The 57,671-nt window shown below is 56.3% G+C and carries 43 protein-coding genes (2 of these 43 only partly in view); 22 read left to right on the top strand and 21 right to left on the bottom strand.

Going from position 1 to position 57,671, the window contains the following annotated elements; genetic code table 11:
* Nucleotides 1-140 carry the 3' end of a 1-deoxy-D-xylulose-5-phosphate synthase gene (gene dxs / locus K0I63_RS14325; protein ID WP_220071990.1) on the top strand. It extends 1,729 nt beyond the left edge of the window, so the window shows 140 of its 1,869 coding nt (coding positions 1,730-1,869); the start codon falls outside the window, past its left edge; it ends in the stop codon at nucleotides 138-140.
* 85 nt (nucleotides 141-225) lie between these two features.
* On the opposite strand, the gene grpE is transcribed toward dxs, so the two are convergent.
* Nucleotides 226-843, bottom strand: coding sequence for a nucleotide exchange factor GrpE (grpE, locus tag K0I63_RS14330; RefSeq protein WP_220071991.1), 618 nt, complete (start codon nucleotides 841-843; stop codon nucleotides 226-228).
* Nucleotides 844-943: 100 nt separating this feature from the next.
* Here grpE and nadK point away from each other — a divergent pair, with 100 nt between their 5' ends.
* Nucleotides 944-1,822 (top strand): NAD(+) kinase, encoded by an 879-nt coding sequence (gene nadK / locus K0I63_RS14335; RefSeq protein ID WP_011866570.1) that lies wholly within the window; start codon nucleotides 944-946, stop codon nucleotides 1,820-1,822.
* A 45-nt stretch (nucleotides 1,823-1,867) separates the two neighbouring features.
* Here nadK and K0I63_RS14340 read toward each other — a convergent pair whose 3' ends face one another.
* From K0I63_RS14340 to K0I63_RS14360, 5 genes are all read right to left on the bottom strand, one after another.
* The gene (locus tag K0I63_RS14340) at nucleotides 1,868-2,932 is read right to left on the bottom strand and encodes a TonB family protein (protein ID WP_220081470.1); all 1,065 of its coding nucleotides are present in this window, start codon (nucleotides 2,930-2,932) and stop codon (nucleotides 1,868-1,870) included.
* A 229-nt stretch (nucleotides 2,933-3,161) separates the two neighbouring features.
* Entirely contained in the window at nucleotides 3,162-4,532 is a 1,371-nt protein-coding gene (locus tag K0I63_RS14345; protein WP_220081471.1) for an MATE family efflux transporter, read from the bottom strand.
* Nucleotides 4,533-4,629: 97 nt separating this feature from the next.
* Entirely contained in the window at nucleotides 4,630-5,697 is a 1,068-nt protein-coding gene (locus tag K0I63_RS14350) for a CobW family GTP-binding protein (protein WP_220081472.1), read from the bottom strand.
* Between the two features lie 86 nt (nucleotides 5,698-5,783).
* The gene (locus tag K0I63_RS14355; RefSeq protein ID WP_220081473.1) at nucleotides 5,784-7,139 is read right to left on the bottom strand and encodes a DEAD/DEAH box helicase; all 1,356 of its coding nucleotides are present in this window, start codon (nucleotides 7,137-7,139) and stop codon (nucleotides 5,784-5,786) included.
* Nucleotides 7,140-7,223: 84 nt separating this feature from the next.
* Nucleotides 7,224-10,256, bottom strand: a complete 3,033-nt coding sequence (locus K0I63_RS14360; protein WP_220081474.1) for an EAL domain-containing protein — start codon at nucleotides 10,254-10,256, stop codon at nucleotides 7,224-7,226.
* A gap of 327 nt (nucleotides 10,257-10,583) precedes the next feature.
* On the opposite strand from K0I63_RS14360, the gene K0I63_RS14365 reads away from it, so the two are divergent.
* Together K0I63_RS14365 and K0I63_RS14370 are read left to right on the top strand one after the other, a co-directional pair.
* Nucleotides 10,584-11,393, top strand: coding sequence for a substrate-binding periplasmic protein (locus K0I63_RS14365; protein WP_220081475.1), 810 nt, complete (start codon nucleotides 10,584-10,586; stop codon nucleotides 11,391-11,393).
* 90 nt (nucleotides 11,394-11,483) lie between these two features.
* Entirely contained in the window at nucleotides 11,484-11,924 is a 441-nt protein-coding gene (locus K0I63_RS14370; RefSeq protein WP_220081476.1) for a thioesterase family protein, read from the top strand.
* Between the two features lie 23 nt (nucleotides 11,925-11,947).
* Here the strand turns inward: K0I63_RS14370 and K0I63_RS14375 are convergent, their stop codons facing one another.
* Complete coding sequence (locus tag K0I63_RS14375; protein ID WP_220081477.1) at nucleotides 11,948-13,444, bottom strand: putative bifunctional diguanylate cyclase/phosphodiesterase; 1,497 nt, start codon at nucleotides 13,442-13,444, stop codon at nucleotides 11,948-11,950.
* 71 nt (nucleotides 13,445-13,515) lie between these two features.
* A complete protein-coding gene (locus tag K0I63_RS14380; protein ID WP_011866579.1) occupies nucleotides 13,516-14,358 on the bottom strand; it encodes an HDOD domain-containing protein in 843 nt (280 codons plus the stop codon).
* Nucleotides 14,359-14,649: 291 nt separating this feature from the next.
* On the opposite strand from K0I63_RS14380, the gene trhP reads away from it, so the two are divergent.
* Entirely contained in the window at nucleotides 14,650-16,008 is a 1,359-nt protein-coding gene (gene trhP, locus K0I63_RS14385) for a prephenate-dependent tRNA uridine(34) hydroxylase TrhP (protein WP_144203825.1), read from the top strand.
* A gap of 525 nt (nucleotides 16,009-16,533) precedes the next feature.
* Nucleotides 16,534-17,862 carry a phosphatase PAP2 family protein gene (locus tag K0I63_RS14390; protein ID WP_220081478.1) on the top strand — a complete coding sequence of 443 codons (1,329 nt, stop codon included), beginning with the start codon at nucleotides 16,534-16,536 and terminating at the stop codon, nucleotides 17,860-17,862.
* A gap of 16 nt (nucleotides 17,863-17,878) precedes the next feature.
* Here the strand turns inward: K0I63_RS14390 and K0I63_RS14395 are convergent, their stop codons facing one another.
* Together K0I63_RS14395 and K0I63_RS14400 are read right to left on the bottom strand one after the other, a co-directional pair.
* On the bottom strand, nucleotides 17,879-20,131 hold the full coding sequence (locus tag K0I63_RS14395) for a protein-disulfide reductase DsbD family protein (RefSeq protein WP_258406882.1): 2,253 nt from the start codon (nucleotides 20,129-20,131) through the stop codon (nucleotides 17,879-17,881).
* A 24-nt stretch (nucleotides 20,132-20,155) separates the two neighbouring features.
* Nucleotides 20,156-21,295, bottom strand: coding sequence for a TlpA family protein disulfide reductase (locus K0I63_RS14400; protein WP_220081479.1), 1,140 nt, complete (start codon nucleotides 21,293-21,295; stop codon nucleotides 20,156-20,158).
* Between the two features lie 221 nt (nucleotides 21,296-21,516).
* Between K0I63_RS14400 and K0I63_RS14405 the strand changes: the two genes are divergently transcribed.
* Both K0I63_RS14405 and K0I63_RS14410 read left to right on the top strand, forming a co-directional pair.
* A complete protein-coding gene (locus K0I63_RS14405; protein ID WP_220081480.1) occupies nucleotides 21,517-22,356 on the top strand; it encodes an AraC family transcriptional regulator in 840 nt (279 codons plus the stop codon).
* Nucleotides 22,357-22,657: 301 nt separating this feature from the next.
* Nucleotides 22,658-22,915 (top strand): YfhL family 4Fe-4S dicluster ferredoxin, encoded by a 258-nt coding sequence (locus tag K0I63_RS14410; RefSeq protein ID WP_220081481.1) that lies wholly within the window; start codon nucleotides 22,658-22,660, stop codon nucleotides 22,913-22,915.
* A 96-nt stretch (nucleotides 22,916-23,011) separates the two neighbouring features.
* Here K0I63_RS14410 and ubiT read toward each other — a convergent pair whose 3' ends face one another.
* The gene (gene ubiT, locus K0I63_RS14415; protein WP_011866583.1) at nucleotides 23,012-23,524 is read right to left on the bottom strand and encodes a ubiquinone anaerobic biosynthesis accessory factor UbiT; all 513 of its coding nucleotides are present in this window, start codon (nucleotides 23,522-23,524) and stop codon (nucleotides 23,012-23,014) included.
* 196 nt (nucleotides 23,525-23,720) lie between these two features.
* Here ubiT and ubiU point away from each other — a divergent pair, with 196 nt between their 5' ends.
* On the top strand, nucleotides 23,721-24,722 hold the full coding sequence (ubiU, locus tag K0I63_RS14420) for a ubiquinone anaerobic biosynthesis protein UbiU (protein WP_220081482.1): 1,002 nt from the start codon (nucleotides 23,721-23,723) through the stop codon (nucleotides 24,720-24,722).
* Between the two features lie 32 nt (nucleotides 24,723-24,754).
* Nucleotides 24,755-25,600: a U32 family peptidase gene (locus K0I63_RS14425; protein WP_220081483.1), complete on the top strand. Its 846-nt coding sequence runs from the start codon at nucleotides 24,755-24,757 to the stop codon at nucleotides 25,598-25,600.
* Between the two features lie 86 nt (nucleotides 25,601-25,686).
* Here the strand turns inward: K0I63_RS14425 and K0I63_RS14430 are convergent, their stop codons facing one another.
* The gene (locus K0I63_RS14430) at nucleotides 25,687-26,337 is read right to left on the bottom strand and encodes a hypothetical protein (RefSeq protein WP_258406883.1); all 651 of its coding nucleotides are present in this window, start codon (nucleotides 26,335-26,337) and stop codon (nucleotides 25,687-25,689) included.
* A 517-nt stretch (nucleotides 26,338-26,854) separates the two neighbouring features.
* Between K0I63_RS14430 and K0I63_RS14435 the strand changes: the two genes are divergently transcribed.
* From K0I63_RS14435 to olsF, 3 genes are all read left to right on the top strand, one after another.
* The gene (locus tag K0I63_RS14435) at nucleotides 26,855-28,210 is read left to right on the top strand and encodes a YjiH family protein (protein ID WP_220043051.1); all 1,356 of its coding nucleotides are present in this window, start codon (nucleotides 26,855-26,857) and stop codon (nucleotides 28,208-28,210) included.
* A gap of 251 nt (nucleotides 28,211-28,461) precedes the next feature.
* Nucleotides 28,462-32,142, top strand: a complete 3,681-nt coding sequence (locus K0I63_RS14440) for a sensor histidine kinase (protein WP_220081485.1) — start codon at nucleotides 28,462-28,464, stop codon at nucleotides 32,140-32,142.
* Between the two features lie 124 nt (nucleotides 32,143-32,266).
* Nucleotides 32,267-34,021: a bifunctional ornithine lipid synthase OlsF gene (gene olsF, locus K0I63_RS14445; RefSeq protein ID WP_220083465.1), complete on the top strand. Its 1,755-nt coding sequence runs from the start codon at nucleotides 32,267-32,269 to the stop codon at nucleotides 34,019-34,021.
* 248 nt (nucleotides 34,022-34,269) lie between these two features.
* On the opposite strand, the gene dapE is transcribed toward olsF, so the two are convergent.
* Complete coding sequence (gene dapE / locus K0I63_RS14450; RefSeq protein ID WP_220081486.1) at nucleotides 34,270-35,538, bottom strand: succinyl-diaminopimelate desuccinylase; 1,269 nt, start codon at nucleotides 35,536-35,538, stop codon at nucleotides 34,270-34,272.
* 190 nt (nucleotides 35,539-35,728) lie between these two features.
* Between dapE and K0I63_RS14455 the strand changes: the two genes are divergently transcribed.
* Nucleotides 35,729-36,157: a CBS domain-containing protein gene (locus K0I63_RS14455; protein WP_220043055.1), complete on the top strand. Its 429-nt coding sequence runs from the start codon at nucleotides 35,729-35,731 to the stop codon at nucleotides 36,155-36,157.
* A 128-nt stretch (nucleotides 36,158-36,285) separates the two neighbouring features.
* Here the strand turns inward: K0I63_RS14455 and K0I63_RS14460 are convergent, their stop codons facing one another.
* A complete protein-coding gene (locus tag K0I63_RS14460) occupies nucleotides 36,286-37,644 on the bottom strand; it encodes an NCS2 family permease (protein ID WP_144203785.1) in 1,359 nt (452 codons plus the stop codon).
* A 508-nt stretch (nucleotides 37,645-38,152) separates the two neighbouring features.
* On the opposite strand from K0I63_RS14460, the gene torE reads away from it, so the two are divergent.
* Genes torE through torD form a run of 4 tightly spaced genes read left to right on the top strand, consistent with a single transcriptional unit; the run spans nucleotide 38,153 to nucleotide 42,705 of the window.
* Nucleotides 38,153-38,323 (top strand): trimethylamine N-oxide reductase system protein TorE, encoded by a 171-nt coding sequence (gene torE / locus K0I63_RS14465; RefSeq protein WP_220081487.1) that lies wholly within the window; start codon nucleotides 38,153-38,155, stop codon nucleotides 38,321-38,323.
* A gap of 30 nt (nucleotides 38,324-38,353) precedes the next feature.
* Entirely contained in the window at nucleotides 38,354-39,532 is a 1,179-nt protein-coding gene (gene torC / locus K0I63_RS14470; RefSeq protein ID WP_220081488.1) for a pentaheme c-type cytochrome TorC, read from the top strand.
* Nucleotides 39,533-39,544: 12 nt separating this feature from the next.
* Nucleotides 39,545-42,031 carry a trimethylamine-N-oxide reductase TorA gene (torA, locus tag K0I63_RS14475; protein ID WP_220081489.1) on the top strand — a complete coding sequence of 829 codons (2,487 nt, stop codon included), beginning with the start codon at nucleotides 39,545-39,547 and terminating at the stop codon, nucleotides 42,029-42,031.
* Nucleotides 42,032-42,060: 29 nt separating this feature from the next.
* Nucleotides 42,061-42,705, top strand: coding sequence for a molecular chaperone TorD (gene torD, locus K0I63_RS14480; protein WP_220081490.1), 645 nt, complete (start codon nucleotides 42,061-42,063; stop codon nucleotides 42,703-42,705).
* A gap of 34 nt (nucleotides 42,706-42,739) precedes the next feature.
* On the opposite strand, the gene K0I63_RS14485 is transcribed toward torD, so the two are convergent.
* Both K0I63_RS14485 and torS read right to left on the bottom strand, forming a co-directional pair.
* Nucleotides 42,740-43,966: a DEAD/DEAH box helicase gene (locus K0I63_RS14485; RefSeq protein ID WP_220081491.1), complete on the bottom strand. Its 1,227-nt coding sequence runs from the start codon at nucleotides 43,964-43,966 to the stop codon at nucleotides 42,740-42,742.
* A 123-nt stretch (nucleotides 43,967-44,089) separates the two neighbouring features.
* Complete coding sequence (gene torS, locus K0I63_RS14490; RefSeq protein ID WP_220081492.1) at nucleotides 44,090-47,230, bottom strand: TMAO reductase system sensor histidine kinase/response regulator TorS; 3,141 nt, start codon at nucleotides 47,228-47,230, stop codon at nucleotides 44,090-44,092.
* A 67-nt stretch (nucleotides 47,231-47,297) separates the two neighbouring features.
* On the opposite strand from torS, the gene torT reads away from it, so the two are divergent.
* Nucleotides 47,298-48,476, top strand: a complete 1,179-nt coding sequence (gene torT / locus K0I63_RS14495; RefSeq protein WP_220081493.1) for a TMAO reductase system periplasmic protein TorT — start codon at nucleotides 47,298-47,300, stop codon at nucleotides 48,474-48,476.
* A 9-nt stretch (nucleotides 48,477-48,485) separates the two neighbouring features.
* Here the strand turns inward: torT and torR are convergent, their stop codons facing one another.
* On the bottom strand, nucleotides 48,486-49,211 hold the full coding sequence (gene torR, locus K0I63_RS14500; protein ID WP_220060182.1) for a two-component system response regulator TorR: 726 nt from the start codon (nucleotides 49,209-49,211) through the stop codon (nucleotides 48,486-48,488).
* A 284-nt stretch (nucleotides 49,212-49,495) separates the two neighbouring features.
* Between torR and K0I63_RS14505 the strand changes: the two genes are divergently transcribed.
* Both K0I63_RS14505 and K0I63_RS14510 read left to right on the top strand, forming a co-directional pair.
* Complete coding sequence (locus K0I63_RS14505) at nucleotides 49,496-49,864, top strand: PilZ domain-containing protein (RefSeq protein ID WP_220081494.1); 369 nt, start codon at nucleotides 49,496-49,498, stop codon at nucleotides 49,862-49,864.
* 497 nt (nucleotides 49,865-50,361) lie between these two features.
* On the top strand, nucleotides 50,362-51,447 hold the full coding sequence (locus K0I63_RS14510) for a linear amide C-N hydrolase (protein WP_220081495.1): 1,086 nt from the start codon (nucleotides 50,362-50,364) through the stop codon (nucleotides 51,445-51,447).
* A gap of 82 nt (nucleotides 51,448-51,529) precedes the next feature.
* Here K0I63_RS14510 and K0I63_RS14515 read toward each other — a convergent pair whose 3' ends face one another.
* Together K0I63_RS14515 and radA are read right to left on the bottom strand one after the other, a co-directional pair.
* A complete protein-coding gene (locus tag K0I63_RS14515; protein ID WP_220081496.1) occupies nucleotides 51,530-52,030 on the bottom strand; it encodes a GNAT family N-acetyltransferase in 501 nt (166 codons plus the stop codon).
* A gap of 26 nt (nucleotides 52,031-52,056) precedes the next feature.
* Nucleotides 52,057-53,430, bottom strand: a complete 1,374-nt coding sequence (gene radA / locus K0I63_RS14520; protein WP_220081497.1) for a DNA repair protein RadA — start codon at nucleotides 53,428-53,430, stop codon at nucleotides 52,057-52,059.
* A gap of 330 nt (nucleotides 53,431-53,760) precedes the next feature.
* Here radA and K0I63_RS14525 point away from each other — a divergent pair, with 330 nt between their 5' ends.
* The gene (locus K0I63_RS14525) at nucleotides 53,761-56,151 is read left to right on the top strand and encodes a PilZ domain-containing protein (protein ID WP_220081498.1); all 2,391 of its coding nucleotides are present in this window, start codon (nucleotides 53,761-53,763) and stop codon (nucleotides 56,149-56,151) included.
* A gap of 9 nt (nucleotides 56,152-56,160) precedes the next feature.
* Here the strand turns inward: K0I63_RS14525 and K0I63_RS14530 are convergent, their stop codons facing one another.
* Together K0I63_RS14530 and serB are read right to left on the bottom strand one after the other, a co-directional pair.
* The gene (locus K0I63_RS14530; protein ID WP_220081499.1) at nucleotides 56,161-57,087 is read right to left on the bottom strand and encodes an alpha/beta fold hydrolase; all 927 of its coding nucleotides are present in this window, start codon (nucleotides 57,085-57,087) and stop codon (nucleotides 56,161-56,163) included.
* Nucleotides 57,088-57,350: 263 nt separating this feature from the next.
* A protein-coding gene (serB, locus tag K0I63_RS14535) for a phosphoserine phosphatase SerB (protein ID WP_220081500.1) crosses the window boundary here: on the bottom strand, nucleotides 57,351-57,671 show its end. Its footprint extends 663 nt past the window's final position; only the last 321 of its 984 coding nucleotides appear in the window; the start codon falls outside the window, past its right edge; the stop codon is at nucleotides 57,351-57,353.

Consider the following 57,671-nt stretch of genomic DNA (forward strand, 5'->3'; position numbering starts at 1 on the left):
TTAAGCTGCCTATGCCTGTACTCAATATCGGACTGCCCGATGAGTTTATTAAGCATGGCGAGTGCGGCGAGATCCTGGCCGAGCTACAGCTGGATGGCCCGGGCATCGAAGCACAGATCCGCGCCTATCTGGCGAAATAAAATCCATTTTATGCGAACAAAAAAGGCCTCATATTGAGGCCTTTTTTATTTCTTTCTTTTACTGACTTAAATCAGCCTAAGCCAATTAAGCCTGAGTATCGACGCTGCCGCCGCCCTGAGACACCATCACCATGGCAGGACGCAACAGACGCTCGTTTAGCATATAACCTTTCTGCATCACCATCATCACGGTATTGGCCGGAAACTCCTCGCTAGGCTGCATACCGATCGCCTGGTGATGATCCGGATTAAAGGCTTCACCTTGTGGATCGACCTGGGTCAGTCCAAACTTGGCCACGGCGCTGGTGAAGGTCTTCAGGGTCAATTCAACCCCTTCGTAGATAGCCTTGGTGGCCTCATCTTCACTGCTTGTGCCTTGCAGCGCGCGCTCCATGTTATCAATAACAGGTAGCAGCTCGTTGGCAAACTTCTCCAGGGCAAACTTATGGGCCTTCTCGACGTCGATCGCCGCACGGCGACGCACGTTCTCTACCTCGGCGGCGGCGCGGATCACAGAATCTTTCTGCTCTTCCACCTTAGCTTCGGCAGCGGCCAGGGCCTGCTCCAGCTCTTCAACTCGGAAATTAGCTTGGGTAAGCTCGTCCATCAAACTGGCTGCATCTTCAACCACCTCGGTTTCAACGGCTACAGCTTCGGTTTCTTCAATCTGTGGTTCTTGGGCTTTGTTTGACTCTTTGCTCATTGTTACTCCAGCTAAAAATGCTTTGTTTCTGCATGCTCTGGGCATATTATGGGGATCAAATTTGAGGTTTCAAGCCCTAAGGCATGGATCAAACAGAAATATGAGCAAAGCGTTTCACTCAATCGGCTTAATCGGCAAACCCCATCACTCAGGGACCCATAAGACCCTCAAACGTCTGCATCATTGGCTGACCATGCAGTCCTACGATGTTTATGTCGAAGAGCGGGTGGCCGCCGAGATAGGCCCACAGGTGAAATCCGTGGATCTGCTGCAGATTGGCGAGTATTGCGATCTGGCCATAGTGGTGGGCGGTGACGGTAACATGCTCGGCGCCGCACGGGTGTTGGCCCGCTTCGATATCGGCGTGATTGGCGTTAACCGAGGCAACTTGGGCTTTCTTACCGACCTGCCCCCGGATACCTTCGAAGAGGCCCTGGGCAAGGTGCTCCAGGGCGAGTATGAGACAGAGCACAGGTTCCTGCTGGAATCTGAGGTGCACAGACACGGCGAGATGAAGTCGAGCAACACAGCGGTCAACGAGGCGGTGCTCCACCCGGGCAAGATTGCCCACATGATCGAGTTCGAGGTCTATATCGACGACAAGTTCATGTACAGCCAGCGCGCCGACGGCATGATAGTCTCCACCCCAACGGGCTCGACTGCCTACTCGCTGTCTGCCGGTGGCGCCATACTGACGCCGAATCTGGAAGCCCTGATCCTGGTGCCAATGTTTCCCCATACCCTCTCCTGCCGCCCAATCGTGGTGGATGCCTGCAGCATCATTAAGCTGGTCGTGTCACCGGACAACGGCGACGCCCTGGAGGTGAGCTGCGATGGTCACGTCACCCTACCTGTATTGCCGGGGGATGAGATCATCGTCAGGCGCAGTAAGGAGCGGCTCAGACTGATCCACCCCAAGGGTTATAACTACTTCCACGTGCTTCGAAACAAACTGGGTTGGGGCAGCAAGCTGTTTTAGGCCACAAGTATCATTAAAAAGCCCGCATCTATCGCGGGCTTTTTGTTAGTTGACCTTGTACTCGAGCTGCACGCTCACCTCGGCCGGTACGGGTTTACCATCGACAAACTTAGGGGCGTAGCGCCAGCGCTTGATGGCCTTTAGCGACTCGCGGGTAAACTGCTGCCCCCCTTCAGAGGCCAGCACCACAGGGTCACGCACAAACCCCTGCTCATCCACGGTAAAGGACATCTGGGTCCAGCCTTCCCGTCGATCTCTGGCATAGGAGATAGGGTACTTTGGCGCTTCCCGATAGAGGGGCGCCTGCTCCTGTTCGTCAGACCAGGGCTTCATGCTGCCGATCGCCACACAATGCTGAGTCGACTTGTCGCTCTCGCCTTCGGCCTCATAGATCTCCACCAGACGCGCATGGGCGGCCAGTTTGTAGGGATGGCTAAAGTCGAGCACGGAGAACTGCTTGATCACCTCTTCGAGCAGAGGGACCGCTTTGTCATACTTCTTCTCCGCCGCCTTGATCATGCCGACATAGTAGGTGGCTTTGAGCCTTGCCATAGCATCGGCCGGCATCTCTTGACGATAGATCTCATAGGCTTCCAGCGCCTCGTCACGTATCTCCCGGGTATAGAAATGGGTCGATGCCAGACCATGAAAGGTCAACATCTTCACCTCGGCCACCAGCAGCGGCTTATCGGCGTCCTCGGCGATGGCGATCGCCTGCTTGAACAGATCCACCTTCTCTCTCGAGGCGGCCATGGTCTGGGCGGCGCCAATCAAGGGGTCGACAAGCTCTATGGCATCGCGGCCAAAGTGTTTTCGGTAGACATGAATGACATTGTTGAAATGCTCGTGGGCGGCCTGGCTCTCGCCACTATCTTGCAGCGCAGTGGCCAAATTAAGCTCAAGATTGATCAGATCGATACTGTCTGATTCGAAATAGCCCTGGCCGAGTTCGTAGGCCTTAGCCGCGGTAAGCGCCACCTGGGCTTTATCTTGCCCGGCCAGCGCCTGCTGATAGGCGGCGTAGCTTTCGCTAAAGGGCGATGCGAAACTTAGGGGCGCAGCGAAGTGCGCGCACAACACCAGGGCTAGGCCTGATAATGACTTCTTCATAGTGAACAAATATCCTTATTTGTGATCCTGCAACATTCTCATGTAGAGAATGGCGTCCAGCGATTAGTTTCCTATATAAATTTAAACAGCCTTGCCGAATCTCAGCCGGGATACGCCCACCTTGGCACACCCGGAGTATCGACTCGCGGCGCGGAAACTACAATCGCCACTAGGGTAACAGGAATCCAGGCCAACTTAAATCACTGGCTAATTTAAATCCCTGACTAACTTAAAACATTGGATTAGTTAACTTCTTGGAAAGCTTAGTTAAAGTGTAAACCATCCAGATGGTCAGCAACAAGGAGCAGCTCGCCAGGGAGATCCAGACGCCTGTGACGCCGAAGAGCCAGGCGAACAGATAGAGCACCATGGCGATCAACACCAGCTTGCTACCTGTCAATATCGAGGCCTCCTTAGGACGGTTGATCGCCTGGAAGAAGGCGGCGCCCACCAGAATAAGTCCCTCGAACGGCAGTCCCCAGAAGTAGAGACGCATCCCCTCTATCGCCACGGGCGTCAGCTCAGGATTATCGCCAGCAAAGATATAAACCAGATATTCTGGCGCCCAGTAGATGAAGGCGACACCCGCCAGCGCGGTCACCAGAGTCATGATGATGACCAGCCTTAGGGTCTCGAACACCCTGTCGAAACGCTTTGCCCCGGTGTTGAAGCTAAACAGGGGCTGGGTACCAAAAGCTATCCCCTCGAAGATCAGGTAGAACAGCGCCTCGGCGTAGCTCACCACCCCATAGGCCGCCACATGAATGGGGCTGCCAACCCAGAGAAACGCCATGTTATGCAGGGTCAGGACTATGGAGAGGTAGAGGTTCATCAAGAAGCTTGGCACGCCGACCCTGAGGATGTTGCTGCAATGGTCCAGGTTCAGACGCATCTGCTGCCAGTTTATCCCCAATCGCGTGCGCTTGGTGAAGAAATGCTGCAGGCAGGCGAGCGCGGTGAAGGCCTGACAGATCATGGTGGCGATGGCGGCGCCCGCTAGGCCATAGGGAAACACGACGATCAGCAGCCAATCCAATAACACGTTCAAGCAGCCAGAGAGGATAAGCACCAGGGTGACGAAGCCGGGGTGGCCATCGTTGCGCAGCAAGGCGGTAAAGGCGATGGCGAGCACGGGAAAGACCCCGAGGGCAAAATACCAAAACAGATACTGCTCGGCGCTGGTCAGCACCTCCCCTTCGGCCCCCAGCCAGATGAGTATGGTCTGGCTCCAATGGGTACCCAGCAGGGCCAGTCCGGTGCCCGCCAGCAGACAGAGGGTGAAAGCGTTACCCAGCAAGTGCCGCGCCCGGGCGACATCTTTTAGCCCCAGATTTATCGACACAAGAGAGGCGGCGCCCATACCTATCAAGGCGCCGACGGCGTAGAGTATTGCCCCCACGGGATAGGCCAGCATCATGCCCGCCAGCCCCACCTCACCAAGATAGTGGCCGACAAACATGCCGTCGATGGCCACATAGACGCCGGTCACCACCATAGAGAGTATGGTGGGAATGGCATAGCGCCACACCAGCTTAGGGATGGGGGCTGTGGCTAAATCTGAGTGCTCATCACTCTGGTGCGCGGCATGATGCTCGGTCATGATTTTCGGAAAAGCTTCTCTATCATGGTTGTTGATAATTTGTTGATTCTACACACAAACGGCTATTGGAGAGCGAAGATATCAGATAGCGAGACGTTTAGATAGGCAGGCGTTTAGTTAGACTGAGCAGCGCCTGCTCTATCTCGGCCTGAGACAACGGCTTATCGGCTATCATCTCCAGGCGTGAATCCAGGCTATCATCCAGCTCCATCACGCCTAGTTGACCGTCCACATAGTTAAAGGCCGCTATCCCTTCATCTGTTATCATCACCGCCTTGAGGCGCAGACAATCTTGTGCCTTTACCCAGGCCACCAGGGCTTCGAAGTCAAACTCATAGCGACAGTCGAACACCCAGCCCAGGGTATAACGGCCCTCATGCCGATTGCTGGCGCGGTAGATCCCCTGCTCATCAATCGATAGTTTACGCGCATCATCCGCCTCATCGAAGGGCATCGCGGGCCGGCTGCCTAATAGCGAGGAGCCAGAGTCAAACGTCGAGGTTGCAGGCTTACTAATGCGCCAGGCGGTAGGGCGCGCAAAATAGTGCTTCTCAAGATATTGATACAGACTGGTTTCTTTTTCCGAGAGTAGCTGCGCCACCTGCACCGGCAACACCTCGGCCGTGATGGATTGCTGCTTCAAATAGGCCTCTAGCTGCTGCAAGTCAGCCGAGCTTGCCAGATCCATCTTGTTCGCCAGGATAAGGTCGGCGATGCGCAACTGGTCGGTAAACAGCGAGCTCTCGAGGTAACGCGGGTCCTTGAGTTTTCTGGGATCCACCAGACAGAGGCTGGCACGCATCGACAGCACCTGCTTGAAATGCCCCTGGCTCAGGGTCTCGACGATAGCCTTGGGATGGCCCAGCCCAGTGGGCTCGATAAACAGACGATCTGGCCTCGCCTTGGCGATAAGCTGATTGACTGCCACCTGAGTCGGCACCCCGGCGGCGCAGCAGAGACAACCACCCGCCACCTCCTTGATGGCGACATCACCGCCCTCACCCTTGAGCAGCTCACCGTCTATGCCAATCTCGCCAAATTCGTTTACTAGCACGGCCCAAGTCTCATCGGCTGGCTTATGGGCGAGCAAATATTGGATAAAACTGGTTTTTCCCACACCGAGAAAACCTGTCACGACATGGGTAGGGATGGGCTTGAGGATCATTGGCGGCTCCGCACTGAAAAATCGCCCCCCAGTGTAGAGGGCGGACCTGAGATTGCAATCCTTTTCAGCAGCCCTCGCTTAACCTGCTAGCGCTTTCCCCTGAAGCCCTTATCACTCGATGGGCGTCTCGCCTTACCACTACCAGCCTTATCGCTACTAGCCTTGTCGCTACTAGCCTTGCGCTGGGGCGCCTTAGTGCGACTCTGGCCTCTTCTGTTATCCTGGTCGCCAAACTTCTGCCCCTTGCCCCGCTTAGGCTGAGCCGCCTTAGAGGTCACTCTGATGTCGAGCTCGCGATACCTGGCCGGTAGTGGTGCCCCCAGCTCATATCCGGGCTGCACCTCACGTGGCAAGGTCTTGCCGATAAGAGCCTCGATCGCGCCAAGTGCCGTTTCATCCTGCTTGGCGACGAAGGAGATGCTGACACCGCTAAGACCGGCGCGGCCGGTACGACCGATACGGTGCACATAGTCCTGAGGCTCATCGGGCAACTCTAGGTTGATCACTAAGGGCAGCGCTGTAATATCCAGGCCGCGGGCGGCCACGTCGGTCGCCACCAGCACCCTCAGCTCGCCGGCCTTAAACTGCTCCAGCGCCCGGTTGCGCGCGCCCTGGGTCTTATCCCCGTGAAACACCGCATTCTTGATGCCATCGAGCTTTAACTCGCGGTGCAGGCGCTCGGCGCTCTCCTTGGTGTTGACGAACACCAGCACCTGTTGCCAGTTGTTGCGGCCGATAAGCTCGGCCAGCAGCTCCGCTTTACGCCTTGCATCTAGGGGATAGATCTTCTGCTCGATCTGCGGACCGCTACTAGCGCTGGTCACATTGATCCACTCAGGGGTATCCAGCATCTTAGTGGCCAATGCCTTCACCTCTGGGGTGAAGGTGGCCGAGAACAACATGGTCGAGTGAGACGGGCACAAGAGCCGCTTGGTGCGCTCGATATCTCTCACGAACCCCATGTCGAGCATGCGATCCGCCTCATCGACAATGAGCTGATCAACCGTCTCCAGGCTCAAATCATGTTGGCCTAAGAGATCGAATAGCCTCCCCGGCGTGGCCACCAGAATATCGATCCCTCTCGCCAAGGCCTTGCGTTGGGGGTTGATGTTGGCACCGCCATAGACGGCCAGAGTGGTCAGCTCGGTGAACTGGCTGTAGCGACTGATGCTGTCTGCCACCTGGATCGCCAGCTCTCTCGTTGGAGTCAGGATCAGGGCGCTGAGTTGCCCATTCTCTCTTGGCTGATTGAGCAGGCGCTGCAACAACACAAAGCTAAAGGCCGCCGTCTTACCGGTTCCTGTCTGGGCACAGGCCATCAGATCCCGCCCGGCTAGGGCCGTGGGGATCACCTTGGCCTGAACCTGAGTTAGGCTCTCATAGCCGCAGGCCTTAGCCGCCTGGGCCAGTAAGGGGTCTAACGGGAGGGCATCGAAATTCATGGGCAACCTGCGAGCTGACAAAAAGTGAGCGCGGAGTCTAGCAAAAAGCGCCCCATAAAGGTAATGCTATCTTCACTGCACAGGCTAGCGCGCCTCGGGGTTAACATAGAGGCGCTCAAACTCCGGCAGGGAGACAGGCTTGGAGTAGAGATAGCCCTGGGCAAAATCACATCCCGCGCTAGCCAGGATATCGTGCTGGAACTGGGTCTCCACCCCTTCTGCGATCACCTTGATCCCCAGCTTATGGGCCATCACTATGATCGCCTCACACAGGGCCACGCCGTCGCTGTCGGATTCCAGGTTACGGGTAAAGGACTGATCGATCTTGAGATAATCTATGTCGAACTTCTTCAGATAGGCCAGCGACGAATAGCCGGTGCCGAAATCATCCAGAGACACCTGAATACCGGCGTCACGATAGGCCAGCAGCTTGTCGGTCACTCCCATGGAGGCGTCCAGCAGCAGGCCTTCGGTGATCTCGACGCAGATGGCGTTGCTGGATAGCTCCAAGTGACGCAGCAGCGCCAGCCAGTCGCTGAAGGTATCGCCCTCGTCCCTGAACTGAATCGGCGACTTGTTGATGCTGATCTGGATCTCGACGCCATGCTGAGTCCGCCAGCGGGCACTCTGTTGGGCGGCCTTCTCAAATACCCAGTTGCCTATCTCGTTGATAAGCCCAGTCTCTTCCGCCACAGGAATAAACTCACCCGGCGAGACCAGCCCCCGTTGGGGATGCACCCAGCGGATCAGCGCCTCCGCCTTGTAGACCCCCTGTTTGTTCATGTCGACGATAGGCTGGTAGAAGAGCTCGAACTCCTTGCGATTGATGGCGTTTCGCAGGTCTTTGATCAGCGCCATACGATAGCGGGCATACTCCTGCATCGAGGGGGTAAAGTAATGGAAACGGTTGCGCCCCTGCTCCTTGGCGGCGTACATCGCCTGATCAGCATGCTTCAGCAGCCCCTCGATACTGGTGGCATCGTCGGGATAGATGGTGATACCGATACTGGCGCTGATGTAGGCGGTCTCATCCCCCAGGCTGTAGGGTTCGGCGATGCGCTCTAGTATGCTCTGGGCCACCCGCTCGACGCCGCTGGGGGAGTCGATCCCCGAGAGCACCACGGTAAATTCATCGCCCCCCAGGCGCGCCACCACATCCGACTCACGGATGCAGCCCTTGAGCCGCTTGGCGGTCTCCTGCAACAAGAGATCTCCCATATCATGGCCCAGGGTATCGTTGACCTCCTTGAAGAAGTCCAGATCCAGGAACATCAGGGCAAAGTGGCTATGATTACGATCGATACGCAATATCTCGGTATTGAGGTACTCCAGCAACATGCGGCGATTGGGCAAGCCGGTCAGGGGGTCATAGTTGGCCTGTTTCCAGATGATATGCTCTGCCTCTTTCTTCTCGGTGATGTCGGAGAAGAGCGCCACCCTGCGATACACCTGGCCGTGCTGGTCGAAGATGGTATTGATGGTCAACCAGACCATATACTCCTCGCCACTCTTGTTCTTGATCCACAGCTCCCCCTGCCAATAGCCGGTATCGCGAATGGCGTTGTTCATCTCATCGTATTGGCTTCTCGGGGTGCGGGAACTCTGCAATATACGGATGTTGTGCGTCAGCGCCTCCTCCTGGCTGTACCCCGTAATCGCGGTAAAGGCGGCATTGATGGTGATGATCCGCCCCTTGTGATCCTGTACGCTCATGGCTTCGCTGGAGTTGTTATACACAGAGGCCGCCAGCTCCAGCGACTCCTGCACCTTCTTCTGCTCGGTAATGTCCGAGTGCACACCGCACATGCGGGTCGGCAGGCCATTACGGTCGCGGCTCACCACCTTACCGGTGTCCAAGATCCAGTGCTCTTCGCCGCTGAGGCTAATCAGCCGGTATTCGATGTAATGTTTCTGAGTCTCCCCCTTAAGGTGACGGTCGATGGAGTTCAGCACCGCCATCCTGTCCTGGGGATGGATGGCGTCGATCCAGATACGGCTGTCGCGATTGAGCTTCTCGAGGTCGCAGCCCAGCACCTTGGCACACCAGGGATTACGCTTGGTCTCGTTACTCTTGATATCCCAGTCCCACATGCCAAGATCGCTGCTCTCCAGCACCAAGGCCAACCTCTCCTGACTGGTGCGCATCGCCATATCCGCCCGCTTATGCTCTGTGATATCGATAAGGCCGGCGATCACCATATCCACCATGTTATGGTTGCGGCGACAGGCCACCGTCAGGTGGGTATAGACGATCTCCCCATCCTTGGCAACGAAGCGCTTGTCCATCTCGTAGGCATCTATCTCCCCCTTTAACATGCGCTGGAACTGGGTCATATCCGCCTTAAGATCTTCGAAATAGGTCAGCTCGGTCCAGGTGCGGTTGAGCAGCTCCGTCTCAGAATATTTGAGCATCTTACACAGGCGAGGATTGACCTTGATCCAATGCTGATCGACCGAGGTGATGGCGATCCCCATGTTGCCGACGTTAAATTGCGAGCGAAAAATAAAGTCATCCTGTAGCTGGATCTTGGCGTCCCGCTCAACCTCCAGCCGCCTGGCCAGCAACATGCCCAGCAGGGCCGTCACTATGGGAAAAATCAACATCACAGGCAAAGCGATCTGCACCAGGAGATCGACAAACATGGAAAAGGGCAGAATAAACAGCAGCGACAGGGTCGAGAAATGCAGCAGGAAACCAAACAGATACAACTCGATAAAGCTGAGATCGGCGATGGTGGTCTTGCGATAGTAGCGCCACAGACTACCAAACAGGGCGGAGACCAGAATCACTGTCACCCCGACCAGCATGCCATCGCCCCCCTGGAACAGGCGATAGGCACAGGCAACAGAAGCGGCGACGAAGGTAGGCAGGCCGCCGAAGAAGAGCCCACTGATAGCCAACACCACAGAGCGGGTATCGATAAAGACCCCGGGCTGATATTCCCAGGAGGTCATCATGGTCAGCACGGTCACGCCACCTATCACCGCCCCCATGATGAGGCGCCACAACAGAAAATACTCGCTACGGTGGTGCCGTGGCACCGCATCGTAGATAAATACCATGATCAACAAGAGCGCGGCATTTTGAGAGAGCGAAAATAATGTATCTTGATTCATACAAGGCTTAAATTTTCTCGAGGCTAAGTTTTTTATTATCAATCTGATAACATCAATCAGAGTGTAGCAGAAGCCCCGAAAAAAATACCCACTAAATCATAATAAGCTAATGATTTTGAACGCCTCTCCCTCAATCCCGCTAACCCCTTGCCCAGCCACACAAATCACCGCGGCAGCGGCGAATGACAGCCTAAATCGCCTAAGCTCCACACAGATGTAGCTCGAATGCTACAAAAAACACCCTGCCAGCCGCAGCAATGCAGTTGATCTCCCTCGAAAACCCCTTATCATGGGCAACATAAGGACGCGACCGCTGCAAGGAATCTGATGTTGCACCCCAGCTTATCTCGGCAAATCAATCACCTTATCTCTGGCCTGACACTCATGCTGGCGCTTTTTAGCCTGTCCGCCACCGCCCAAGAGCTGAATATAGCCTCGGCCGACAGCCCGTCGGCGCCGCTCAAGGTCAAACTAGCCGCCGAAGATAACTGGGCGCCTTTTGCCGATCCCTATGGTAAGGGGCTCTCCCATCGTCTAGTCAAACAGGCGTTTTCCCGGGTCAATGTCGATGTCGACAGTCTGGTGGTCTCCTATGCCCGTGGCGTGGTGATGACCAAGCAAGGCATAGTAGATGGTGTCTTTAATCTGCACAAAGAGCGCAAGACCCAGGAGGAGTTTGTCTTCGGCCAAATCCCCCTGTTCACCACCTCAGCCTCCTTCTACCAGAACAATGCCCATCCGCTGCAGGCAGAGGACAAATGGCACCTGCCCCAGGGGTTACTTGTCGGCATCATCAAGGGCTATGAATATGGCGATGAGTTGTCACAGCTCAAACAGCTCAGATTAGTCGAGGTGGACAATCACAATCAGCTGATCAACCTGCTGCTGCTCAACCGCATCGATGCCGCCATCATGTACGACGAGGTGGCCAATCAGTATCTTGGTCAGATGGGGGTCGGCAAGGTGATTAGCCGCAGCGTGCACAATCATACCGGCGACCTCTATGTGGCCTTCTCCAAACAGCGTCCCAATGCCCAACTGTTTGCCGACAAGCTAGATCTCGGCCTCAAGGCCCTCAAGCAAGACGGCAGCTATCAGAGCATAATGAACAGCCTACAGGCGATCGCCAGCAAATAGCGCGTTAACACACCACTCGCCAACAAGTCGTGCCACGGCAAACCAAGAGTATGCTATGCTGGCGCCTCTCTTATTTAGCCCAGACTCCAGATGAAGCCAGACGATAAGTTCAGCCCTACCTTTCATTTTCCGGTGCAGATCTACTACGAAGATACCGACTTTTCCGGCGTGGTGTACCATCCTAACTTCTTGAAATATTTCGAGCGTGCCCGTGAGCATGTGATCGGCGCCGAGCGACTGGCAACCCTCTGGCAACAGCACGGCCTGGGTTTTGCCGTCTATCGCAGCGACATGCTCTGCCATGAAGGGGTTGAATTTGCCGACGTGGTGGATGTACGTACCCGCTTCTATTTCGAGAGCAAGTATCGCACCGTATGGCAGCAGGAGATCTGGCGTCCCAAGGGCACCAAGGCGGCGGTGACCGCCCATATCGAGATGGTATGCATGAACAAGGCGAGGCAGCTCTGCCCCATGACGCCGCCCCTCATCGAGGAGCTCGGCCGTCACTTCGACCAAGCCATCAGCCTGTAATAAAGCCTTTTAGCTCTTAAATCCTAAACGAGCGGCCGATTTAACTTGCGCCAGTGCATCTCAAGCTCTGGCGCCCGCATCGGTTTGGCGTAAATATCCCCCTGCACCTTATCGACCCCCATCTGCTGAAGAAGCTTAAATACCGGCATCTGCTCGACACCCTCGACGGTCACCGAAAAGTCCAGCCCCTTGGCCAGGTCGACGGCGCTGCGAACGATATGCTGCGCCCGCGGGTCCGACTCCAGCCCGGTCAGGAAGGCCCTGTCTATCTTAACTTCGTCCACCGGCAGGTGTTTGAGGTAGGCCAGCGAGGAGTGGCCGGTACCAAAATCGTCTATGGCCACCTTGACGCCGGCGCGCTTGAGGCGATTGAGCACGGCCACGGTACGCACCATGTCTGTCATCAGCTGGCTCTCGGTGATCTCGATAGAGAGCACCTGAGCACTGAGGCCATGTTGCTTCAGGCGGGTGATGATCCGCTCGCTCAGCTGCTTCTCGCTCAGATCGTCAATCGCCAGGTTGATCGCCAGCTGCAGGCGAATATCACTCTCCTGCCAACGCACCTGCTGCAACAACACCTGATCGATCACCCACTGGCTGAGCAGGCTGATCATCCCGGCGCACTCTAAAAGCGGGATAAACTCACCCGGCGAGACAGGCCCAAGCACAGAGCTGTCCCAGCGGATCAGGGCCTCGGCGTGGGTGCAGTTGCCTGTGGCAAGGTTATATTTGGGCTGAAACACCAGATAGAGCTCGTTTTGCTCCAGCGCCTTGGGGAAACAGCTGACTATGGTCAACTGCCTGTGCTGACTGCGATCGTCCCCTTCCTGATAGGCGGCGATATAGTTACTGGCCGACTTGGCCCGCACCAATGCCAGATCCAGTCGGCGCAGCATCTGGCTAACATCGGCGTGGTGCAATGACAGCTCAAGATAGCCAAGTTGCAACTGCAAATTGATCACGGTTCCCTTGATGCTGATGGGCTGCGCCAGTCCCTGCTGAAACACCATAAGCTCCGCCTCGCTCATGGGGGTATGAAAGTAGATCAGAAACTCATCTTCATTCATCCGCGCCAGCATGTCCTTATCGCCGATGCGCCGCTCCAGGCGCTCCGCCAATGCCTGCAGCAGCTTATCCCCCAGGGAGAAGCCAAAGAGATCATTCACATAGCGAAAGCGGTGGATATCGATAAGCACAAACATCCCATGGGTGAGAGGCATCTTGCGGGTCAACTTGGCCTTGAGACCGACGCGATTGAGCAGTCCGGTCAGCTTATCGCGACCCTTGGGGGGCGGTAGCTGTTTCAGCAGGTGTTGCAGCTGCACATAGAGGGGAATAAAACGGTAGGGAATGGTGGCAATATTCAGGGGCTGGCGCACCTTATGTTGCTGACTTAACTGGGTCACCAGACGCTTAAGAAACTTAAGCTCAGTGCGCCTATGCCAGTACCAGTAGATGATACCAGCGATGCCGATTGCTATCAGATAGACTATTAACCAAATCAGCTCAGTTGCCGTCACACAATCCCTAATATTTTGATAAATAAAGAAACGACAAGACGGATCGGCACACTCTGCCGACCAGGCCTTATCTATTCATAACTTAATTTAATCGAATGGTAGTTGTCGAGAAATTCATCCGATCCCAGATATTCTGGGCTCACGGGTAAGCCACGCTGAAGGAACACGTCCAGGCGCTCCTCCAGATCGTGACCGGCGCGCAGCTCGCCGGTATAGAAGGCCGCCGCGCGCACGAAATCCAGATAGGTCACCTGCTCTGGCAGATAAGGCAGATCCGCCCAGCGCTCGACCACCTCTGTCACCTCGGGCGAGAAGTCCCAGCTCTTGAGCACGGCGCGACCTAACGGCCCCTGCATCTTCCTCACCAGCGCCCTAAGTTGCTCTATGCTGGTAAACAGATGGGGATTGGCCTCGGCCTCGGTCAGTACCGGCAAGGCGCCGATATTGTGCACCAGGCTCGCCAGGGTCAGGGTGTCGTAATTGAGTCCACAGCCCTTATGGGTCTTGGAATACTTGAGTAGCAGGGCACAGGCCGCCGAAGTCACCTCGATAGAGGCACGCCACACCTCGTCCATTACCTCCCAGACCATCTCGTTGGTGGAGATGAACAGCTGCTCCATGGCCACTGAGGTGGCGATCGCCTTGATCTGCGTCAGGCCGATGCGAGTCACCGCCGCGTTGATGTTTTCCGCCTTGATGCCGCGGCTATACATGGCGCTGTTGGCCACCTTGATCATACGGGCCGAGATGGCGGCATCCTGACCGATTATTTCGGCCACCTGCTTAGGGCTGGAGTCGGGGCGGGAAACCACCTCCTGAACGCGCATTGCTACCTCGGGCAAAGTCGGCAAGACCAAAGCATCTGCCTTTAACTTTTTCAGTAACCCAACCAGTAGTTGATGCTCGCTAGACATGCAAACTCCTTAAAAAAACTATGCCCATATTGATGTTGCCAGAGAGTATATCAGCACTCTTGCTAACCGTGATGGTAAAAATCGTCCATCCAGTTAAGAATTTGTGTAATTTTAGCTAAGTTTAAGATTATAGGTTATTAATTGGCTTAAATTTCTCCTGTTTGCCCGCTTTTATCGTCAGTCATTGACGGCTGTCGATAAAATAAACAACTTCTAATTTGCATAAGCCTTGCCCCATTGAGTAAAATGCCCGCCCCAAGTTTGTTCGATACCTGTTAATTGAGAGAAATGATGTTTAAACCTGAGCTGCTGTCTCCTGCCGGGACCCTAAAAAATATGCGTTATGCCTTCGCATATGGCGCCGATGCGGTTTACGCTGGCCAACCGAGATATAGCCTGCGTGTCAGAAACAACGATTTCAAGATGGAAAACCTCGCGACGGGTATCCAAGAGGCCCACAGCCTGGGTAAGAAACTCTATGTGGTGAGCAACATCGCCCCCCACAACACTAAGCTCAAGACCTATATCAAGGATATGGAGCCAGTGGTGGCCATGCAGCCCGATGCACTGATCATGTCAGACCCCGGTCTTATCATGATGGTGCGCGAGGCCTTCCCGGATCAGACGGTGCATCTGTCTGTTCAGGCCAATGCCATCAACTGGGCCTCGGTCAAGTTCTGGCAGCAACAAGGGATCAAGCGTGTGATCCTCTCTCGCGAGCTGTCACTGGATGAGATCGAAGAGATACGTCAACGCTGCCCAGACATAGAGCTCGAGGTCTTCGTACACGGCGCCCTGTGTATGGCTTATTCAGGCCGTTGCCTGCTCTCTGGCTATATCAACAAGCGTGACCCTAACCAGGGTACCTGCACCAACGCCTGCCGCTGGAAGTACGACGCCCACGAGGCGGTGCAGACAGAGACCGGCGACATAGTGGCGGTTAACCCTGAGGTGCAGATGCACAACCCAACCCTGGGCGAAGGCGCACCGAGCAGCGAGATCGTCTTGCTACAAGAGGCGGGACGTCCGGGCGAATATATGCCGGCCTTCGAAGATGAGCATGGCACCTATATCATGAACTCCAAGGATCTACGCGCCATCCAGCACGTCGAGCGTCTGACCAAGATGGGCGTAGATTCGCTGAAAATCGAAGGCCGTACCAAGTCCTTCTACTATGTGGCCCGTACCGCCCAGCTCTATCGCCAGGCGATAGAAGATGCCGCGGCCGGTCGCGAGTTTAACCCGGCGCTCATGTACCAGCTCGAAGGGCTGGCGCACCGTGGTTACACCGAGGGCTTCCTGCGTCGTCACGTACACGACGAGTACCAGAACTATGACTACGGCTACTCCATCAGCGATACCCAGCAGTTTGTCGGCGAGTTTACCGGCAAGCGTAACGCCAAGGGGATGGCCGAGATCGACGTGAAGAACAAGTTCTCCGTCGGCGACAGCGTCGAGCTTATGACGCCCCAGGGCAACATCAACCTGACCATAGAACACCTGGAAAACCGCAAGGGCGAGAGCGTCGAGGCGGGGCTAGGTTCGGGTCACTTCGTCTATCTGCCGGTACCGGCCGAAGTCGAGGTCGAGCGAGCCATCCTGATGCGCAACCTGACGGGCGAGCAGAGCACACGTCAGCCACACCCTTAAGATTCGCCTCGAGCGACTTAAACACAGCCTCTAAACAGCCCGAATCTCTCGGGCTGTTTTTTTATCCCCACAAAATAAGCCTAACTCGACACCTAGCTCAACACCTAGCTCAACGACTTACTCTAGTTCTGACCAAGTGACTTATCCTAAGTGACTTATCCTCAGTGACTTAACTTAAGTGACTTACCCTGATCGACTTAACTTAAGTAACTTAACTTTAGTGACTTACCTTGAGCGACTTACCCTGAACGACTATGGCCGAGTGCCAGACTCGGCAAGCGTCTGCTCCGCGAACGCCTCCCTATATCTGACTCTAACCCTAGACATAACCATGCCTCGCACACACTCCACACCCAAGTCCTACGGCTGATTCCAACATTCAAGTCCCACGCCTAAGTTCCACATCCAGGTCCCATACTTGAGACTCGCTACATCTTCACATTTTTTCTACAAGTTTATAGCAAGCCTGCCATTAGCTGTTACACTGAAACAGAACTCTATCTTGATGAAATACAAGGTATAAAAATGATGACTCCCCGCACTTCCGTAAAATATCTACTCCCTACCCTAGTGGCCGCTAGCCTGGCGTCGCCGACTGCCTACGGCAAGAGTGAGATCCTCGAAGGCCAGTCCGGCACGATTTCTGAAGTGGGGGATGTGGTGCAGATCGCCCTGCCCGCCGCGGGCCTAATCGGCGCCCTCTGGATAGGCGATACCGAAGGCGCCTGGCAGGTCACCAAGGGGGTCGCGGCCACGGCGGCCATTACACATACCCTGAAGTTTGGCGTCGAGCGCCTGAGACCCGACGGCACTGAGTCCAACTCCTTCCCCTCGGGTCACACCTCGGCGGCCTTCTCCGGCGCGGCCTTTATTCATCACAGATACGGTAACGCCTACGGCATTCCGGCTTATGCGGCGGCGGCCTTCGTGGGCGGCAGTCGTATCTGGGCCAACCGCCACTACATGGACGATGTGCTTGCCGGCGGCTCCATCGCCGTGATGACCAGCCTCTATTTTACCGACCCCTATGCCCAGACAGATCTGGTGATCGCCCCAAGCCTGGGGGAAGATCATATTGGCCTGGCGCTGAGCTACACCCCAGGGCTGGCGGGTAACAAGGGCCCTCGAAGCGAGCGCGAAAAAAGCCATGATTGGGGCCAGCAAGACAAGCCGCTCAATAACAGCTACACCCTGATGATCGGCGGCTTCGATACCGACACTAACTATATTCGCGACAAGCAGGAAACCGGCTTCGACCTTAACGGCTTCAGCAAAGAGAGTGAACCTAACACCTACGCCTCGGCACTGGTCAATTGGGGGATGGGCAAGCAGCAATATCTCTCCTTCAGGTTCACCCCCATGGAGGCCAGAGATACCAGCGTGCTCAACCAGGATATCGGCTTCAACGGCAAGCGCTACGCCGCCGGTAGCGAAGTCATAGCCGCCTATCGCAGCTGGAACCTCTCCGCCGACTATATGTTTAACCTGATGCCAAAGAGCGACTGGATAGTGAATGTCGGCGCCGGTATCAGCCTGATCGATCAATGGATCCGCCTCGATGACCTGGAGGGCGGAAACCTTGGAGAGTTTAACGACTTCTTCATCGTCCCGGCCGCCGCAGCGGAGCTGGGTTATCGCTTTACCCCGGCAGTCAAAGCCAGCCTGGGCTATCGCATTACCGGTCTCTCCGATTTTGACTCCAGCGCCTTCTGGGGCGATGTCACCTACCAGATCAACGAGCGCTGGGCGGCCTCACTCTTCTACGGTCAGCTAGAGCAGACCTCGGACACCGACGAATATTATAACGACGCCCGCTTCAACTTCGCGGGCTTTGCCGTCACCTATAGCTTCTAAGCCAGCTCTGGTGACATCAGCCTCCTGCGCTGGCTTTCTCTATCAGCAGCGAAGGGGTTAATAGTTGTGGCAACACCTGCGGCGCTGGGTTGCCCTTGCTGTACCAGAGATACAGCGGCACACCTGAGCGCCGGTTTTTTGCAAGGAAACGGGTGATCGCCGGATCCCCCTTGGTCCAGTCGCCTAGCATCACAGCCGTATTTGCACGGGCGAAGGCAGCCTGGGTCTCCTGGCGCTCGATGGCGACCTTCTCATTGACCTGACAGGTTAAACACCAGTCGGCGCTGAAATACACAAACACATCCTGCTGTTTGACCAAGGCCGATAGGCTAGCCTCATCGAACACCAGAGGGCGTACAGACTCAGTCGCAGCATCTGCCTCAGCACCAGCCTTCATCTCAGTACTCGCCGCCGAGTTCGCCCCGAGATGATTGCTGCCTCCAGGCACCGCAATCATCAGGGTACCGCCAACAAGGATAACGATCGGCACCAGTGGCCACCAGGGGCGGTGGCGACCCGAGCGTTGCAACAATCCCATCAGCCATAATCCCAGGCTCAACAAGAGCAACAGCAGCAAGGCGATGAACAGATAGCCTCTGTCAGCTTGCTGCATCAATACCCATACCAGCCCCAAGGCCGTTAAGAACATGGGCACGGCAAAGCAGCGTTTCGCCGTTAGCATCCAGGCGCCGGGTCTTGGCATGCGTTTACGCAGCGCCGGAATGAACCCCACCAGCAAGAAAGGCAAGGCCATCCCCAAGCCCAAACCGGCGAACACCATAAGGCCTACACTGGTGGGCAGTACCATGGCTGCCCCTAAGGCCGTCGCCATGAAGGGGCCGGTGCAAGGTGTCGCTACAAAGGCGGCCAGCACGCCGGTCCAAAAATCTCCCGCGGGCCCAGGCTTTTGTTGTAGCTTGCTTCCAGAGCTCAGAGTACCCAACTCAAACAAACCGGCCAGATTGAGCCCTATGGCCATCATCAGCAGGATGAGTACCACTATGATCTCCGGGCGCTGCAGCTGAAACGCCCAGCCCACCTGATGGCCAAACGCCCTAAGCATCAAGATAAGCGCGCCCAGCAGGACGCACACCAACACGGCTCCCAGTGTATAGGCCAACGCGCCTGTTTTGGCTGTCCGCTCGTCCCCCAAGTTAGTCAGGCTGAGCACCTTCAAGCTGAGAATGGGAAAGACACAGGGCATCAGATTCAGCAAGAGTCCGCCTAACATGGCGCCAAATACGGCCACCGCAGCTGTGACCAGCGGATTGCCAGGCGCCTCTGGCGGTATAGCGGCAATTGAATAGCCCTCTTGGGTTGGCACTGCGACCTGAGCCGTCAAGGCCGACGAAGTTGGAAACACCAAGGCAGCTTGCGGCTGCCGAACGGCCCTGAATCTGACGGCCAGCGACTCATTTAGGGTGATCACCCCATAAAAGTCACTGAGATCTCCCTCGCCATAGCCATAGTCATCGCCATCATCGGCCGTAGTCGTCATCAAGAGGCGATCGCCCTTTCTGATAAAGTTCTGCGGCGCCGTGTTTGAAATCACCCCGTTCACCTCTGGGTATAGATGGACGATGTCAATCAACTGGACAGTGTCAGTCAGCTGGATAAACTCAGGCAGAGGGAGTGACAAAACAAATTGCCCATCTTGAATACTAAACTCGGCGCTGGCCACTATCAGCCTTGGCAGTTGTTGGCGCCAGCCATCAAAGGTCTCGCGATCCTCTTGAGTCGCGCCGCCATTCCCTACGCTGAACTGCACATGAAGGCGCTGCTGCTCCGGCAGACACAGCTTGGGACTGCACACCAGATAACGAAGATCCGCAGTCAATGTGATAAGGCTGCCGTTCGGTAGATCTTCGTCTATTTGCAGCGGTGCCAACAGGGCGTAGTCGCCGTGATAGATGTAATTCATCAGACCGCTGGTCAGCAACTGCTCGGGCGCAGGATATTGCAGCTCACCAACCGTCACCCCGTCAGGCAGCAGCCATTGCACCTTTAGTGGGAAGCCGGCATCACCTGGGTTAAGCCAGTAGCCGTGCCAGCCAGCTGCGGGAGACATAGTGATTGCCAGCGTAGTTTCGGCGCCGGGCGCAGGCGCGCCGGACTCCAGCAATAGGGATGCCGTTATCTTTCGGCCACCCTCGTCACTGGCCTGAGTCGGTGTGGCCTGTGCTGGCAAGACCTGCGCCTGAATGAACAAGCACAACATCAGCCAGAAGCCGGCGATAACTTGCGCCCATAAGGATCTGTTTTTAAACATATACCTATACTCCAAACGCGTGATTTATTTGCGTTCTAGGTCGGCGAGCAGCGACTCGAGGCGCTCGGCAAAGTCGGGGGCTCTCAGGCTAACCTTTTCGGTGATTTTGCCCGTCTCATCGATGAAAACTATGGTCGGCAGCTGGGTAACCCCGAATCGCTCAAACAGGCTGCCATCCTCGTCGAAGACTATGGGCAAGCGAGTGTGATAGTTGCTTTGATACTCGACCAAATCGGCCTGGGTGGACCAGAGGTTGCTGGAGAGATGCAGCCACTGGACGGCGTTGTCTGCAGTGGCATTATCGGCAGCGACATCAGCAGCAAACTGCTCGACCCGCTCCCGCACCAACTGACAAGACTTGGCCGTCTTAGGCTCGGACTCTGCCAGGTACCACTCACACCAAGGGGCGAAGAACACGAGTCCGGTTGCCTTGCCGTGGCGCGCCGCCGACGGCAAGAGGTAGTCATTGTTATCGAGCGCCTTCAATGACATAGGGCTCACCTCTGCACCCAGCTCGTAGCCGGACGCCTGCTCGGCCAGGCTTCCTACAACAGCTGAGCCGCTATCGGCCTGAGCATTAGCAAAAGGACCATTGGAATGATTTCCCGCGATAGCCTGCTCCAATGCCTGATGAAACGCCTCGTCATCCTGATGTCCAACGTAGGCGATGCGGCCATTCTTATCGATCAAGAAATGCTGCGGCGTCACCCGTAACTTGAAGGCCCGCGCCAGGGAGCCGTCATCTATGGTCACCGGCATCTTGAGGCCAGCCTTCTTTACAAAGGCGCCGACTGAGTTGCTGTCGTCACTGATCCCAGTATTTACGGCAATCACCTGCAGCTTGTCGCCATATTCTTGATAGATCTTTTCAAATCCAGGCATCTGCTGGCGGCAAGGGACGCACCAGGTCGCCCAAAACTTGATGTACACAGGCTTGTTGCCATACAGCTCGCCAAGATTAATCTTGTCCCCGGCTAATGTGGTCAGCTGGCGCTGCGGCGCCGGCGTACCAAGCAGCTCGCTGCCGGCAAGCTTGGCCCTTCTCTCCCCCTCGGCGGCAAAATCATCTTCTGCCAACGCCTGCCCCAAAAACGCCGCGGATAGCAACAATGCAGACAGGCTGACGGTTAGCCACTTGGAGGGTTTAATTGCTAGGAGTTTCATGCTGGGTTCCCATATTCGATGATGACTAATGAAGGCCGCTGGCCAAAGGGCCAAACCTGGCGAGCGCACAAGTTCAACCTGCCATGGCAGATACGCGACTAAGGGCATCTTATGTAAAGCTGGGAAATGCGAATTGTAAAATTTCGACATTTCATTAAGATTCGAAGGAGACGACTCGCTTTTACCGCATCCATGCACAGATAAACTGGACTGAGAGGTTAATGGAGCAGATTAACATGCCAACCTTGGTACACCTTGGCTTTCAGCGATTTCTACCCTGCGTCGGGCTTCAGCCCTATATCCAGTGTTACTGGCACATTGTTAGGGCTGCGGGACCAGAGTCGCTGTCGACAGAGTTTATGCATCCTGAGGGCGGTAGTGGCATCATCTTCAACTTCGGTGCGCCGATTCACTTAGATGGCATGCAACATAGCGCCCATTGCCTGGTGACGGGGCCCACGAGACAAAGCACCAAACTGGAACTGTCGGGCAAGGTCGATGCCTTAGGGGTGCGCTTCTGGCCTGGCAGCGGGCGCGCCTTTCTAAATGCCCCCCTGTCGGAGATGCTGGGGCAAAACCTGACGCCAGCGGATCTATCCCTTGTGCTACTCGGCGATGAGTTGACCGAACGCCTGGCCGCGCTGCCAACGGCGCAGGCAAAAATTGCCCTGCTGGAAACCAGGCTACTGCACTATCTGGCAGCCAGGGAGTCACTGCTTGAGGCCAGTGAGTTAAGAATGAGGCACGCCTTAAACTGGATCACCAGACAGAGAGGCCAGGGCGAGCTGCGCCACTTATTGGGCGAGCTAGATATCGGCCAGCGCCAACTGGAGCGCCTATTCCTGCAAGATGTAGGCATGACGCCGAAAAATTACAGCATTTTACAGCGCACCGCCTATGCCAAGGAGCTACTCAGGCATGACATCGACAAGTCTCTTACCGACATCGGCTATCACGCCGGCTTTTACGACCAGGCTCATTTCATACGCGAATTCAAGAAGGTCATAGGCATCACCCCAGGCATTTACCGAAACAAGGCCTTGCACAACCCAAAGCGCTAGTTTATCTCCATTAGGATAACTCCAAGCAAGGAGAGGCACTCCCATCAAGGCTCTGGTCCTTAGGGAGAAGAGGTGTGTGCTTGAGTCTGACAGCAAAAAGCCCCCACCTGGCCAACGCTATTTTGTCATCGGATAACCAAAGCCTGTGATACAATAGGCGCTAAGCGATTGTCTCCAGTAAATGAGACAGAAAATCGGCGTAAGACTAGGCCCTTAAACGGGCGAAATAAGATTATCGATAACAATCACAAGTAAACTTAACTGATTGTTATAAAAGGCAAGTATAAGGTATTACAACTAGATGGCATTACTGATCGACGACAGCTGTATCAACTGTGACATGTGTGAACCTGAGTGTCCCAACCAGGCGATCACCATGGGGGAAGAGATCTATGAGATAGATCCTAACCTGTGCACCGAATGCGTCGGCCACTACGACAAGCCTACCTGCGTCTCCGTCTGCCCCATCGACTGTATCGACCCGGACCCCGCCCATGTGGAGTCCCTGGATGAACTCCTGGTCAAGTATCACCTGATCACCGGTAAGCCGATCGATTAAGCTACCAACAAGAGTTAACCGTCTTCAAATAAACAAAAAGCGAAGCCTTAGCTTCGCTTTTTGATGACTCATCATGAGTGAGCTCAATGGGCTATTTCAGGCCCATGGCATGTTCGCTTGGCGCTGCAGTTGGGTGAGCATGGCGGCGGCCTGAGTGATGCTCTGGCGCATAAACACAGGCATGGTGTCAAACTCTATGCTGAGCAGCAGGTTTTTCACCTCGAGCCCCAACTCTGTATCTCCCTCAATCGCCAGACGACGCTGGAAAAACAGGGTATCTGGGTCTTCCTTACCGGCAGCGATCAGAAGCAGCGCCTGACTACAACCGCTAAAGCTTACCTCGGCCTCGCCGCCTTCACGGACGATGAGGCGCTCATCGAAGCTAACCTCGAAGCTTAACTCGAGATCGGTCACGCTAATCTTCACCCAGCGAGCCTGCAAAAAGTCCAGCTCGCCATCTTTAATCTGCGCCGCCATCAGCAGATTTAATATACGCTCGATAAGCTGAGCCTTAATTGAAAAAGGCACTAAGTTTAATGGTTTAGCTATGACTTTAGGCCCATATTGCAATAGATGTTTGGCCATGTTTGCCAACACACTTCGCTGCATGACTGACGTTCTCCTACCAAATTGGAGGACCGAAATCGTGACTTCGATCAATGTTTAGTGAGGTTCCCGACAACCGCTGTCGAGAGTGATAAGGAAATCAATTTTAACCAGATTTTATGATCACAAACCTGTTTTACATCAAGAATTGTTCAGCCATTCCCTTTTACACTTCACACTTTTTAAGGGAGAACAGCACATGGAACTTCTTTGTCCGGCGGGTAACCTCGCCTCCCTCAAGGTCGCCTTAAACGCCGGTGCCGACGCCGTCTACCTTGGGTTGAAAAACGATACCAACGCCCGCTCCTTCGCCGGGCTTAACTTTACGCCGGAAAAATTGGCCCAGGCGGCCAAGCTGACCCAGCAGGCGGGTAAGAAGATTTTTCTGACCATCAATACCTTCCCTAAACCCGGTGAAGAGCAACGCTGGTACCAGGCGATCGATCTGGCCGCCGACACAGGGGTCGATGCGCTGATCATGGCCGACCTCTCCCTGCTGGACTATGCCCACAGCCGTTACCCTCACCTGCCGCTGCACCTGTCGGTGCAGGCCAGCGCCACTAACCTGGGGGCTCTTAGCCTCTATAAGCAGGAGTTCAACATCGACCGTGTGGTTCTGCCGCGGGTGCTGTCGATGAAACAGGTCAGAGACCTCTCCAAGGTGACCCCAGTGGATCTCGAGGTGTTCGCCTTCGGTAGCCTGTGCATCATGGCCGAGGGGCGCTGCCACCTCTCCTCCTATGTGACGGGCCAGTCCCCCAACACGGGCGGCTCCTGTTCACCGGCAAAACATGTACGCTGGCAAGATGTGGGCGACAGCCAGCAAACCCGGCTCAACGACGTGTTGATCGACCAATCCGGTAAGGATGAGCAGATGGGGTATCCCGTAGTCTGTAAGGGGCGCTACACCACCAGCGACAGCCGGGAGGCCTCGCACCTGCTGGAATCTCCCACCAGCCTCAACACCCTTAGCCTGCTGCCGGAACTCGCCAAGGCGCGCGTGGTCTCCCTCAAGATAGAGGGGCGTCAACGCAGCCCGGCCTATGTGGAGCAGGTGACCCGGGTCTGGCGTCAGGCGATCGACACCTACCTAAGCGATCCTGCGGCCTACACCACCCAGGCCCAGTGGGATCAGGCCCTGGCCAAGGTCTCAGAGGGACAGGTCACCACACTGGGCGCCTATGAGCGCACCTGGCAATAACAGCAAAGCAATAAAGACAAAAGGATAACAAGATGAAAACCTCATTAGGACCGATTCAATATTGCTGGCCCAAAGAGAAGATGGTCGAATTTTATGAGACCGTGGCACAGAGCAGCGTGCCCCTGGTTTATCTGGGCGAGACCGTCTGCAGTCGTCGCCGCGAGCTTAAGTTCAGCGACTATATGGCGTTGGCGCGCATGCTGAAGGCCGCAGGCAAGGAGGTGGTGCTCTCCACCCTGACGCTTATCGAGGCGCAGTCGGAATATCTTGAACTCAAGAAGCAGGTGGAAAACGGCGAGTTCACCATAGAGGCTAACGATGTCGGCGCCATCTATCTGGCCAAGGAGCATGGGATCCCCTTCGTCTGTGGGCCCAGCGTCAACAGCTATAACGCCGCCACCCTGAAGAAGTTTGCCAGTTGGGGCATGCAACGTTTCGTGATGCCGCTGGAGCTGTCCAAGGCCTGGCTCACTCAGGTGCTTGAGGATCTAGCCCCCCGTCAGGTAGAGGTAGAGGTGTTTGGTCATGGCTTCATGCCGCTGGCCCATTCGGCCCGCTGCTTCACCGCCCGCCACAAGGGGCTGACCAAGGATAAGTGTCAGACCATCTGTATCGAAAATCCCGAGGGCTTACTGGTGCAGACTCAGGAAGACCAGCCGCTGCTGCGCCTCAACGGCATACAGACACAGTCGGCCAACTATATGGATCTCTGTGACCAGCAGACTCAGATGCAGGCCCTGGGGGTCGACTACTTCCGCATCTCACCCTCGTCCCTGGCATCCATCGCCTTGGCCGATGAGTTACCGGCCAAGTCGGCCAGCCACGACAGGCAGTGTAACGGTTATTGGCATCAGCTGCCCGGTCTGACCCTAAGCTAGGCGGGCGATAACTAGATGAAAAAAGCAGGACTCATGAGGGAATTTTAAAAAAGCTGATAAAACGTCGGTTTAGATAAAAGGAAAGGTTAACCGAGTCGACGCGTCTCTCGCTGGGTCCACACCAGCGAGAGTAGCCAACCCATGAAGCTGAACAGCGCCGCCCACTCCATGATCACAGGGCAACGAAACTCGGGTCTTGGCTCCACCATCACGAGATCATGGTAAAACCAGGTTCCGCTCGCCACCACGCCATCGTCGGTATGGGCCATCAGGATAAACGCCAGCAGCAAGCCCAGCGTCAGACCAGAGATCAACAGACTACCGCGCAGGGCAAAGCGCTTGGGCCTGTCTCTACGACTCAACAGGTAGACAAGATACGCCGCCACGCTCATCGCCGCGAAATAGAAGAAATATTCTATGCCTAAGATATGCAGGTGATAGACGTTAACCGGAAACAGGCCGACACAGGCCAGCGCCAGAAGCGATGCCACCAACACTGAGAAGCTGGTCAACACCCAGGGGCCGTCGCTGTTTTGCAGGGCAAACAGGGCAAATAACACTAGGCTCAAACTGCCGAAGAAGAGTCCGCCGTTAAACACCACCGCCAGCTCTGAGTGGCCATACTGACCCAGCTCACTCAGGGAGAAGTTGTAGAAGCTAAAGCCTTGGCCGCTGTAATCGCTGAATCCTAAGCTAGCCGCCACCAAGCCGATAAGATGTCCTACGAGTCCAAGCAAGCCAAACCTAAATGCTAATTTAGACAGTTTCTGCTCTTTTGAAGTCATAGGCCGTTTATCGTTTAACACACTCATTGGTTAACCATATATGGAATCAGAATTTTTTGCAGAGGTCTAGCGCATATTTCTGACACGGACTGAATAAAAACTCAACAAAAATCATACATGAGAATCATAGCTCACCTCCACTAAAGGGGTATCTCTCAGACTAAACGGCGCGCCACCACGCAACACCCAGGCAACAAATGCACAACCTTGTTTTCAAAGGGGTTTAACCAATATTTACCTAGCCTAGACCTTGGCAATTTAGGTACAATATAAATAGTCATAAAGTGCTAATAACTATGCTGCGGCGGTGAAACGGTTCACCAAGCATTATAATCGTTTTACATCACTGGACTTAGGGGGTAACCTTCCCCGCTTATCTCATGAATGGATATTCAGAGTGTATTGATTAACGGATCTTTGAGTAGATGGCTGCCCACGCTTGGGAAGCAAAGAATAAAGGCTAAATAAAGTGGCTGAAAAACAAACCCATAACATTAAAACCGTGCTGACGTTTCTAGTCCCTTCCATTATCGGACTGTTACTCTTCATGACCCCCATTAGCTATCAAGATGCCATCACGATCCCCATCGCCATCGTATCTAAGGGGCTGCAAAATCTATTGGGCGATAGCATTGTCGCCATCGTCACCGCCATTGTGGTGCTCACCGCTGTCGCGACTCTCATCTGCAAAGCGGCAAAACCCGCGATACTCAATCGCTATCCCTTCTTTCGTGCCCTACTCGACGTCAGCCCCATGTGGGCCCTGGTGCGTGTGCTGGGTGCCATCTTCATCGTACTGACTTTTACCGGCACTGGGCCAGAGGCGATTCACTCGGGCAATACCGGCGCACTGGTACTCAACGACCTGCTGCCCGTGCTATTTTGCGTGTTTATCTTTGCCGGCATGTTGCTGCCACTGCTGCTTAACTTCGGCCTGCTGGAGCTGTTCGGCACCCTGCTGACCAAGGTGATGCGCCCGGTGTTCAACCTGCCGGGACGCAGCGCCATCGACTGTATGGCCTCCTGGCTTGGCGATGGCAGCGTCGGCATTCTGATGACCAGTAAGCAATATGAATCCCGTTTCTACACCCAGAGAGAAGCGGCGGTGATCGGTACCACCTTCTCCGCGGTCTCTATCACCTTCTCACTGGTGGTGATCTCTCAGGTTAAGCTCGAGCACCTGTTCGTGCCCTTCTATTTGACCGTCTGTCTGGCCGGTGTGGTCGCGGCCATCGTTGTGCCTAAGCTGCCCCCGCTCTCTTGGAAGAAAGATCACTACATAGATGAGACCCCGCGTCATCCCGACGACGAGGTTATCCCTCATGGTAAGGGCGTCTTCGCGTGGGGCCTGGAGCAGGCGTTGACCAAGGCGGCCAAGGCCGAAAGCGTGGGTCATACCCTGAAAGATGGTCTGAAGAACGTGATCGACATGATCTTCGGCGTGATCCCTGTGGTGATGGCCATAGGTACCGTCGCCCTGATGATCGCCGAATACACGCCTATCTTTAACTATCTGGGCATGCCATTCATTCCGCTGCTTGAGCTGCTGCAGGTGCCGGAAGCCGCCGAGGCTTCTAAGACCATAGTGGTGGGCTTTGCCGACATGTTTATCCCGTCGATCCTGGCCAGCTCCATCGAGTCGGACATGACCCGCTTCATCATCGCCGCCATGTCGGTGACCCAGCTGATCTACATGAGTGAAGTGGGCGCCCTGTTGATTGGCAGCAAGATCCCGGTCAATATCCTAGAGCTGTTTGTCATCTTTATCCTAAGAACCCTGGTCACCCTGCCGGTGATCGCAGGCGTCGCCCACCTTATCTTCTAAGGCAGAGGCGTAAACTAAAAAAGGGCAGCTCAGGCTGCCCTTTCTTATGGCCGCAATGGCACATTATCTTATTCATTCAACTCGCAATTTCCCCAAAGACTTCTAAACTTAAACACTCAAGCAGCGCTCATTGTGCCGGGATTTACGCGGCTGTTTTTCGCCCCCCATCCCCAAAAAACTGAGCGCCAAACCGCCCCCTAGATCACAAGGGCCAAGTTATGACTTGCAAACACTCGAGTTGGCGCGCCTAGATGAGAGCACTCATTCTCTCACTCCTGCTATTGCTACTGGTGAGCCAGCCCAGCCTAGCCTTCAGCTATCAGCCGCAGTTTGATTCCTTCGGCGCCAAGGAGGGGCTGTCGATGAACACGGTCACAGATATCGTCAACGACAAGGAGGGACATCTGTGGATTGCCACCCAGGCCGGGCTCAACCGCTACGATGGCAAGCGTTTCAAGATCTTCGACACCCTGGGGGATAATCGCGGCCCCTCGGCCAAATATATCAAGAAGCTGCATTTCAGCCGCAGTACCCTCTGGCTCATCACCCGCAACGAAGGGATAAACCGCTATCACGCCGACAGCGGCATCTTCGAGCCCTTCAACGCCAGTAACAGCCCGCTGCCCGACGATATCGTCGATCTCGATGAGGATGCCCAGGGTAACCTATGGATCGCCACCGCCGACAATCGCCTGCTCTACTTCTCCCCCGCCAGCAACAAGCTGCTGGCGACCCTGGACAGCAGCACGACTCAAGGACTGCCCAGCGGGCGCATCAACACCCTGTATCGCGACCGGCAGGAGAGGCTCTGGATAGGCACGCTCAACGGTCTCGCCAGCCTCAAGCAGACAGCAGATGAGATTAGCGTCACCCAATACGCGCCAGAGGTGCTGCGCGGCGTCTCCGCCATCGAGGCGGGTAAGAGCAACACTCTCTGGGTCGGCACCCAGACCCGCGGCCTGTTCCTGCTGGATATCACCAACGATCAGGCCATGGCGATCGCCGCCGTGCCCGCCAGCCCCGCCTTCTCCATCTCCGCCCTCAGGCGGGATAAGTTCGGCAGCCTCTGGATAGGCTTTCGCGCCCAGGGACTGGCCAGATATGAACCCAGCCGTAACGAGATCCACAGGCTCAACGCCTCCGCCGAGAACCGCTACAGCATCAACAGCCCAGTCATCACCTCTCTGTGGATAGACAACGAGCAACAGCTGTGGATCGGCAGCAAGGGCGGCGGCCTGAGTAAGACCTTTCTCGACGCCCAATATTTCGGTCATATCCATGGTTTTAGCTTCAACGACAATAACCTGCTCAACGTGGACATTCGCAGCCTGCTGGAGGACAGCCAGGGCACTCTCTGGGTCGGCACCGCCAGCGGCGTCTACCGGGGGCTGAAAAATCCCAGGGGCGAGCTGACGGGCTTCATCCCCTTCCATGTGCAAAACCCCGCCCTCAGTCAGGCCTTCATCAGCTTCATCAAGGAGGATGAGCTGGGTCAGCTGTGGATAGGCACCCGGGGCGATGGCCTCTTCATCTATACCGCCGACAAGCAGAGCTACATTCACTATCTGGCCGATGCCAAGAGCCCCAACAGCCTGCCCAGCAATCAGCTCTATTCGCTCTATTTCGACAGGCAGGGGACTCCCTGGATCACCAGCAGCGATGGTGGCATCGCCAGATATGCCGGCATAGCCACAGGCTTTATAGCCGTGCCTCTGCCCATCAAGACGGTCACCGACATGCTGCAGGATGGCGACGGCAACTACTGGCTCACCTCCTCCAGCGACGGCCTGCTGAGGCTCGCGGCCAATGGCGAGATCACCCACTTCGCCAGCCACACGCCCCATGCCTTGCCTAAACAACACCTCTTCTCCATAGTGGCGGGAGACAACCACAGCCTGTGGATCGCCAGCAACGAGGGGCTAGTGCACTTCAACACCCAAGACTTCAGCAGCCGACTGCTTACCACGGCGGATGGCCTGATCGACGACACCATCTATCTGCTGTTTGCCGACCAGCGCCGCCACCTCTGGCTCGGCACCACCAAGGGGCTAACCCAGCTCGACCCGGACAGCCTGAAGACCACCAACTACACAGATATTGACGGCATACAGGACAACGAGTTCAACTTCGGCGCCGCGGCGCTGGGGCGTAACAACAGCCTCTATCTTGGCGGCGTCAACGGCTTTAACCACTTTAATCCGGCCCAGCTGCCCCGCCGTCAGCCGCCGACCCTGCCGGTGATCACAGATCTCTTTGTTCTGGGTCAGGCCCAGGGACTCCCCGACATGGACAAGGGCACGCCAAGGCTGCCCCCTTCGCTGGCGCTGCCCCATACCGCCGATATCTTCTCGCTGCACTACCACAGCCCGGATCTGCACAACGCCACCCGGCTCAGCTATCAGTACCGCCTGCTCGGGCTCAACGACACCTGGATAGCGGGCTCGCCGGAGCAGGTCGCCTACTTCACCGGCCTCAACCCGGGCAACTATCTGTTTGAGATCCGCGCCAAGGATATCAACCAGCAATACAGCCCCATCAGGCGCCTCAAGATCATGCTGGAGCCCGCGCCATGGCAGTCGCCCTTCGCCTACACCTTATACTTCACCCTGACCCTGATGCTGGTGAGCTTAATTTTTTATCGCAAGTGGTCCCAGTATCAGCAGCAGGCCGCCCTGCTGCACGAGGTGGCCGAGAGCGAGCAGCGCCTGCAGCTGGCCCTATGGGGCAGCGGCGATGAGTTTTGGGACTGGAATATCGTTCATGGCAATGCCACCCGTACCAACACCTTCCTCAAGTATCCCGAGCAGGAACAGGAGCTGAAGAAAACCATAGCCACCTGTGTCCACCCGGACGACATCCCCAAGGTGTCACGGGTCGCCAAGGAGTGCATCAACGACCAGATAGATAAGTTCTCCCTCACCTATCGCGGCCTGGCGCCCGACGGCGAGTGGCTCTGGGTGCTCAATCGTGGTCAGGTGGTAGAGCGTGACGAAGCGGGCAAGGCAGTACGCATCGCGGGGACCATCAAAAACATACAGCAGCAGAAAGAGACGGAGCACGCCCTGCGCGAGCTCAATCAGCGTCTCGAGCAGCGCGTCAACGAGCGCACCCTTGAGCTGCAACAGCGCAACGACGAGCTGAAACACACCCTGGACGAGCTGGAACATACCCAGGGCGAGCTGATGGACAAGGAGAAGATGGCGGCGCTGGGCGGCCTGGTGGCCAGCATCACCCACGAGGTCAATACTCCCATAGGGATCAGCGTCACCGCCGCCTCCCACCTGCAGGAGAGCGTTAAACACTTCGACCAGCTCTATCGCCTCGGCGAGATCACCGAAGAAGACTTCGAGCAGTATCAGACCGAGGTGGCCGAGTGCTGCCGACTGATCCTGGCCAACCTGGAGCGCGCCTCAAAGCTTATCGCCAGCTTCAAACAGGTCTCTGTGGATCAGTCCCACGAGGATGTTCGCGAGTTCGACCTACATGCCTACCTGGAGGAGATCTTCATCTCCCTCAACCCCATGCTGTCGCGCACGCCCCATGAATACAGCTATCAATGTCCGGATAAGCTGATCATCCAGAGCACCCCGGGGGCCTTCTACCAGATCGTCAGCAACCTGTTTAACAACTCGGTGATCCACGCCTATCCCGATGGCAAGTCTGGCAAGCTCAGCCTAGACGTCGAGCGAACCGACCAGGGGATCTGCATCACCTATCAGGACGATGGCTGCGGCATGTCCCAGGAGGTTCAGGCCCAGGTGTTCCAGCCCTTCTTCACCACCAAGCGCGGCAAGGGCGGCAGCGGCCTGGGGATGAACATCGTCTCCAACATAGTCACTCAGGTCCTCAAGGGCGAGATCAGCATAGACTCCCAGGAGGGGCGCGGCAGCACCTTCATCATACATTTGCCCGACAGCCTGATCGTCCGCTAGGCGTCATCTGGCTGCAATAATTTGTTCATCTCTTAGTCAAACTCCCCTCTTACTCTGGCGCTATGGATAGGGTGTCTCCATCACGGGCACCATCCCTTACACAGCGAGCAGACCCATGCAAAAGATGATCTTCACCGTAGACGATGTGGTTGCCAACAACCTGCCCAAGCTCAATCAGAGCCCCTGGCTGGCGACCCCCACCAAGGCGCTGCTGCGCTATTTCCTGATGGAAAAAGAGTGCCATGCCATTACCCAGGAGTTTGATTACCTGGAGGGGGTAGACTTTATCGAGCAGGTCCTGGCCAGCTTCAACTTCACCTACAGCGTGCCCAGCACAGAGGTGGAGAATATCCCCAGCGAGGGGCGGGTGGTGATCTACGCCAACCACCCTATCGGCTCACTGGACGCCCTTGCGATGATCAAGCTGATCAGCAAGGTGCGCCCGGACATCAAGGTGGTGGCCAACGAGCTGCTGATGGCCCTAGAGCCGCTGCACTCCATCCTGCTGCCGGTGCGTAACATGACGGGCGGCACCCCCAAACAACATCTGGAGAAGATCCACCAGCACCTCAAGAGCGAAGGCGCCGTGCTGATCTTCCCCTCCGGCGAGGTCTCGCGCCTGCGCCCCAACGGCGTGAGGGACCTGCACTGGCACAGCGGCTTTTTGAAGATTGCCAAGGCCTGTCAGGCGCCGCTGCTGCCCATGTTTGCCGATGCCAAGAACTCGGCCACCTTCTACGGTGCCTCGATGATCTACAAGCCCCTGGCCAGCCTGCTGCTGGTCAAGGAGATGTTCAAGCAGGCCAAGCGCACCATGCCCCTGCGCATAGGTCAGCTGATCCCCAAGGAGGTGGTGGCCAGCAGCGACTTCCCGCTCAAGACCCAGGTGAAGCTGCTGAAGAATCATCTCTACCGCATCGGCAAGAACCGCAGCCCCCTGTTTAAGACCCAGAACGCCATCGCCCATCCCGAGTCGCGCAGCGATCTGATCGAGGCGCTATCCCAGTGCGAGCTGCTGGGCCAGACTCACGACGAGAAACTCATCTATCTCTACCGCCACAAGCAAAGCAATCCCATCATGCGTGAGATAGGCAGACTGAGGGAGATCGCCTTTCGCGCCGTGGGTGAAGGCAGCGGCAAGCGCCGCGACACAGACAAGTACGACGCCGACTACCTGCATCTGGTGCTCTGGGATCACAAGGCGCTGGAGATCGTCGGCGCCTACCGTTTCGCCAGCGCCAAGAGCCTTTACCAGGATGAACATAAGGGCCTCTACAGCCAGTCGCTGTTTCAGTACCGCGACGAGTTCGCCCCCTACTTCGAGCAGGGGCTGGAGCTGGGACGCAGCTTCGTGCAGCCTAAGTATTGGGGCAAGCGCAGCCTGGATTACCTCTGGTTCGGCATAGGCGCCTTCCTAGCCAAACATCCAGAGTATCGTTACCTGTTCGGTCCCGTCTCCATCAGCGACGCCCTGCCGGAGCAGGCCAAGGCGATGTTGGTCTACTTCTACCAGACCCACTTCTGCCCAGTGCAGGAGCTGGCACACGCCAACAGCCGCTACAGCTTTACCCCAGAGCAGCACGAACAGTTAGATAGCCTCTTCCCCGGCGAAGACTATCAGGCGGAATTTAAGCTGCTCAAGCAGGCGCTGGCCAGCATGGGCGCGGCCGTGCCCGCCCTGTACAAACAGTATGGCGAGCTGTGCGACGGTTTAGGGGTGAGCTTCCTCGACTTCGGCATAGACGCCGAGTTTGGCGACTGCATCGACGGCCTGGTGCTGGTGGACACCCACAAGCTCAAGGCCAAGAAGCGCGCCCGCTACATCGACTGTCACCTGCCCGAACTCAACACGGGCGGCGAAGACAGCCCCCTGAAATAGCAATGGCACTAGCAATAACGCTAGCTGCGCTATCTTCAAGCATAAAAAAGACGCCCCAGGGCGTCTTTTTTTATCGCAAGCTTTTGTGGATTGGTTCTGCGACAAGCTTTTATGAATTTGTTTTGCGACAAAGGCTTGTCGTTAGCTCTGCGAGTTAGTTCTGTGAGTAAGTTTTACCAATAGCGTTGGCGGACTCTCAATTAACATCAGCCCAAGCCACCCAAGCTTAACTATTTAGTCATGAATATCTAGTCATGAAAGCGCATCAGCAAGGCGCGATAGATGCGATACAGGCGCACTATCTGCGCCAGCTCTACCCGCTCGTTGACCTGATGTATGGTGCGATTGGGAAGCCCCAGCTCGATCACCTGGGTCTGAGGCGATGACAGAAAACGTCCGTCTGAGGTGCCCCCTGAGGTGGAGAGGCGCGGAAAGCTGGCGGTGACCTCGAAGATCGCCGCCTCCACCTGAGCGATCAGGCTCTGACCATCGGTTTCCTGGGTATGATAGGGCTGACAGCCTCGCTCCCAGCGCAGGCTGATGGCATCCTCTCCCAGGGAAAGCCCCTCCAGACAGGTCTGGATCCGCGCCATGATCCCCGCCTCGCTGTAACGATAGCTGTAGCGGATGTTGAAGCAGATGTCGCAGCTGCCGGGGACGATATTGTCGGTAAACGCCCCAGAATCCACATGGGTCACCTGCAAGCTGGTGCCGGGAAAGTCGTCGCTGCCCTCATCCCAAATGAGAGCTTCCAATGCCTGCATCACCCGCGCCGCCATATGCAGGGCATTGACCGCGTTCTTGGGATAGGCAACGTGTCCCTGCTTGCCTTTGAGCGTTAGCCGCGCCGAGATGGCGCCGCGACGGCCAATCTTAATCACATCGCCCGCCTGCTTATCGGCGGTCGGCTCGGCCACCACACAGTACTTGGGCAGACGTGCCTGAGCCTTGAGGCGCTCGACCAGGGTGTGGGTTCCATGTTCCGCCTCGCCCTCTTCGTCGCTGGTGACGATAAACTGCCAGTTGACCTTGGGCAGGCCATGACAGGCAATATGGTCCTCGACCGCCGCCAGCATCACCGCCAGGCCAGATTTCATGTCCACCGCGCCGCGGCCAATCAGCATGCCATCCATTAAGGTGGCGGCAAACGGCGGTGTCTGCCAGCGGCTCAGATCCCCAGGTGGCACCACATCCGTATGCCCGGCCAACGCCAGCTGAGCCGGGCGCTCATCAAAAGACGCCAGCAGGTTGCTCACCCCTTGATCCTGATAGTGACTGACGTCGAAGCCCATTGCGACAAGCCTTTCCCCTAACCACTGCTGGCAACCGGCATCTTCCGGGGTGATTGAGGGGCGGCGCATCAGCTCACGGCAGTAACGCACCGCCTTGTGCTGGCTAAGATCTTCCTGGCTTAGCTCGCCTTGATTATGCTTGCCTTGGGTGCGCTGCAAATGACTGGAATCGACATAGAAAGGGTCGGACTGGCTGGCCTGGGATGCCAATGGCATGGATTTCATCTTTTTGCCCTGATACTAAGATAAACCCAATCATTAAAGGGCAAACCCATGACATTTATGTGAAATTTAGATGGTCATTTGTTGAACATTCATTTATCTGTTATAACTGGAAACAGGGTGAACTTTCACCAAAGTCACTGAGAACCTTACAAAACTCAGTCAACCTCCCCCTAAGTCTCAGGAGTCTGCCATGGCAACACGGGTATCGGAGATCATGAGCACCAGGGTCGTCACCATAGAGATGGACGACAGGCTTACCATAGTCAAAGAGATCTTTGACAGCGCCCCCTTTCATCATCTGCTGGTGATCGAGAACGACAGCTTGCAAGGCGTGCTATCTGAGCGCGACTATCTGCGCACCCTCAGCCCCCATATCGGCAGCATAGGCGAGACGGAGCGCGACAGCGATACCCTGCAGCGCCGCGCCCATCAGGTGATGAGCCGGGATCCCATCACCATAGCCCCCGAGGCCGACATCAAGACCGCCGGGCAACTCATGCTGGCCCACGACATCGGCTGCCTGCCTGTGATGGCATTTAGCAAGATAGTGGGCATCATCACCTGGAAAGATCTGCTGCGCGCCTTCTGCCATGATGATCTGGTTCCCCAACAGGAATAGTGCTCGCCAGTTTTGTAAAATGCCTTGCTTATCAGCCTCGAACGACAGCCTTAAACGACAAACCCAGGTCAAGCGACCTGGGTTTGTGTTATTTGAGTTGCAGCTCAAAGCTGCTGACTCGATACTTTCTAGATAGCCCAGCCGCCCATGTAGAAGACCACCAGGCCGATAGTGATGGCTAACACACCGGGTTTCAGGGCACGCCACTCACCGCTGGCCAGACGACCAACCACTAGGGTCACAAAGCCCAGCATGATACCGGTAACGATATTACAGCTGAGGATGATGAACACGGCGCAAGTCAGTCCCGCCATGGCATCGACCTTGTCGTCGAAGTTCAGCTTGGTCACGTTGCTCAGCATCAAGAGGCCCACATACATGAGCGCCGGCGCCGTAGCATAAGCAGGTACCAGATAGCTCAGCGGCGCCAGGAACACCATCAGCAGGAAGAGCACGCCAACGATTGTCGCCGTCAGGCCCGTCTTACCACCGGCCGCGGTACCCGCCGCCGACTCGATATACACGGCCGCCGGTGCACCGCCCACGGCACCTGCGAAGATGCTGCTCATGGAATCTGAGGTCAGCGCCTTACCGCCACCGACAATGTTGTCTTTCTCATCCAGCAGTTCCGCCTGACCGGCCACTGCGCGAATGGTGCCCGTAGCATCGAAGATCGCCGTCATCACTAGCGCCAGCACAATAGGCAGCACCACAGGGTTGAGGGCGCCCATGATATCCAGCTGACCGATAAGCGACTTATCTGACATCAAATCAGGCAGGGCGAATAAGCCCTGGTAGGTCACGCTCGGGTCGAACGCAAGGCCAAATACAGAAAGCGCGATGATCACCAGCAGAATACCGCCGGGTACGCCGCGGCGCTCCAGGCCTATGGTGGCTGCCAGGCCAATCACAGTTGCGATGACAGGCAGGCTGTGGATATCGCCAAGCTTCACCGGCAAGCCAGCGTCGTTGGCAACGATCAGATGCACGCTATTGGTGGCGATCAGCAGCAGGAACAGGCCGATACCTATACCGGTACCGTGAGCGATCCCCTTAGGCAGGTTGGTCAGTACCCACTGACGCACGCCGGTGACACTCACCAGGGTGAAGACCACGCCCATGAGGAAGATAGCCCCCAGGGTCACGGGAATCGAGATCCCCTGGCCCAGCACCATGCTAAAGGCGGTAAAGGCGGTCAGTGAGATGGCGCAGCCAATCGCCATCGGCAGATTGGCCCACAGCCCCATCAGCAGGGAGCCGAAGGAGGCGATCAGACAGGTGGCCACGAAGACGGCGCCGGGATCGAAACCGGCGGCGCCCAACATGTTTGGTACCACGATCACCGAATAGACCATGGCGAGGAAGGTGGTTAAGCCGGCAATCACCTCTTGGCGCAGCGTGCTACCACGAGCGGTGATGGCAAAATAACGGTCAAGCAGGGAGCTTGCAGGTACAGCGGGTGCAGCGAGAGTCTGTTCAGACTTCATAGTAGTTACCTTTTTTGATCTCTTAATTTGGAAGGCTATGGCAAGTTAGAGCCCCACGACAGATGTCTGTGGGTGAGAGATCCACTGGGTACTTATTGGTGTACCTTACGTGACCTGCAGATCGGTAACCGAGGAGATACCGACCTTTTAAGGTAAGCAAACACTTACCCATAACACAGCCTTTGTTGGCGGCGCATTCTACAGCAAAGACTGTGACATAAACTAGAGCAAGCTAACAATTCGCCAAACTTTTGTTCAACTTTCGCGCGAAGGCTTTTTTAGCCTGTGATACCGCGACAACCATGGGATATCCGCGCAAGAGAACACTCAGTTAAATCATTTAATATCAGACATTTACAAACAAACTCTTCACCATCAAGCCGCCAGACTCAGTTTTATTCATATTTTTTCATAACTTGTCACCCTTGGTTCATGCCAGGCAGCACCTCCATTCACATCCCTCCTCTACCATGCAGCCATGGACAAAGATCAACTAAGAGAGTCTGTCATGCCATCACACCCAATAAGCGAAACACGAGATCAGGATAAATCCAAAGAGCTCAGAGCCCTCGGCTTCATCATAGTGCTGCTCTTCCCGATGCTGACCATCACAGGCATCAGCGCCTATGGCTTCATCATCTGGATGATCCAGGCATTCGGCGGCGTCGTCGCCCATTAACCCATTACCAACTTGAGAAAGGATGTTGCTATGAAGTGGTTTATCACCCTTTGGCGTACCCTCAACAAACCCGCCAAAACCCTCACCCTTGGCGCCATTAGCCTGTCAGCCTTCCTGATGGGCATCATCTTTTGGGGTGGCTTCAACACCGCCCTGGAGGCGACCAACACAGAAGCCTTCTGCATCAGTTGCCACAGCATGGAGAGTAAACCCTACCAGGAGCTGCAAAGCACAGTGCATTGGTCGAATCACTCAGGCGTGCGCGCCACCTGTCCCGACTGTCACGTGCCCCACAACTGGAGCCGTAAGATCGGCCGCAAAATAGAGGCCTCCCACGACATGTGGGGCTGGCTGCTGCAAACCGTCAACACCGAAGAGAAATTCGAGGCCAAGCGTCTGGAGATGGCGAGCCGTGAATGGAAACGTTTCGATCGCGACAACTCACTCGCCTGTAAGAACTGCCACAACTATGACTCGATGAAGTGGGACGAGATGTCCAAGCTGGCCCAGAAGCAGATGAAACGCGCCGCCGAGTTGGATCAGAGCTGTATCGACTGCCACAAGGGGATCGCCCACAAGCTGCCGGACATGGGCACCTCACGCGCCCCCGAACTTATCGCCCAAGTAGGTTCTGGTGAGAGCAGCCTGGCTATCGGCGAAAACTACTTCAGCGCCCTGACCAAGCCGCTGTTCTTCAACGAGAAGACAGACGTCGAGGCGGGCACACTCAACATCGCCACTAAGGTGAAGGTGCTTGAGGTCAAGGGTCAACGCGCCAAGGTAGGTATCGACGGCTGGCGTAAGAAGATAGGCGCAGGCCGGGTGATCTATTTCGATTTCGGCATGAACATCCTCTCGGCCCAGCTCTCTAAAGATGCCGCCTTGGAGCCTGGCGTGATGCAAGTGTTCGAAGAGCAGCAAGACCCGCTCACCGGCCTGATCTGGCAGCGCGTCGAGGCGCAGATCTGGGTGGATGGCGACTATCTAGTGAAAGACCTGCAACCACTCTGGGATTACGCCCGCGACACTTACTCAAGCAGCTGTAGCGTCTGTCATACCCAGCCCGATGAGGCCCATTTCGACGCCAACACCTGGCCAGGCATGTTTCAGGGAATGATCGCCTTCGTCAACATGGATCAGGACACCCAGGCACTGGTGCAGAAATACCTGCAAGAACATTCATCGACTTTTGCCACCTCAGCGCACTAACAGGATAGCATCATGAACAGAAGAGATTTTCTAAAAGGCCTCGCCGCCAGCTCCTATGTCACCCTAAGCGGCTCATCGCTGTTGGCGCCGCTCAACGCCCTGGCCAGCACGGGGACGGATGAAGTGTGGAAAACCACGGGCTCCCACTTCGGCGCCTTTAAGATGACTCGCAAGAACGGCGTCATCGATAAGGTGATCCCCTTCGACCTGGATAAATACCCGACCGATATGATCAATGGGGTCAAGGGGCTGGTCTATAACCCATCCCGCGTGCGCTACCCTATGGTACGCCTCGACTTCCTGCTCAAGGGGCACAAGAGCAACACCTTAGAGCGCGGCGACTACCGTTTCGTGCGCGTCACCTGGGACAAGGCCCTGTCGCTGTTTAAGGACTCACTCGATGAGATCCAGACCAAGTATGGCCCCTCGGGGCTGCATGCGGGCCAGACCGGCTGGCGCGCCACGGGTCAGCTGCACTCCTCCACCAGCCATATGCAGCGCGCGGTAGGAATGCACGGTAACTTCGTCAAGAAGGTCGGCGACTACTCCACCGGCGCCGGACAGACGATTCTTCCTTACGTGCTCGGCTCCACCGAGGTCTACGCCCAGGGTACCTCCTGGCCGCTGATCTTAGAGCACAGCGACACCATAGTGCTCTGGTCAAACGACCCCTATAAGAACCTGCAGGTGGGCTGGAACGCCGAGACTCACGAGTCTTACGCCTATCTGGCACAGCTGAAAGAAAAAGTGGCCCAGGGCAAGATCCGGGTGATCAGCATAGATCCCGTGGTCACCAAGACCCAGAAATACCTGAGCTGCGAGCAGCTCTACATTAACCCACAGACAGACGTGGCGCTGATGCTGGGTATCGCCCACGAGATGGTGAGCAAAGACCTGCACGACAAGGCCTTCATCGACGGCTACAGCCTGGGCTTCGAGGAGTTCCTCCCCTACCTGCTAGGGGAGAAGGATGGCGTGGCCAAGACCCCTGAGTGGGCCAGCCAGATCACCGGCGTGAGCGTCGAGATCATCAAAGATCTGGCCAAGGTGATGACTAAGGGACGCACCCAGATCATGATGGGCTGGTGTATTCAACGCCAGCAACACGGCGAGCAGCCCTACTGGATGGCGGCTGTACTGGCCACCATGATAGGCCAAATCGGTCTGCCGGGCGGCGGCATCAGCTATGGCCACCACTACTCCAGCATAGGCGTACCTTCGTCGGGAGCAGCGGCGCCGGGCGCCTTCCCACGCAACCTGGATGAGGGCCAAAAGCCACTATTTGACAGCACAGACTTCAAGGGTGCCAGCAGCACCATACCAGTCGCACGCTGGATAGATGCCATCCTGGAGCCGGGCAAGACCATAGATGCCAACGGCAGCAAGGTCACCTACCCCGACATTAAGATGATGGTGTTCTCGGGCAACAACCCCTGGAACCATCACCAGGACAGAAACAAGATGAAGCGCGCCTTCCACAAGCTGGAATGTGTGGTCACCATAGACGTGAACTGGACCGCCACCTGTCGCTTCTCAGACATAGTGCTGCCGGCCTGTACCACCTTCGAGCGCAACGACATCGATGTGTACGGCAGCTATGCCAACCGCGGCGTGTTGGCGATGCAGAAGATGGTCGAGCCTCTGTACGAGAGCCTGTCGGACTTTGAGATCTTCACCCGCTTCGCTGCGCTCATGGGTAAAGAGAAGCAATATACCCGCGGCCTGACCGAGATGGACTGGCTAAGAAAGCTCTACGACGAGTGTAAGACCGCAAACGCAGGTAAGTTCGAGATGCCAGAATTCGACACCTTCTGGCAACAAGGCTATGTGCACTTTGGTGAAGGCAAGCCTTGGACGCGCCACAGCGATTTTAGGGATGACCCTGAGATCAACCCGCTGGGCACGCCATCAGGTCTTATCGAGATCTTTAGCCGCAAGATCGCCCAGTTTAACTACGACGATTGCCCAGGCCACCCGACTTGGATGGAGAAGAGCGAGCGCAGCCACGGCGGCCCTGGCTCAGACAAGTACCCCATCTGGATGCAGTCTTGTCACCCGGATCAGCGTCTGCACTCACAGATGTGTGAATCCCAGGAGTACCGCGAGACCTATACCGTACAGGGACGCGAGCCTGTCTACCTCAATCCGCTGGATGCTAAAGCCCGCGGCATCAAGGATGGCGATCTGGTGCGCGTGTTCAACGACAGGGGCCAGCTACTGGCGGGCGCCCGGGTATCGAACCGCTTCCCTCAGGGCGTGATCCGTATCCACGAGGGAGCCTGGTATGGCCCAGTGGGCAAGGATGGCAGCAAACAAGGCGGCAACGAGATAGGCGCCCTGTGCAGCTACGGCGACCCCAACACCCTGACTCAGGATATCGGCAGCTCTAAGCTGGCACAGGCCTGCGCCGCCTACACCTGTCTGGTGGAGTTCGAGAAGTTCAGCGGTAAGGTCCCAGAAGTCAGCGCCTTCAGCGGCCCCATAGAGATCAGCCGCTAAAGTAAGCTAGCGGTCAAAGGAGATTTAAGATGAATAAGCCATCGATTTATCAAACACCAGCCAACCAGGCGCGAGCCAGGGTCTACCGTCTGCTGTCGGATCTGTTTGCCAAAGAGATAGATCATCAGCGCCTACAGAGCCTGCAAAGCGTCGAGGCGCAGGCCTTCTTTGACCTGCTGGCAGGGGAATCCAGGCTGGCGCCTGAGGTGAACACCATACAGGAGGTGTTGGCTGAGCTGGGCGATGAGGCATCCCTACTGAATCTGGCCGCAGATTATTGCGGCCTCTTCCTGGTAGGCGGCAAGCAGAGTGCCAATCCCTATGCGGGCCTCTATCTGACGTATGACGGCGATGAGGAGCAGCCGCTGCTGTTCAGCCCTCAGCATCAGGAGATGCTTGCCCTGCTCAAGCAGAGCAAGCTAGGAGTGCAAAGCGATTTTCCCGAGCCGGCGGATCACATCTCGGTGATCTTGGCCTATGTCGCCCAGCAGTCCACCAGCCTGGACGACAAGGCGCAGCAGCGCTTTATCGCTAAATATCTGGATGCCTGGCTAGCCGAGTTTGCCAAGCGTGTGAGTGACAGAGACCCTAGCCGCTTCTATCAGGCCCTCGCCAGGCTCACCCAGACCTGGGTACGCCTGGATTGTGAGGCGCTTAGACAGTGCGACGCTTAGATTGTGAGACGCTTGGCGCCTGATATCAGAACTACTAGCGTCTGCCACCCTGACCGCGCCGCTTGGCGCGGCGTTTCTGCGCCGCCTTGCCATTGCGACGGGGATTGGGGTCAGCCTTGGTGAGATCCGGCTCGAAACCGGGCAACCATTGCTGAGGCAGACGCTTATCCAGCAATGCCTCTATCTCCTCCAGCAGCAAGGCATCCTCTTCGCTGTAGAGGGTGACTGCAACACCCTGCTTACCCGCACGGCCGGTGCGGCCGATGCGATGCACATAATCCTGAGCCACATAGGGCAGCTCATAGTTGACCACATAGTCCAGAGACTCGATATCTATCCCCCGCGCCGCCACATCCGTGGCCACCAGCACCTTGATCTCTCCACGGCGGAAATCAGCCAGCACCTGCTCACGTGCGCCCTGGCCCAGATCCCCGTGAAACGCCTTGGCCTGGATGCCTTGCTCACATAGGCGGGCGGCCAGCTTGTCGGCGGCCACCTTCTTACGGCTAAACACCAATACCCGCTGCCAATCCCCCTTGTTGATCAGATGAGACAGGAGAGCAAACTTGCGCTCGCTGTCCACCGCATAGACCCGCTGCTCGACATCCTGGCTGGCGCTGTTCTGCGGGCTGACGGCGATGCGTTTGGGCTGCTTTAACCAGCGATGGCTCAGCGCAAGCACCTTGTCATCCAGGGTTGCTGAAAACAGCAGAGTCTGACGCTCGCTGGGTAACAGCGCCATCAGCTCGGTAATCTCATCGGCAAAGCCCATGTCCAACATGCGATCGGCCTCATCGAACACCAGTTGCGCCACGCCATCTAGCTTGGCGGCGCCACGTCTGTGCAGATCCAGCAGGCGACCCGGGGTCGCGACAATCAGGTCGACGCCTGCGGCAAACTGCTGACACTGGGCCTCTATGTTGACGCCGCCATAGACCAGCCCCGCCGACAGCGAGGTAAAGCGGGCGAGATCTGAGATCCCCTGGTGAACCTGCAGCGCCAGTTCGCGGGTGGGCACCAACACCAGGGCTCTGGGCTGTTTATCTGAGCCTTCAGCCTGCGCCTGGCCCATCAAGTTAGCCAGGATAGGCAGGGCGAAGGCGGCTGTCTTGCCCGTGCCCGTCTGGGCAGAGGCCATGAGATCGACGCCGCTCAGCACCAGGGGGATCGCCTCGGCCTGGATCTGAGTCGCCTCGCTAAATGCCAAGGCTTCCAGCGCCTGTTGCAGCGGCTGAGGCAGAGACAATTGAGAAAATAACATAGGTGAAGATCCCGCTTTAGTTGCTGTTGTGAGTAGAGGGTTAACAATGGGGCGCAAGTGTAGCAGATTTCGCCCATGGCTCTAGCAGATTCAGGCGCCTAATACGCCGCTTTGCTAGCTCCGCTATTGCATTGATGCTAGCTGCGCATGGAAGGCGGCGACCGAGTCACGCCACAGCTGCCTGAGCCCGCTAATATCAGTCGCCTGCAACGCGCTCTGCTCCAGCTGCTGGCAGCGCCTTGTCAGCCTGATCATGCCCATGTTGGCGCTGCTGCCCTTGAGGCCATGGAGCAGCTTACGACACGCCTCATTCTTATCTTCGGCGGCCTGTTCGGCTTCCTGTTCAGCTTCCTGTTCGGCTTTCTGTTCGGCTGCCTGTTCAGCTTTCTGTTCAGGCGTGGATTCGACAAGCTGCTCCAACTGAGTCAGCTGCGCCTCGCTGGAGGACAGATAGAGGCTCAACATCTGCGCCATGGCCGCCTCGCCGAGACAGTCGAGATCCCCCTGAAACTGGGCGCTATCCAGAAGAGGAGCACCCAAAAGAGGATCATTCTTTTCTATAGCCTCCGCCGACATTTCACCAGATTCGACTCGTTCTACTGCTTCGGCCTCTTCTGCTTCTTCGGCCTCTTCGCTTTCTTTGGCGACAGGAGCCGATGCTTTTGACGCCCGCCCTAGCCAGCGCATCAGGGCCTGCATGTTGAGCGGCTTGGCTAAGATCTCATCGAATCCTACCTCACGATAAACTTCGAGATCCTGTGGTTGCAGCTGGGCGGTGAAAGCGGCAAACACCAGATCACTCGCGGCGTGCTCACGGAGCTGACTCAGGAGGTCTATGCCAGAACCATCGCTGAGCTGAATATCCAGCATCACGGCATCGAACCCCGGCGATTGGCACTCAAAGACGGCTAATGCCTCGGCGCAGCTTGGCGCCAATACCGCCTCGTGGCCTAGGTGCGCCAGGAAGCCCTGGGCCACCATGGCATTGACCTGATTATCCTCCACCACCAGCACTCTTTTTGGCGCGACCTGAGGGATGATATCGGTAGCGCTTAACACGGGCGCCTCACAAGGCTCCAAGGGCAGGCTAAAGCCGAAGGTGCTGCCCTTGTTCACCTCGGTCTCGACCCAGAGCCCCTCATCGCAGGCCCCCATCAGAGTAACCAGCTCCTTGCTGATGGCCAGTCCTAGGCCCGTGCCTCGGCTGCGCCCCTGATTGGGCTGGGCACTGTAGGCGATAAACAGTCGCGCCTTAGCATCTTCTGGGATCCCAAGGCCAGTATCGCTCACGGTAAACTTAAGGCGCGCCCCTGCTTGGCTCACCCGCAGACAGATCTCCCCCGCCGGGGTAAATTTGATGGCATTGCCCAGCAGGTTAAACAACACCTGGCGCAGCTTGGGGCCATCGATATTGATCCACTCGGGGAGGCGGTCTCGCTCCAGACGCAGCGACAGGCCGGCGTTACCCGCCCCGGCGAGCATGATGGAGACCACCTCGTCGAGTAGCTCGTTGATGGCCACAGGGCGTGGCTCATTACTCAGCTTGCCCTGCTCCAGGCGAGAGAAGTCTAAGATGTCGTTCAGCACAGTCTGCAGCAGGGCGCCGCTGTACTGGGACAGGGCCAGCATCTGCTTCTGGGCCGTGGGCAGCTCAGATTCCCCCAGCAGAGTCAGGGTGCCGAGCAGGCCGTTGAGGGGGGTGCGGATCTCATGGCTCATGGTCGCCAGGAAGAGTGACTTGGCCCTGTCGGCCGCCTCGGCCATCTGTCTCGCCTGGGCATGGCCCTGCACCTCAGCATCGAGACGGCGATTGGTTTGAGCCAGTTCCTGGGTACGTTCCTGCACCGTCGTCTCCAGCGACGCCTTGTGGGCCGACAACTCGGAGGCCGTCTCCTGCAGCTCAGATTGCAGACGCTGATTGTGATCTGTCTTCTGCTTGAAGGCATCGATGGCCGAGGCCATGGCGGTCAGCTCATCATCCCCATGGGGGTCCAGCGCCACCTGAGTATCCCCTCGGCTCAGCCGTGACAGGGCGTCGGTCGCCTCGTGGAGTCTAAGTGCGATCCCCTTGTAGATCACCCGGTATACCACTAGCAGGATCAACACCAGCATCAATAGACCCGTGCCCCAGAGTCCCGCCTTGGCCCAGAAGAGCTGACGAAGAAAATCCCCCCTGGCCTGCTCCGCCTGGCTTTGTTGGGCCGTCATGGCCCCATCAACCTGGGTGTTGAGCTGACTCAGCTTGTCACTCAGTGTCTGAAGCTGCGCCGTCTGAGAGGCGAGCACCCTGGCATAGCGGCGTTGCAGCGCGAGTTTATCGCCGACGCCGCGCAGTATCGCCAGCTCATGGGCCAGCTCATGGGCTCGCCCAGGGTCTCGCACCACCCCCTTGAGCAGCTCGAGCGGCATAAGATTAGGTTGATTGATGCCTGCAAGAACATAGCTCGCTGCGCTGGCGGACTCATTGCTAGGCATGCCGCCCTGGGCCTCAGTTGGCTGCAATCGATACTCGCCGCCGCCCTGCTCGGTCAGCACCCGCGACATGCTCACCAGCACCTTGCTGAGCCCCAGATGTTGCTCGGGCGATTGCAGCAGCTGACCCACCAGCGCCAGGTGGTGAATGAGGGCCAGGGCGCGATTAAGACGCGCCTGAATATCGAGATCTTTCTCTATGATGGTATCGAGCAGATAGCCGCTCTGGGCTGTGCCGGCGACCTCAGGATAGGCCAGGCTCAGCTTGGCCAGCACGGCGGAATCGACAACCGCCAGCTCAGCCTCCAACAGCTCAATAGCCCGTCCAGAGGCATCCACCAGCGCCTGACCATCGCCCCTGAGCTGCTTGGCGAGGGCCAGACGTTCGCCCACCTGATGGCCTAGCTGAGTCAGGTCGTGGATGATCTCCGCCGCCCTGGGGCCGAGGTGGCTGTCGCCCTGAAGGTTAAGCGATTTAAGGCGGGCGATGGCGCCGAGCAGGTTGCTGCTCTCGATGGATAGCTTGCGCCCGAGAAAGGCGCGCTCCGCCTCCTCCTGGGCCCGCTCTAAGGCCTGGGCGTTTTCCTGCAGGGCGCTGACCGACTGCATCAACTGGCGCGCGGCTTCCGAGGCGGGCAGCGCCTCCTCATAGAGGTATTTGTCGGCGGCCTTCACCCAGTAGAGGGATACGCTGCCCAGGCTCACCAGCGTGAGCAAGAGCAGCGCCAGCAGGCTAAAGGCCAGCATGAGACGGCCGACTAAACTTTTCCCCGAGAGTGATAAAGCGCCCACATGGCTCCCGTTTAACTGTTACAATGAATCAATGACATGCGTCTGGTTACATTATACTGAGTGCCCTGTGGTGAAGCATAATAAATCTCCCTTTTTCCGCTCCTTTTGTCTCCCTCATTTCCTCTATGGGCTGGCAATCGCCGCCGGTTTTTCGATATCGGTGACGGCCAATGCAGTTGAGACCTGGTCACTTGAGCAGCGCACCCCCTATAACGCCAAGCTCCAGCAGGTGGAGTCGCTCAGCTATCGCCCCCTGAGTGTGGCGAAACAGCCCTGGCGACTCTGCGCCCTGGTGCCCCACCTCAAAGACGCCTACTGGATTGGTATAGACTATGGCCTGGTGACCCAGGCGCAAACGTTGGGGGTCGCCCTGGAGCTGTTTGAGGCCGGCAGTTACTATGGCAAGGCGAAGCAGCTCGAGCAGCTGGAACACTGCATGAAATCCGATTTCGACGCCATCTTACTGGGCACTGTGGACCCTGAGCTGCTGAAGCACTATCAGGGGCAGATAAGCAAACCTATGCTGGCCCTGGTCAACCGCCTCGACAGCCCCCTGGTAAGCACCCGCATAGGCGTCAACTGGTATCAGATGGGCTGGCATGCCGGCGATTATATTCATCGCACTACAGCAAAACAGCCTGGCAAGGCTAACACCAAGCAAGCTAACACCGACCAGGCTAAAACCGAGCAAGCTAAAACCGACAAGCCTGTGCAACTGGCACTACTGCTCGGCCCCGAGAAACTCGGCGGCAGCACCTGGGTCGAGCAAGGGATCATGGCTGCGCTTGAGGGCAGCAGTGTGACCATCTCTTCCAACCGCCACGCCGACAACAATCGCGATCTCTATCGGGATCAGCTACACCATCTGCTGAAGGATCACAGGCCAGACTATATACTCGGCAGCGCCGTCGCCATCGAGGCCGCCATCGGCGCCCTGGCGCAGCAAGAAGCCTCTCAAGAGATTGCCTTGGTGAGCAGCTATCTGTCGCCCGCTACCCTGCGTGGGCTTTACCGCCATAGGGTAGCTTTTAGTAGCGACGATCAGGTGGTGCTGCAGGGTAAGTTAGCGATAGATGTGGTGGTGCGGGAACTCGAGGGCGCCGCCCCCTTTGGCGATATCGGCCCCAGGATAAAAGGGCTCACCCCAGAGAATATTAAGATGAAGCAGCTAACCGACAGCCTGGCGCCGGCGGATTTTTATCCCATCTACCGAGTCGCGGCGCCTGGGGCTAGTCCTCAACCCTAGTCTTATACCCTAATCTTCTACTTTTGCGGAGAACAGATAGCCCTCGCCGTGGACGGTAACGAAGAGTTCGGCATGTAGCTTGTTGCGCAGTCGGCGGATGATCACATCTATGGTTCTGTCGTTGACATCCTGATTACGGTGGCTGGTCAGCTGCATCAGGCGTTCACGGCTCAGCACCTGCTGTGGGTGCAGCACGAAGGCGCTAAGCAGCTCAAACTCCGCCTTGGTGAGTTTGATCACCGCCTCGCCCTGGGAGAGCTTGCGGCTGTTGAGGGCCAGGCTGTAATCTTCAAACTCGATAAGATCGTCACAGCGCTCCAGCTCGGCAATCGCCTGCTGCTGCGCCTTCTTCACTAAAGAGATACGCCAGAGTAGGTTCTTCACCCGCACCAAGAGTTCACGCAGCTCGAAGGGCTTAGTCACATAATCGTCGGCGCCCATCTCCAGGCCGATGATCTTATCGATCGCCTCGTCGCGCCCGGTCACGAGTATGATGCCTACCTCGGAGCGGCTGCGCAGTTCGCGGGTCAGGCTGAGGCCATCGACGCCGGGCAGGTTGATGTCCAACATCACGAGATCGATATGCTGCTGACTGAACTGCTGCCACATCTCTTCACCGTCGGCGGCTTCGAGCACCCGATAACCCTCTTTCTCGAAATAGCCCTTCAGGCGAGCACGGATCACCGCCTCATCATCGACCACAAGCACACAAGGTTGTAATGAAGTTAGGGCCATGACCCCGCTCCCAGACGCGTTAAATAAAGGTTAAGGCTATTATTCACAATTTTTCATAATTGCATATCAGCTTTATCTCAATTATGAGATCTGGCGCGGTTTTTAGCCGCTACGGCGCCTCTGTTATTAAGGCCTATGCTGCCTATCAGATCTCACGTTCAATGCAAATAGATTTTGGCACAAGTCACTAAAGCTAAATATAAATCAAGATTTTTACACCCGGGTCATGTTAGCTTATGCTTACCTTATTAACATTACGCTCACACTTGAGGCTAGGACAGGTTATGAATGAAAGGCGGCAATTTTCGCGCATCTTCTTCGATGTCGATGCGACGCTCACCCAAGAAGATAAGGTGTGGTCGACCAAGCTGCACGATCTTAGCCTGAATGGTGCCCTGGTCGAGCTGCCCCAAGCGTTCGCGCCAAACCCGGCCCCAATACTCCTGAGTTTCACCCTGGAAGGCTCGGATGTCGAGGTCACCATGGAGACCCAGGTGATCCACCGTCAAGATGGCCAACTCGGCCTCGAATGCCTGCATATCGATATCGACAGCATCAGCCACTTGAGGCGCATGCTCGAGCTCAACACAGGCGACGCCTCTCTGCTCGACCGTGAACTCAAGATGTTTATCGAGGTACATGATCAGGGCTGATGCGCTCTCCTGACGGCCATGAGCTTAGCTTGAGCGCACTTAGCCAATCGCACTTAACTTGAACGCACCAGGCTTCAATGAATGCAACGCAAAGGGGACCTAGGGTCCTCTTTTCAATCTGGCGCTGCCGCTAACTCTGATCCATCGGGCTAACTCCTGATGCAGGCGCCATGAGTTAACTCTCTATGCTCTCCTGTCAATAGACCGCAAGCTCACCTTCCCCACAACCACCGAATAACTCACTATGTCACCCGCTTAAGCACTTCCTTAACTCTCTTAGTAACTCGCTTAACCACTCATTTAAAAACGCGGGTTAAGGCTCGCCAAAGCACAGCTAAAAGCCTCCCTAAACGCTCGGCGCAAATCAAACCAACATATTCGAATATCGAATGGTTATTAGTTATTAACTATCAGGTTTTGAGCCTATTCTAGACCCATAGGCAAGACCTAGCCAAGAAACCAACCCATTTTAGGTTCAACCAAACGAGGCACTCATCATGAAAAAATCAATCGTCGCAGCCAGCATCGTCGCGCTTATGACTATCGGTGCAGTACAAACCGCTTCAGCTTGCTCTAGCGTTTCGGCCACCACAGACTATGGCACGCTAGTCGCCCGCTCACTAGACTGGGATGTTCACGTGGAAGCTCGCGCCAAGATCATTCCAGCTGGCGTAGAAATCAGCTCCAAGGCGCCTAGTTACAAGACTCAGGCCACTTGGACCACCAAGTACAAGACAATGTCACTGTCTGACAACCCTATCTTCCATGGCACCGCCTACGATGCCATCAACGATCAAGGCCTGTCGGTACATGGTCAGTATCAGGAAGCCAGCAAGCCGTTCCTGACAATGCACAAAGACAATGATAATGGTGCCCCAGCGGTCAACAACGGCCTGCTCGCCACCTATATCACCTCAAACTACAAAACCGTTGCCGAAGCTATCGACGGTCTGGAAAAAGGCGAATGGCAGCCAGCCTTCTCGGATCCTATGATGGACATGGAACATCTGGTACCCGGTCACTTCAACCTACGCGATAACGAAGGCAACGTGGCCCTCATCCAGCTCAATGCAGGTGGTAAGCTGAAGGTATGGCGTGGCAGCACCAACGATGAACTGCGCTTCGTCACCAACGAGCCCCTGTTCCAGGATCACCTGGAGTTCTCTAAGACGATCGACCGCAGTGCGCTGGGCACTAAACTCCCTGCAGATTACTCGCCACTGTCACGTTATGTGCGCGGCCTGCACCATGCAGAGAGCCAGGACTTCAAGAACATGACCTATCAGCAGACTATGGCGGCGCAGCTACTGGCCTTCCACAGCGCGGTAGCCATCCCACAATCTGTCCAGGCACCTTTCGTCGATGGTCCTAAGATTGCGGAAGAAGGCGGCGTGTTCCCAACCTTCTTCACCGTACAGTACAACCTGAAGAACGGCGACACCGTCTACTCAGACCTGTATGAAGGCCATCAGATCAAGTTCAACTTCGCAGAGGTTAGCGTTGGCAAAGAGCCGGTCTGTGCAAACCTCTCAGTCGATGCTCACGAAGGTCGCGCCGCACCAACCTTTGGCAAGTGTAGTTAACAGACCCTAAGCGCAAAAAAGCCTCCGATATCGGAGGCTTTTTTTATCTGAACTGACCCGTTATTTAATCTGGGCCGTTAGCTTAATCCCTTACCTGAAAGGCATCATGGTAACTCACCTCGCCCTGAGGCCATTCGCCGAGCAGTTTACACGCGAGAAAATAAGCCTCGGGCACACCGGGCAAAATAAGTCCTGTCTTGGGGAAAAAGCCAAAACGCTGATAAAACTCAGGCTCGCCCAGTAACACACAGCCATGGGCACTTGCGTTATCGAGCGCCTCCAGCGCGGCGCCCATCAAGGCGCTGCCGATCCCCTCTCCCTGACGCTCGGGCAATACCGAGATAGGGCCTAATCCATACCAGTCTTGGCTCCCATCGAAGATGGTTACCCTGGACAGGGCAACATGCCCCACTATCTTTCCCTGCACCTCGGCCACTAACGATATCGCCAGCGCGCCTGCATCTCTCAGGGCGTTAACGATAAGATGCTCGGTATGGTCTGTGTGGGGCGCCTCGAGAAAGGCAGCCTTGGTGATCTCTTCTATAGCGGCGATATCGCCGGGTGCTTCGCTACGTATATGCATGGGTTTCCTCTCGCTGTCCGTTCACCTTAACAGATCAGCTCTAGTAGCTCGTGAATCGTCTTAATGGGGTTGATCTTGGCGCCCAACCCTTCCATCGACTTATGATAATTGCGAAACGGAATGAAGATCTCGGTGAAGCCATGCTGCACAGCCTCCTTCACCCTGGGCACGCCGCTGTCGATGGGGCGTACATCGCCGTTGAGACTCAGCTCACCCATGATGCAGGTGGTGCGCGGCACCACAAACTCGTTAAGGCTGCTCAGCAGCGCAGTCACCAGCGCCAGATCGATACAGGTCTCAGACTCGTCTATCTTGAGTCCACCCACCAGATTGAAATAGGTGTCGTGATAGATCTTGGTGCGGGTATGTTTACGTAAAATCCCGGTCAACATCTTGATTCGGTTCATGTTCAGGCCAACACAGACTCGCTGGGGAAACTCCCCCTCAGCCTCTGTGGTCAGGCACTGGATCTCCAGTAGCAGGTTGCGATTGCCCTTGCGGATACAGGTGATGGCCGCCCCGGGAGACTCGGTAGTGGAGCCCGAGAGGAAGATCTCGCTAGGGTTATCGACGCTTAACATGCCCCGCTCGGTCATCCTGAAGATGCCTACGGTATCCACGTCGCCGAAACGGTTCTTGTTGGCCCTCAGGGTGCGCACCTGACCGTCGTTACACTCTAGATGCGTCAGGCAGTCGACGATGTGGATCAGGGTCTGCGGGCCTGCCGTCTCGTTGTTCTTGTTCACGTGGGCCACCAGGAACATGGTGACATTGTTTTGCTTACAATATTGGGTCAGCGCCTGGGCACTGCCCTTGACCTGAGATGGCGAGCCGGGACTGCCGTTGGCCAGGTCCGTCACCACGGCCTGAATCGAGTCGATCACCGCAAACTTGACCTGCTTGGCCTCCAGCTCGGCGATGATCGCCTCCACATTGGTCTCGGCCATCAGGTAGAGGTTTTCCTCGTTGCAGTCGAGCCTGAGGCGATTAACCCGATTCTTAAACTGCGACAACGACTCCTCGGCGGTACAGTAGAGCGAGGGCATCAGCTGAGACATGCGCGACACCAGATCCGACAATATGGTCGTCTTACCGGCGCCGGGATCCCCCGAGATGATGTTGACCGAGCCCGTGGTGAGCCCGCCGCACAGCACCCGGTCCAGCTCACCAATGCCGGTAAGCAGCTTCTTGGCCTCGAACTCCTCCACCTCGCTAAGCTTCTTCGAGCCACCACCGACGGCCCCCGCATAACCGGCCACCGAGCCCGCGCTTGACTTAGCCGGTGCCAGCCTCACCTCTGAGATGGTGTTCCATTCACCGCAGGCATTACACTGCCCCTGCCAGCGGGGAAAGTCCTGACCACATTCGCTGCACACATATGCTGTTTTATTCTTCGCCATAGCTTAACTGTTTGTCATCTCATCAATGTCCGGACTCTCCAGTATCTGCTCGCGCAAACCCAAAAGGCCCTTTTCCATGCAGGCATTCTACATGAGTATCTTGAGCGGCTGTAGTGTGCATACGCCAATCGGCGTTATCGCTCTGCAGTAAAATGATTCCCACAAGGGAGCTAAAATGCCTTACACTGGCGTTAGGGCTTTCAACCACAGTGTCCACCGCAGCGTTAGCAAATTGTGCTGAATAAACAAAAGGCTATCAAGTTTTTACCTAAGCTGCCGACACAAGAAGATAAGCCGCGCCATCCACTATGAGTCGAAAAGATATTATCCATGAGTCTAGAGCAACATAAGGCATTGATCGAACAGTTAAAACCCCTGCTGATGGAGACCAACTTCCAGGAGCTGTTTGAACATCTGACCTCAGGCGAGTCTAATTCGACCCGTTTTCTGCTCAAGATGGAGCTCAACCGCCTCTCCTCTCCCTGTACCCGGGTTATCGATCTTAGGGACAGATCCGAACTGCCCTGCGCCCCCTTTAACAGCGGCGCCCAGACACACTTTATCGATACGCCGGCGAAAGAGAACTTTATTCAGGCCCTGGCCCTGTATCAGGGGCAGTACACCCTTGGTGTATACGAGCAGGTGATCGAGGGGCATAAGCTGCGCCGGCAACGCGCGCGCGAAGGCGATCAAGGGGCCGACACTGCCCTCACCCCCTATGTGGCCAGCGGCGCCATCTTAGGCAGCTACTTCAATCGCGTCGAAGAGCGGATGAACTATGCGATCCGCATCGGCGTGCTGCAGCCGGGACGCAGCGAGGTAAAAGGGATCACGGTCGACCTCTCGGTCGGCGGCGCCCGCATTCGCCTGCCTGTCGATCACGGCCTCAATCCTGAACAGCCGCTTATCGTCAAGCTGCTGGAGCTGAGCGCCGAATACTATTTCGATGACCTGCAGAAAGGGGTGGAGTATCAGGTGGTCGATGTCGAGAGTAATCACGAGTTCAGCTGGATGCGTCTCAAGCGCGTCGGCGGCAGCGACGCCCTGTCTGACATGCTGGCCAACCTGATCCAGGGCTACAAGTTTCGATACAAGGTGGATATCAACGACATACTGGTGGCCGCCACAGGGCTGGGCTTCGAGCGTCACTACCTGCCTCATCTGCCGCACCTACCGCTATATGTGGAGCTTAAGGACGGCCAGCATCGCATCACCCACAAACTGCTGAGCCGCGACAACCAGAAGCTGCAACAGTATTTTGTCGATGAAAAATCGGTCAGCCAGCTCGGCGGCATGTTGACCCATGAGCGGTTACAGGCCTTGTTTAATGCGCCTCAAGACCCAGATCACAACCTGTTTTTCTGCTTTACCTTTCAGGCACAGGGGGCGATCTTCTTCTATTCCGCCAGCCTGGCCGAACTAAAACAGAGCGATCTGCTCGGCCTCTTCCTGCGCTTTGGTGCCACCAAGGCCAGTTGGCGCATCTTCAAGCTGGCCTGTCATGAGATAGACCATGAGATTTCCTATAAATCCAGTATCTTACCCGGTGACTCCAGCTATTACGCCTCGCTGACCGAGGCCCAGCTAAAGTGCTTCACCCATGTGCTGCAGCTGATCGATCTCACCAACGAGGAGGTGCTGCCGCAATATGAGGCCTGGGATGCCAAAGGTCATCAGGCCAACGAGCTGAAACGCTTCGGCCAGGAAAAGCTGCAGGAAGATCAGATCAAGCTGTTGTCGCTGCAATTTACCGAGAGGCGTAACGAGGCGCGCTTCTCCTTCAAGACGCTGGTCACCGTCAGCCAGGGCAAGCAGACTCACCACGGTTTCACCTTAGATATCTCGGGCAAGGGGCTGCAGGTTACCCTGGATGAGCCGGCCAACTTCGATACCACGGCCCCTGTGATGGTGGCCTTTCCCAAGCTGCAACATCTGGCGGGTAAGACGCGGCTGGCGCAGCTGCCCTATCGACTTATCCGCACCCGCAAGAACGGCGTCACCATACACCTCGCCGCCATGGTCGGCCACACGCCCCATGTCGGCGTCGCCTTCCTCAGCCGCCTCATCGAGGCCAACCGTGACAAGCTGAGAAAGCTGACCGAGGCCAACAGCGACATGAAGGAGCTCTCCGACGGGCTGAAGAACCTGCTGATGCGCGAGCTGGCCTCCGTCCCCTACTTCATTGAGAAGACGGCAAAATCGGCCAAACTCAGCGTATTAGGGGTGAGCAAACATTCCAACGCCATCGCCGACCTCTTCGCGGCGACCACCCAGGAGGCATTGAAATATGACCTCAGTGCCCTGCTGGACAAAGGGCGCCTCAAAGAGGATTTCATCACCCCTATCCGCCAGATGAAGCCGCAACACGGACTCGAGTTCTTCGAGACCTATGTACAGATCTCCCGCCATTCTCAGGGACGGATCAAGATAAAATGTGTGCCGCCAAGGGAGATTGGCGATCAACAGGCTCAGCTGCACTTCATACGGCAGAGCCAGAACCTGGGCCGTTTCATGGCGCTTCGCGTCTACCGAGGCGCCGCCGGTAAGCCGGATATCAACTATATCAAGCGCGAGCTGGAATATATTGGCCTACATGCCCAGCACAAGGCCAAGAAACTGGAGCAGCTGATGTGGCACATCATAGGGGTTGGTGAGCTGCTGGACATCACAGACGAGGTGATGCTGCGCTATCCCGAGCTGCTTGAGCCGCAAAAAGAGTAACAGCCGAGGCTAGAGCGCTTGGTACCAGCTTAGCACCTGGGGAAAATGATCCTCTGTGGCATCCTTGTGGGTCAACATCTCGGCGTGGCCATAGTCGTGACGGTTGCCATTGGCCTTGCTGAGCAAGGTATAGGTCACCGACTTGATATGGCACTCCTTAATCATCCGCTGCACGTCGGCCGGATTACCCAGCACCTGATCCCCCTTGCCGGCAATAAACCAGGCCTTAGGCCAGCCCTGCTTTGCCCCTAAGGCAGTTGCCGCCTTGGCGTAATCGAAGCCATCGTCATGATCTATCCACTCGCCTCTGACCCAGTCGATACTCTGGGACAAGGAGGCCTTGGTCTCGTTATCCATTCCCATGCGCCAGCGGTCGGCGGCCAGATAGCCATGACCGGCAGCAATCGCCGGCGCCAGTTTGTTCCACACCAGATCCACCATCAGCCATTTCTTAAGCGAGCGTACCTTAATGGCGCGCTTACTGCCGAAGGTCAGCAGGGAGGCGACACTGGTCTGAAAGAAATCGAAACGGGCGATGGCGCTGGCCATCAGCACGCCGCCCCAGGAGTGAGCGCACCAATGCACCTGATGAGCATCAGGATGCTGCGACAAAATATAGTGCTGTACCAGGGGGAGCTGTTCGCGGATCACCTCACCCTGACCATGGCTGGCGCCTGTGCTTAACTTGGGGGTACTCAGGCCGCGCCCCAGGGTATCGAGCACATAAACCACAAAGCCCGCCTCTGCCAGATAACAGCCAAGCCCCCTGCCCTTATCGCTGTAGAAGACGCGGCCATTAGACATGGCGCCATGAAGCATCAGTATGGGTGGCCGACTCATGTCGGCATCGGGCCGCTTGAGCAGGCGCAGGTGGAGTTGTCCCTGACGATAGGGGATAAAACGTGATTCTTGGATCAGAGTCGACACTGAAAACATCCCAGTAAAATTTGATTTAAATTACTGACTTTAAAGGAGTAACACAAGAGCAAAACGAGAGAAAAACAAGAGTGAAACAGGCGTTAAGCCGTCTTAAACAGGTGTTTAAAGATAATAACTTAAAGATCAAAGATAAAAGGATGATTTTAAACGCGAGTTTAATATTTGCTCGGGCAAAAAATTAGCCATTATATTCGAGATCAAAAAAGGCCCGCACAGGGCGAGCCTTTTGATGCTGTGTTAGATTCGGCCGAGAATTCCGCCTAGGCCAGGTTCACCAACATGTAGGGCAGTACCCTTAGATCCAACTTGGCAATGGCCGCATCGGCTGCCGCCTTTAGCTTAGGCTTGGCATGATAAGCGATGCCAAAATCCGCCGCCTGCACCATGGGGATATCGTTGGCGCCATCGCCAATAGCCAGGCGCTGACCCAATGAGATCTGCCAGCCCTCGGCGCTGCGCTGCACGGTATCGGCCTTGAACTGGGCATCGACCACAGTGCCTATCACCTCTCCCTTGAGCTTCCCGTCGACTATCACCAGCTCGTTGGCATAGGCGGCATCTAGGTTTAACTGCTGCTTGAG

Source organism: Shewanella rhizosphaerae, from assembly GCF_019457655.1.
GTDB lineage: Bacteria > Pseudomonadota > Gammaproteobacteria > Enterobacterales > Shewanellaceae > Shewanella > Shewanella loihica.

Excerpts from the sequence above, each read along its gene's own strand:
- grpE (WP_220071991.1), bottom strand. The coding sequence starts at position 843 with ATGAGCAAAGAGTCAAACAAAGCCCAAGAACCACAGATTGAAGAAACC.
- nadK (WP_011866570.1), top strand. The coding sequence starts at position 944 with ATGAGCAAAGCGTTTCACTCAATCGGCTTAATCGGCAAACCCCATCAC.
- K0I63_RS14340 (WP_220081470.1), bottom strand. The coding sequence starts at position 2,932 with ATGAAGAAGTCATTATCAGGCCTAGCCCTGGTGTTGTGCGCGCACTTC.
- K0I63_RS14345 (WP_220081471.1), bottom strand. The coding sequence starts at position 4,532 with ATGACCGAGCATCATGCCGCGCACCAGAGTGATGAGCACTCAGATTTA.
- K0I63_RS14350 (WP_220081472.1), bottom strand. The coding sequence starts at position 5,697 with ATGATCCTCAAGCCCATCCCTACCCATGTCGTGACAGGTTTTCTCGGT.
- K0I63_RS14355 (WP_220081473.1), bottom strand. The coding sequence starts at position 7,139 with ATGAATTTCGATGCCCTCCCGTTAGACCCCTTACTGGCCCAGGCGGCT.
- K0I63_RS14360 (WP_220081474.1), bottom strand. The coding sequence starts at position 10,256 with ATGAATCAAGATACATTATTTTCGCTCTCTCAAAATGCCGCGCTCTTG.
- K0I63_RS14365 (WP_220081475.1), top strand. The coding sequence starts at position 10,584 with ATGTTGCACCCCAGCTTATCTCGGCAAATCAATCACCTTATCTCTGGC.
- K0I63_RS14370 (WP_220081476.1), top strand. The coding sequence starts at position 11,484 with ATGAAGCCAGACGATAAGTTCAGCCCTACCTTTCATTTTCCGGTGCAG.
- K0I63_RS14380 (WP_011866579.1), bottom strand. The coding sequence starts at position 14,358 with ATGTCTAGCGAGCATCAACTACTGGTTGGGTTACTGAAAAAGTTAAAG.
- trhP (WP_144203825.1), top strand. The coding sequence starts at position 14,650 with ATGTTTAAACCTGAGCTGCTGTCTCCTGCCGGGACCCTAAAAAATATG.
- K0I63_RS14390 (WP_220081478.1), top strand. The coding sequence starts at position 16,534 with ATGATGACTCCCCGCACTTCCGTAAAATATCTACTCCCTACCCTAGTG.
- K0I63_RS14395 (WP_258406882.1), bottom strand. The coding sequence starts at position 20,131 with ATGTTTAAAAACAGATCCTTATGGGCGCAAGTTATCGCCGGCTTCTGG.
- K0I63_RS14400 (WP_220081479.1), bottom strand. The coding sequence starts at position 21,295 with ATGAAACTCCTAGCAATTAAACCCTCCAAGTGGCTAACCGTCAGCCTG.
- K0I63_RS14405 (WP_220081480.1), top strand. The coding sequence starts at position 21,517 with ATGGAGCAGATTAACATGCCAACCTTGGTACACCTTGGCTTTCAGCGA.
- K0I63_RS14410 (WP_220081481.1), top strand. The coding sequence starts at position 22,658 with ATGGCATTACTGATCGACGACAGCTGTATCAACTGTGACATGTGTGAA.
- ubiT (WP_011866583.1), bottom strand. The coding sequence starts at position 23,524 with ATGCAGCGAAGTGTGTTGGCAAACATGGCCAAACATCTATTGCAATAT.
- ubiU (WP_220081482.1), top strand. The coding sequence starts at position 23,721 with ATGGAACTTCTTTGTCCGGCGGGTAACCTCGCCTCCCTCAAGGTCGCC.
- K0I63_RS14425 (WP_220081483.1), top strand. The coding sequence starts at position 24,755 with ATGAAAACCTCATTAGGACCGATTCAATATTGCTGGCCCAAAGAGAAG.
- K0I63_RS14440 (WP_220081485.1), top strand. The coding sequence starts at position 28,462 with ATGAGAGCACTCATTCTCTCACTCCTGCTATTGCTACTGGTGAGCCAG.
- olsF (WP_220083465.1), top strand. The coding sequence starts at position 32,267 with ATGATCTTCACCGTAGACGATGTGGTTGCCAACAACCTGCCCAAGCTC.
- dapE (WP_220081486.1), bottom strand. The coding sequence starts at position 35,538 with ATGAAATCCATGCCATTGGCATCCCAGGCCAGCCAGTCCGACCCTTTC.
- K0I63_RS14455 (WP_220043055.1), top strand. The coding sequence starts at position 35,729 with ATGGCAACACGGGTATCGGAGATCATGAGCACCAGGGTCGTCACCATA.
- K0I63_RS14460 (WP_144203785.1), bottom strand. The coding sequence starts at position 37,644 with ATGAAGTCTGAACAGACTCTCGCTGCACCCGCTGTACCTGCAAGCTCC.
- torE (WP_220081487.1), top strand. The coding sequence starts at position 38,153 with ATGCCATCACACCCAATAAGCGAAACACGAGATCAGGATAAATCCAAA.
- torC (WP_220081488.1), top strand. The coding sequence starts at position 38,354 with ATGAAGTGGTTTATCACCCTTTGGCGTACCCTCAACAAACCCGCCAAA.
- torA (WP_220081489.1), top strand. The coding sequence starts at position 39,545 with ATGAACAGAAGAGATTTTCTAAAAGGCCTCGCCGCCAGCTCCTATGTC.
- torD (WP_220081490.1), top strand. The coding sequence starts at position 42,061 with ATGAATAAGCCATCGATTTATCAAACACCAGCCAACCAGGCGCGAGCC.
- K0I63_RS14485 (WP_220081491.1), bottom strand. The coding sequence starts at position 43,966 with ATGTTATTTTCTCAATTGTCTCTGCCTCAGCCGCTGCAACAGGCGCTG.
- torR (WP_220060182.1), bottom strand. The coding sequence starts at position 49,211 with ATGGCCCTAACTTCATTACAACCTTGTGTGCTTGTGGTCGATGATGAG.
- K0I63_RS14505 (WP_220081494.1), top strand. The coding sequence starts at position 49,496 with ATGAATGAAAGGCGGCAATTTTCGCGCATCTTCTTCGATGTCGATGCG.
- K0I63_RS14510 (WP_220081495.1), top strand. The coding sequence starts at position 50,362 with ATGAAAAAATCAATCGTCGCAGCCAGCATCGTCGCGCTTATGACTATC.
- K0I63_RS14515 (WP_220081496.1), bottom strand. The coding sequence starts at position 52,030 with ATGCATATACGTAGCGAAGCACCCGGCGATATCGCCGCTATAGAAGAG.
- radA (WP_220081497.1), bottom strand. The coding sequence starts at position 53,430 with ATGGCGAAGAATAAAACAGCATATGTGTGCAGCGAATGTGGTCAGGAC.
- K0I63_RS14525 (WP_220081498.1), top strand. The coding sequence starts at position 53,761 with ATGAGTCTAGAGCAACATAAGGCATTGATCGAACAGTTAAAACCCCTG.
- K0I63_RS14530 (WP_220081499.1), bottom strand. The coding sequence starts at position 57,087 with ATGTTTTCAGTGTCGACTCTGATCCAAGAATCACGTTTTATCCCCTAT.